The sequence below is a fragment of the Cellulomonas sp. ES6 genome, from assembly GCF_030053835.1.
GTDB lineage: Bacteria > Actinomycetota > Actinomycetes > Actinomycetales > Cellulomonadaceae > Cellulomonas.
In genome coordinates this window covers 3,943,188-4,000,858 of the sequence record NZ_CP125655.1, presented here as the reverse complement: position 1 = coordinate 4,000,858, position 57,671 = coordinate 3,943,188, and the positions used below count along the sequence as shown (strand labels likewise).

The window sequence follows — 57,671 nt, the reverse complement described above, 5'->3', positions numbered from 1 at the left end:
GTCGGCCGGCTCGCCGTCGGCGCATGCCCCGACGTCGGCCGGCTCGACGTCAGCCGAGTCGGCGTCGCCGTGCGCCCCGGCGGCGACGGGCCCGGCGGGCGTCCCCTGCGAGGCCCTCGGCTGCGCAGCCCGTCCGGGCGTCGCCAGGGCCGTCGACCCCGGCGTCCCCACCTCGGCCCAGGCGGACGGCACGGGCCGGTCGTCGTCCCACACGGACGTCTCGTCGTGACGCCCGAACGCGTCCGGTGCGGCGGCACCCGTGACAGCCGAACGGCCGTCGACGGCGGCGACCTCGTCGTCCCAGGCCGACGTGTCGGACGCGGAGAGGTCGTCCCACGCCGATCCGCCGGCCTCCCCCGGGACGTCCCACGCCCCGGACCGGCCGGACGGGGTGCGTCCGGCCGGCCGCGCGACCTGGTCGTGCTCGGCCGACATCAGAAGTCGACCTTCACCTCCGCGCCGGCCGGAGCGTCGACCTTCGCGCCGATGCCGAGCTTCTCCTTGATCTTCTTCTCGATCTCCGCCGCCAGGTCCGGGTTGTCGCGCAGGAACCCGCGCGCGTTCTCCTTGCCCTGACCGAGCTGGTCGCCCTCGTAGGTGAACCAGGAGCCGGACTTGCGGATGAAGCCGTGCTCCACGCCCATGTCGATGAGGCCACCCTCACGGGAGATGCCGACGCCGTAGAGGATGTCGAACTCGGCCTGCTTGAACGGCGGCGCCATCTTGTTCTTGACGATCTTGACGCGGGTGCGGTTGCCGACGGCGTCCGACCCCTCCTTGAGGGTCTCGATGCGCCGGATGTCCATGCGCACGGAGGCGTAGAACTTGAGCGCCTTGCCACCGGTCGTCGTCTCGGGCGAGCCGAAGAACACGCCGATCTTCTCGCGCAGCTGGTTGATGAAGATCGCCGTCGTCCCGGAGGCGTTGAGCGCACCGGTGATCTTGCGCAGCGCCTGTGACATGAGGCGGGCCTGGAGGCCGACGTGGCTGTCGCCCATCTCGCCCTCGATCTCCGCCTTGGGCACGAGCGCCGCGACGGAGTCGATGACGATGATGTCGATCGCACCCGAGCGGATCAGCATGTCCATGATCTCGAGCGCCTGCTCACCGGTGTCCGGCTGGGAGACGAGCAGGGCGTCGGTGTCGACGCCCAGCTTCTTCGCGTAGTCCGGGTCCAGCGCGTGCTCGGCGTCGATGAACGCCGCGATGCCGCCGGCACGCTGCGCGTTGGCGACGGCGTGGAGCGCGACGGTCGTCTTGCCGGAGGACTCCGGGCCGTACACCTCGACGACGCGGCCCTTGGGCAGGCCACCGATGCCGAGCGCGACGTCGAGGGCGATCGAGCCGGTCGGGATCACCTCGACGGGGGCGCGCCCCTCTTCGCCGAGGCGCATGATCGAGCCCTTGCCGAACTGGCGGTCGATCTGGCTGAGTGCGGCCTCGAGGGCCTTCTCGCGGTCCTGGGGAGCGGGCATGTCACACCTCGTCGTCTCGTGCAGCGTCGCGCTGCGCCTGCGGGGGCTGGTCTCCGTGTCGTGCTGTGACGCTATGCCCGACCACCGACATGCACCCCGCGTCGTCCACAGGCCCCGCCGCCGTCCCACCTGTGGACGGCTCCGCGGCCCGCGCCCGACCCGCGGCGCGTCACGTCGGCCACAGTACCCGAACACCTGTTCGACTCGACATCCCCGCGCCACGGCGTGTCGCACGGCGTCAGACGAGGCCCGACAGCCCCTCCGCCTCCCCCAGCCGCACCGCCTGGCCCGGCGCCAGCAGCAGCGGCCGCACGCGCGCCCCGCGGTCCAGCGCCCGGGCGAACGCCGGGCCCGCGCGGTCCATCCACCCGGGCGGCAGCCGGCGCGATGCCGGAGCGTGCAGCGTCCCCCAGTGCACCGGGACCGCCCAGCGCGCGCCGACCTGCTCGCAGACCTCGGCGGCCTGGACGGGGTCCATGTGCCCGCCCGACAGCCGCGGCCCCCAGCCGCCGACGGGCACGAGCGCGACGTCGAGCGGACCGCCGGCCAGCTCGGGCAGGCGGCGCATGTGCGGGTAGGGCGCGGTGTCCCCGGCGAACCACACCCGCAGGCCGGGGGCCACCACGAGGAAGCCGTGCGCCGCGTTGGGCCGGTGCGGCATCGGCCGGTGCCCGTGCACCGCCGGGACCAGGCGGACCCGGACATCCGTCCCGGGCACCGTCCACCACTCCTCCGGACCGAGCCCCACCGCGTCCAGGCCCTGGTGCGCGAGCCAGTGCGCGTTGGCCCCGGCGGCCAGCACGGGCACCCCGGGGAGCAGCCGGAGCGAGCCGAGCTCCGCGTGGTCGTGGTGCAGGTGGGACACCAGGACCGCGCTCGGGTCGGCCCAGTCCACGGCGCGCGGGACGGGCGCCCGGCGGCGCAGCAGCCCGGCGTGGGGACGCAGCAGCGGGTCCGTGAGCAGCCGGGCGCCGCCGACGTCGAGCACGACCGTCGCGTGCCCGAGCCACCGCAGGGTCGCCCCCGGGGCCGCCGGGGCGGCCCCGGGGGCGGCGCCGGAGGTCACGAGCCGTCCCCGGGACGGCGCCGCCCCGCGGGCCTCGCCGCCGGCGCGGCACCGTCCTCCCCGGCGGCAGCGGGGGGCGTGGCGTCCCGGCGGAGCCCGAGCGCGGTGGCCCAGCGCAGCAGCTGGAGGTGGACCCGGTCGGCCCCGACCGCGATGCGCTCGCCGTCGACGTCCTCGAGCAGGTCGTCGTCGACCGGCAGCTCCGCGGGGTGCAGGAGGACCGCCCGGTTCTGCGGGCCCCCGAGTCCGCCGTGCGAGCCGACCTGGCCCTCGAAGGCGTGCACCCGCCCGCCGGGCGTGACGTCGGAGAGGACCACGAGGTCCCCGACGTGGCCCAGGCGCCCGAGCCGCCGGAGGTCCGCCGCGGCGCGGGGACCGTAGCGGGCCACCGGGTCCGTGCCGTCCACCGCGGGCAGGCCGTCCGCCTCGTCGGGCTCGAGCCACGCGATGCCACCGGTCCCCACCGCGGCGAGCCCGCGCGCGGCGGTGTCGACGAGCACGAGGCCGATGCCGGGCGTCGAGGCGAGCCCGCGGACCAGTCCCGGCCAGCGCGTCTCGACCTCCTCCAGCACCAGGCGCCGGGGCTCGCGCGGGAACCAGACCATGCCGAGGTTGCCGGAGCCCGTCACCGCGACCTCGGGGGGCGGGGCACCGTCCCCGGCCGTGGCGCGCTCGCCGTCGCGCCGGTCCTTGCCGGGAGGGCCGAGCACGACCGCGCGGTCCTCACCGTGGCGCGAGGCCGCGGAGGACAGGAAGGCGTTGAGCGGCCCCCACTCCTCGTCGGAGGCGGCCTGGACCGCGTCCACGTCCGTCGCACCGCCCGGACGGCCGAGTGCCGTGCCCGCGCGTCCGCCGCCCTCGGCACCGGTCGCCCGGTCCTGCGGCGGCTCCTCGCGGCCGGCCGCCACCCGTCGCCGCACGACCTCGACCAGCGGCTCGCCGGCGACCTGCGCGAACGTCGGGCCGAGCGCCTGCCCGTGGTCGGACAGCACCACCACCCGGTAGTCGCGCGGGGCGGCGTCGGCGACCCGCTGCAGCGTGTCGAGCACGCCGTCGAGGCCGTCGAGCGCGCGCAGCGACTCCGGCCGCGTCGGGCCGGCGTGGTGGGCGATCTCGTCGTAGTCGACCAGGTCCACGAACACCACGGGGGCACCGCGGACGAGCTGCTCGGCGACGAGGGACGTCGCCAGGTCGCGCAGCAGCACGTTCGTGACGCCGCGCAGCACGACGTACCAGCCGCGGCGCGGCACCCGGGGCCGGACGTCGCGCACCCGCTGGCGGCGGCCCTGGTACAGCTCCTTGACCATCTCGCCGACCGTGAGCGTCACGGCGCGCGCCAGCACGAACGGGCTCGCGAAGAACCGGAGGTAGGACGTCCCCGGCCCGATGCCGCGCCGGGCCTGGCTCATGACGAGGAGCTGCCGGGTCGCGTCGCCGGAGAACATCGTCGAGACGGCCGCTCCCCCGTCCGCCAGCAGCCCGCGGCCGTCGGACAGCCGCCGCTCGACCATCGCGGCGTCGTCCGGGTGGTTCGTGACGACGAGCCGGCCCGCGTCACGGTCCCACCAGCGGAACGACGGGATCGCGTCGGCGGCGCCGTGCAGCAGGCCCGCCTGGCTCGCGGGCGTGGTCGAGGGCGCCTGCGCCCACCAGCTCGTCAGCCGGTGGCTGCCGGACTCGAGCCAGCGCGCCATCGTGGGGGCCAGCCCCGCGTCGAGCGCCTGCTCCAGCACCGCCGTGCCCACGCCGTCGAGCTGGACGACCAGCAGGCCGGGAGGCCGGTGGTCCGGGACGGCGCCGCCGCCCTCCCCCGCGCGGCGGGCCCGCGCCCGGGCGCGACGCAGCACGTCCCCGACGACGTAGTCCGAGTCGGACGCGCCCCACACCCAGCGGCCCACCGCCATGACGCAGGCCGTGATGACGAGCACCTGCACGACGGCCCACGCGCTGCGCACCTCGAGGCCCGGGCCGAGCGAGAGCGCCAGCCACACGACCGCCACCTGCGCGCCGAGCCCGGCGACCAGCGCCCCCATGGCGCCGCCCACCCGCGCGAGCACGCGCAGCGGCGGGCGCAGCACCAGGTCCCCGGCGCCGACCAGCAGCGCGGCGAGCACGACCGCGCCGGGGTTGGTCGCCCGGACGCCGTCCACCACCGCGATGGCGACCCCCAGGCCGACGGCCGTCGTGACCAGCCCGAGCAGCGCGTCGCCGACGTCGCTGAGCGTGACCGACCACCAGCCACGACGCGGGCGCGGGTCGTCGGACGGCACGGTCCCAGCCTGCCACGCGGGCCCCGCCCGCGGACCTGTCCCGCCGCCCTCCGCGACAGCGTGGGGTCAGCGGCGCGGCGGTGCCTGCCGGTGGCGGTCGGCGCCCCAGCGCTGCGGGTCGGGGACGTCCAGTTCGTCGCACAGTGCGTGCCACACGTCCCGCGGCTCCACGCCGGCATCGAGCGCCTGCTCCGCGGTGCGGCCGTCCAGCCGCGGCAGGACGAGCTCGTGCACCAGCGCCCGGCCGTGGGCGCTGCCGAGCACCTCGTCGACGAGCTGCCAGAACTCCCGGTACCGCACGGCGCCTCCCGTCGCTCCGCCGGGCGGACCACCGGACCGCCCCCGGCCGAGCGTACGTGCGCGGAGCGCCCGGCTCACACCGGCCGGCAGGGCGGCTGTCGGTGGCCCGCGCCAGAATGACGGGGTGACGCCACCCCCGCCGCCGGACGCCCCCACCGGCACCGACGTGCTCGACCGGTTCTCGGCGCCGACCCGGGACTGGTTCCGCGGGGCGTTCGCCGGCCCGACCGCGGCGCAAGCCGGCGCGTGGGACGCGGTGTCGACGGGACGGCACGCGCTGGTGGTGGCCCCGACCGGCTCGGGCAAGACGCTCGCGGCGTTCCTCTGGGCGCTCGACCGGATCGTCGCGGAGCCCTCCGGCGGCCCCGACGGCGCGCCTGACCCGGACGCGGACCCGCTGCAGCGCTGCCGCGTGCTCTACGTCTCGCCGCTGAAGGCGCTGGCCACCGACGTCGAGCGCAACCTCCGGTCGCCGCTCGTCGGCGTCCGGCAGGCCGCGACGCGGCGCGGCGTGACGCTCCCGGAGGTGCGCGTCGGCGTGCGCACCGGAGACACCCCACCGAACGAGCGCCGGGCGTTCGCGACCAAGCCGCCCGACATCCTCATCACCACGCCCGAGTCGCTGTTCCTCGTGCTGACCTCCGGCGCGCGTGCCGGGCTCGCGGGCGTACGGACCGTCATCCTCGACGAGATCCACGCGGTCGCGGGGACCAAGCGGGGTGCGCACCTCGCGGTGTCGCTGGAGCGGCTGGACGCGCTGCTCGACCGGCCCGGCGGGCCCGGCCCCGCGCAGCGCGTCGGGCTGTCGGCCACCGTCACGCCGGTGGACCGCGTCGCCGCGTTCCTGTCGGGCGGGCGGCCCCCCGCGGAGGGCGGGCGCGAGGTGGTCGTGGTGCAGCCCCCGGCCACCAAGGAGATCCGGGTCGACGTCGTGGTGCCCGTGCCGGACCTCACGGACCTCTCCGCGCCGCTGCCCGACGACGGGTCCGGCCGGCGGCCCGGTGCCCCCGCGGGCGGCGACGGCGTCGCCCCGCTGGCACCGGGCGAGCGCGACCTCACCGGGCAGGCGGCGGCCGAGGGCGGCGCCCGCCCGTCGATCTGGCCGCACGTGGAGGAGCGGGTCGTCGACCTGGTCGCGGAGCACCGGTCGACGCTGGTGTTCACCAACTCGCGCCGCGGCGCCGAGCGGCTGACCGCCCGCATGAACGAGGTGTGGGCGGAGCGCCAGGGCGAGGACGTGCCGGACCCCGGCACGCTGTGGGCCGCGCAGGTCACCGCCCAGTCCGGCACCGCCGTCGGCGTCGACGTGCGGGACGCCACGACGATCCTCGCCCGCGCGCACCACGGCTCCATGAGCCGCGCCGAGCGCACCCGGACCGAGTCGGAGCTCAAGGCGGGCCGGCTGCCGGCGGTCGTGGCGACCTCGTCGCTGGAGCTCGGCATCGACATGGGCGCGGTGGACCTCGTCGTCCAGGTCGGCGCGCCGCCGTCCGCCGCGAGCGGGCTGCAGCGCATCGGCCGCGCGGGCCACCAGGTCGGCGCCGTCTCCCACGGCGTGGTCTTCCCGACCTTCCGCGGGGACCTCGTGCCGGCGGCGGTGACGGCGCTGCGGATGCGGGCCGGCCAGATCGAGCCCGTCGCGGTGCCCGCGAACCCCCTCGACGTGCTCGCGCAGCAGGTCGTGGCGATGGTCGCCACCGAGGCCTGGACCGTCCACGAGCTCGCCGCGGTCGTGCGGCGGGCGGCCCCGTTCGCGACGCTGGGTGACGCCACGCTGCGCGCGGTGCTCGACATGCTCGCGGGCCGGTACCCCAGCGAGGAGTTCGCCGAGCTGCGTCCCCGCATCCTCTGGGACCGCGCCACCGACGTGCTCAGCGCGCGACCGGGCGCGCTGCGCCTCGCGGTCACCAGCGGCGGCACCATCCCGGACCGCGGGCTGTACGGGGTCTTCCTCGCGTCGGGGTCGGAGACCGCCGACGTGCCGGTGGACCCGGAGCGCTCGGGCGGGCGGACCCGCGGCGGCAAGCGGGTCGGCGAGCTCGACGAGGAGATGGTCTACGAGTCGCGCGTCGGCGACACGTTCACGCTCGGGTCGAGCACCTGGCGCATCGAGGACATCACCCCGGACCGGGTGCTGGTCACCCCGGCACCGGGGGTGCCGGGCCGCCTGCCCTTCTGGAAGGGCGACTCGCAGGGGCGCCCCGCGTCGCTCGGCCGGGCGATGGGCGCGTGGGCGCGCGAGGTCGCCGACCTGCCCGACGCCGACGCGCGTGCGCGGGTGCGGGAGGCCGGCCTGGACGACTGGGCCGCGGACAACCTGCTCGGCTACCTGCGGGAGCAGCGCGCCGCGACCGGTGCGCTGCCCAGCGACGTCACCGTCGTCGTCGAGCGGTTCCGGGACGAGCTCGGCGACTGGCGCGTCGTCGTCCACTCCCCGTTCGGCGCCCGGGTGCACGCGCCCTGGGCGCTGGTGCTGGGGGCGCGGCTGCGGGAGCGGTTCGGCGTGGACGCCGCCGCCATGCACGCGGACGACGGCATCGTGCTGCGCCTGCCCGACGTGCTCGCCGCCGCGTCCGACCCCGTGGGCGACCTGCTCGGCTGGTCCGCGCCCGACGCGTGGTCCACGGACGGCACCGCGGCGAGCGCGCCCGGAGGCCTCGCGGACCCGGCACCGGTGGACGCCGGCGACCTGCTCATCGAGCCCGACGAGGTCGCCGACGCCGTCCGCACCGAGCTCGGCGGCTCCGCGATGTTCGGCGCCCGGTTCCGGGAGGCGGCCGCCCGCGCGCTGCTGCTGCCGCGCCGCCGGCCCGACCGGCGCCAGCCGCTGTGGCAGCAGCGCCAGCGGTCCGCACAGCTGCTGAGCGTCGCGTCGCGGTACCCCGACTTCCCGATCCTGCTCGAGGCCGTGCGCGAGTGCCTCCAGGACGACTTCGACATCGACGCGCTCGTCGAGCTGATGCGGGACGTCTCGGCGGGGCGGGTGCGCGTGGTCGAGGTCACGACCACCCGGCCCTCCCCCTTCGCCCAGTCGCTGCTGTTCGGGTACACCGCCCAGTTCCTCTACGACGGCGACGCCCCGCTGGCCGAGCGGCGTGCGGCGGCGCTCACGCTGGACCCGACGCTGCTGGAGGAGCTGCTCGGAGGGGGCGGCGGGTCGCAGGTGGCGGACCTGCTCGACCCCGACGCCGTGCTGCGCACCGAGGCGGAGCTCACGGGCACCGACCCGGACCGGCAGGCGCGCACCGCCGAGCAGGTGGCGGACGTGCTGCGCCGGCACGGCCCGCTGCCGCTCGCCGGCGTCGAGGTCCGCACCCGGGGGGACGTCCGCGGCGAGGTGGCGGGCTGGCTCGCGGACCTGGAGCACGCCCGGCGGCTCATCCGGGTGCGGATCTCCGGCGTGAGCGGCGGCGATGCCGAGCAGTGGGCCGCGGTGGAGGACGCGGGCCGGCTGCGCGACGCGCTCGGCGTCGCCCTGCCGGTGGGCGTCCCGGAGGTGTTCACCGAGGTCCTGCCCGACCCGCTCGGCGACCTGCTGCGCCGGCACGCCCGCACGCACGGCCCGTTCACGGCGGCGCAGGCGGCGGCGCGGTTCGGGCTCGGCAGCGCCGTCGTGCAGTCCGCGCTGCGGCCGCTGGAGCGCGCCGGCGTCGTCGTCCAGGGCCGGCTGCGACCGGACGCCCTCGGCGGCGTCGGCGACGAGTACTGTGACGCCGACGTCCTGCGCACCCTGCGACGCCGGTCGCTGGCGGCGCTGCGCTCGGAGGTGGAGCCGGTGCCCCAGGTGGCGCTCGGCCGGTTCCTGCCCGCGTGGCAGCACGCGACCGCCCGGGCCGACCGTCCCGCGCCGGGCGCCCTGCGCGGGGTCGACGGACTCGCGCGGGCCGTGGAGCAGCTCGCCGGCGCGGTCGTCCCCGCGTCGGCGCTGGAGTCCCTGGTGCTGCCCGCCCGTGTGGCGGACTACTCCCCGGCGCTCCTGGACGAGCTGACCGCCGCCGGCGAGGTGCTGTGGGCGGGTCACGGGACGCTCCCCGGCCGGGACGGCCTGGTCAGCCTGCACCTCGCGGGCACGGCCGACCTGACGCTGCCGCCGCTCGCCGCCCCGGACGACGACGACCCCGCCGCCGCCCACCTGGCCACCCCGCTGCACCGGGCGCTCGTGGCCGCGCTGCAGGGCGGTGGCGCGTACTTCGCCGGGGCGCTCGCCTCCCGGGTGGCCGGCGACCTCGAGGAGCCGGCGAGCCAGTCCGCCGTCGTCGACGCCCTGTGGGACCTCGTCTGGGCGGGGCTGGTCACCAACGACGGCCTCGCCCCGCTGCGGGCCCGGCTCGCCGGCGGACGGACGGCGCACCGCGCCCCCGCCGGCCCGGGGGCGTCCCCGCGGGCCCGCGCCCTGACCATGGGCCGCTACGGCGGGCGACCGGGCCTGCGCGGCTCCGGCCTCGGGCTGCGCAGCCCGGGTCTCGCCGGCGTGCCCGCGCCGGGCGTCCCCGCGGCGGGCGAGGGCGGCGGACGCTGGTCGATGCTGCCCCCGCGGGAGACCGACCCGACGCGGCGCGCGCACGCGCTCGCGGCGCAGCTGCTGGACCGCCACGGCGTGCTCACCCGCGCCGTGGCGCCCGCCGAGGGCATCTCCGGGCAGTTCGCCGCCGTCTACCGCGTGCTGGCCGCGCTCGAGCAGGCGGGACAGGTGCGGCGCGGCTACTTCGTGGAGCACCTGGGCGGCTCCCAGTTCGCGCTGCCCGGTGCCGTGGACCAGCTCCGCGCCGACGCCCGCACGCTGGAGCGGCTGGCCGAGCAGTCCGCGCCGCCCGACGCCGACCGGGCCGTCGCGCTGCTCGCCGCGACCGACCCCGCGAACCCGTACGGCGCCGCGCTCGCCTGGCCCGCGCGCGCGGACGCGTCGACCGGTCACCGGCCGGGGCGCAAGGCGGGCAGCGTCGTCGTGCTGGTGGACGGGGAGCTCGCGCTGTACCTGGAGCGCGGCGGCCGGACCGTGCTGACCTTCACCGAGGACGACGACGTGCTGCGCCTCGCGACCGCACGCCTCGCCGACGCCGTGCGGGAGGGACGGCTCGGTCGCGTCACGCTCGTGCGCGCGGACGGCGAGGAGCTGCTCGGTGCCTCGGGCACACCGCTCGGACGGGCGCTCGCCGCCGCCGGGTTCGGGGCCACGCCCCGGGGGCTGCGGCTGCGCGGTGCACGGTGACCGGCGAGGCGCCGCCCGCAGCGGGCGCTCCCCACCGCGGGCACAGCGGGCAGAGCGGGCACAGCGGGCACAGGGGGCACAGCCGGCACAGCGGGCACCGGGGACACAGCCGCGGGCACCGGTGGCAGCACCGGCAGCACCGGCAGCACCGGGGGCACCGCCGTGCCTGAGGGCGACATCCTGCGCCGCACCGCCCGGAGGCTCGACGAGGCGCTCGCCGGCCGCGAGCTCGTGCGCGCGGACCTCCGCTGGCCGACCGCCGCCACCGTGGACCTCGTGGGGCGCACCGTGCTCGGCACCGCGTCGTACGGCAAGCACCTGCTGACGCGGTTCGACGACGGCCGCACCCTGCACACGCACCTGCGGATGGACGGGTCCTGGCGGGTGGCCCGCACCGGCACGCCCGGCGCTCGCGCGGCCGGCCCGGCCGTCCGGGCGGTGCTCGGCAACGCGACGTGGACGGCGGTCGGCGAGCTGATCGGGATGCTCGACGTCGTGCCGACGCGCGACGAGCACACCCTCATCGGTCACCTCGGGCCCGACCTGCTGGCCGACGACTTCGAGACGACGGGTCTGCCCGAGGCGCTGCGGCGCTGGGAGGCCCGCGGCGCGACCCCGGTGTGCGAGGTGCTGCTCGACCAGACCGTCGTCGCCGGCATCGGGACGATCTACATGGCCGACTCGCTGTTCCTCGAGCGCATCTGGCCGTGGACCCCCGCCGACGAGGTGCCGGACCCCGGCCGGCTGCTGCGCGTCGCCCGGGCGATCATGCTCCGGTCCGTCGGCACCGCGCTCCCCAGCACGACGGGCGAGACGTACCGGGGCCGCACGACGTGGGTCCACGGGCGCCTGCGCGAGCCGTGCCGCCGCTGCGGCGCACCGGTGCGCCGGGGGCTCGCGGGGGCCCCGCCGCGGGAGCGTCCGGCGTACTTCTGCGGGGTGTGCCAGCGCCCCGCGACCACCCACCGCTGAGCGCCCCGGACGCGACGACGCCCGGCCGTCCCGCCGAGCGAAGGGCGGGAGCGACCGGGCGTCGCGTGTGCATGGGGGTTCGTCCCCGCGGGTTCAGCCGACCGGTGCGAGCTCCGGGCGGTGGCGGGTCCAGGAGCTGTCCTGGCCACCGAGCGCCGACGCGAGGTCGACGGGGACCGTGTCGGGGATCAGCAGACCCTCGGCGACGGCGATGCGGTCGCTCACCTCGCGCAGCACGAGCGACAGAGGTACGTCGAGCGCCTCGCAGATGCTGGCCAGCAGCTCCGACGACGCCTCCTTCTGACCGCGCTCGACCTCGCTGAGGTAGCCCAGCGAGACCCGGGCGGCGGAGGACACCTCGCGCAGGGTCCGACCCTGCCGCTGGCGGGCATCCCGCAGCACGTCACCGATCTCTCGGCGCAACACGACCATCCGGCGTCCTCCTCTCATGTCCCGATCCTGCTCCTGCCGCACCGCCGGGGCGCCCGCGGGCGCGGTCCGGACGAGTGCGACACCCTTGTGGCCCCGCGTGGGGAGGCTCCCACCGTACATGTCGCTGCCACGACGGGCAGCGCCGGGACGGGTGGACGGCCTGGTGTTCATCACGTGGGGTCCAACGTCGGTGCGGGGTCCCGTGTTCCCGGGTCGCCGGGCGCGGGCGCCTCCCGCACCACCCGGAGCGCCTCCGCGAGGACGGCGTCGCAGGTCGCGGCGCGGATCGCCGCGCGACCGCCCACCAGCGCGAGCGTGCGCACCACCGTGCCCGCAGGGGTCGCCACCGCGACGTGGACGGTCCCGGGTGAAAATCCGTCCTGCGGCTCCGGGCCGGCGACGCCGGTGGTCGCGAGCCCGACGTCGGCGCCGAGCAGCGCGCGCACCTGCTCCGCCATCTGCCGGGCGACCTCGGGGTGCACCGCCCCGTGCGCGGCGAGCAGCTCCCGGTCGACGCCCAGCACCGAGCCCTTCACGTCCGTGGCGTACGCGACGACTCCCCCGCGCAGCGACTGCGACGCCCCCGGGACGTCGACCAGCGCGGCGGCGACCAGCCCGCCCGTCAGCGACTCGGCGACGGCCACGGTCCAGCCGCGGTCCCGCAGCGCCGCGAGCAGCCCGGCCGCGTGCCCGTCGCGGCGTCCGGACCCGTCGCTCATCGCGGCGACGTCACCGCCCCGCCGTCCCCGCGGGGCGACGTCGTGCCGGTCTCGGCGGCGCGGCGGGCGGCGTCCGGGGACCCGCCCGCGGCGTGCTCCCGGTGGACCCGCACGGCGGTGCGCACGTAGTCGGCGCCGGTGACGAGCGTGACCACGACGGCCGCCCCCATGAGCACGGCGGCCACCACGTGCACCCACACCGGCAGGGAGCCGAGCGGCAGCAGGTACAGGCCGACGGCCAGCGACTGCAGCACGGTCTTGATCTTCCCGCCCCGCGACGCCGGCAGCACCAGGTAGCGCAGCAGGAAGAACCGCATCACCGTGATGCCGAGCTCGCGCACGAGGATCGCGGCCGTCACCCACCAGGAGAGCTCCCCGAGCCACGACAGCGCCACGAGCGCGGTCCCGATCAGCGCCTTGTCGGCGATGGGGTCCAGCAGCTTGCCGAGGTCGGTCACCAGCCCGAGCCGCCGCGCCAGGTACCCGTCCACGCGGTCGGTCGCCGCGGCGAGGGCGAACAGCGCCGTCGCGACCAGGCGCCACACCACGTCCTCGCCGCCGTCCACCAGCAGCGCCCACGCGACGAACGGCACCACGACGATGCGCAGCACCGTCAGGACGTTGGCGACGTTCCACGGCGAAGGGCGGCTCACCCCGACAGCCTACGGGCAGCGGTCCCCTGCCTCCGAGCGCACCGCCCCGGCGCGCGGGTCAGCGCAGGTCGTCGGCGTCGTCGAAGTAGTCGACGGCCTCCGGGGGCTCCCCCGGCATCCGGCCGTCGGGCGCCGCGTACCGGTCGCCCTCCCCGGCGGCCTCACCGCCGGGCTCGCCGCGGAGCATCGCCAGCGTGCCGGGCAGGTCGTCGGGCGTCACGAGCACCTCGCGCGCCTTCGAGCCCTCGGACGGGCCGACGATCTCCCGCGACTCGAGCAGGTCCATGAGGCGGCCCGCCTTGGCGAACCCGACGCGGAGCTTGCGCTGCAGCATCGACGTCGACCCGAACTGCGTCGTGACGACCAGCTCCGCGGCCTGCAGCAGCAGGTCGAGGTCGTCGCCGATGTCCTCGTCGACCTGCTTCTTGGCGGGCGCCGCCGCGACGTCCTCGCGGTACACGGGCTTGAGCTGCTGCTTCACGTGCTCGACGACCGCGTGGATCTCCGACTCCGAGACCCAGGCGCCCTGCGTGCGCATCGGCTTGGCGGCGCCCATGGGGAGGAACAGCGCGTCACCCTGCCCGATGAGCTTCTCGGCGCCCGGCTGGTCCAGGACGACACGGGAGTCGGTGAGCGACGACGTGGCGAACGCGAGCCGGGACGGCACGTTCGCCTTGATGAGGCCCGTGACCACGTCGACCGACGGGCGCTGCGTGGCGAGCACCAGGTGGATGCCGGCGGCACGCGCGAGCTGGGTGATCCGCTGGATCGACGCCTCGACGTCCCGCGGGGCCACCATCATGAGGTCCGCGAGCTCGTCGACGATCACGAGCAGGTACGGGTACGGCGCGATCTTGCGCTCGGAGCCGGGCAGCGGCTTCACCTTGCCGGCCTTCACCGCGACGTTGAAGTCGTCGATGTGCTTGAACCCGAACATCGCGAGGTCGTCGTACCGCGCCTCCATCTCCCGGACCACCCATTCGAGGGCCTCGGCGGCCTTCTTCGGGTTGGTGATGATCGGGGTGATGAGGTGCGGGATGCCCTCGTAGATCGTGAGCTCGACGCGCTTCGGGTCGACGAGCACCATGCGCACCTGGTCCGGCGTGGACCGCATGAGGATCGACACGATCATGGAGTTGACGAAGGACGACTTGCCCGCGCCGGTCGCGCCCGCGACCAGCAGGTGCGGCATCTTCGCGAGGTTCGCCGTGACGTAGCCGCCCTCGACGTCCTTGCCGACGCCGATGACCATCGGGTGCTCGGAGCGCCGGGCCGCGCTCGACCGGAGCACGTCACCGAGCGACACGGTCTCGCGGTCGGTGTTGGGGATCTCGATGCCGATGGCGGACTTGCCGGGGATCGGCGACAGGATGCGCACGTCCGCGGACGCCACGGCGTACGCGATGTTCTTGCTGAGCGCCGTGACCCGCTCGACCTTGACGCCCTTGCCGAGCTCGACCTCGTACCGCGTGACGGTCGGCCCGCGCGTGAAGCCGGTGACCTGCGCGTCGATCTCGAAGTTCTCCAGGACGCTCGTCAGCGCCTCGACCACGCGGTCGTTCGCGGCGGAGCGGACCTTGTGCGGCGCGCCCTTCGCGAGGGAGTCCTCCGACGGGAGCGTGTAGAGCACGTCGCCGCCGAGCATCGGCTGCTCGCCGCGGGGCACGCCCGTCGGCGGCGGCGGCACGGGCTCGTGCGCGGTGGACACCGCCGTGACGGCCTGGGTCGGGGCGGTCCCGGGCGCGACCGGGGCACCGGCCGCCGCCGGGCCGGCGTCCGGCGCGTCGAGCTCGTCCGGGTCGAGGACGGCGGTCGCCTCCTCCTCGCGGCGGCGCGCCTCGACGTAGGCCGCGCGCTCGAACGCCTCGTCGCCCACGTAGCCGTCCAGGCGGCCGTCGTCCGGGACGGGCGCGGCGGCGGCACGCCGCAGCCTCCCGAGCAGCCCGCGGCGGGTCGGCTTCTCCGGCTCCTCGACCGCCGTGTGGCCGGCGTTGATCACCAGGGGCGCGTCGTCGTCCTCGGGCTCCTCGTCGCGGTGGTTGCCCGTGAGGCGGTCGTACAGCGCCCGCAGCCGCGGCCCGATCTGGTTCACCGGGGTCGCCGTCACGACCAGCACCCCGAAGAACGCGAGCAGGACCAGCAGCGGCACGGTCGCCCACGCGGTCACGAGGCTGACCAGGGGCGTGCCGACCAGGTAGCCGACGATGCCGCCCGCGTCCCGGACCGCCTCGAACCCGCCCGACGGGGCCGGCAGGCCCTGCTGGACGTGCACCAGCCCGCAGGCGGCCAGCGTGATCGCGGTCAGGCCGATCGTGATGCGCGAGTTCGCCTGGTTGCGGTCGGGGTGCCGCATGAGCCGCACCGCGATGCCGACGAGCACCACCGGGACCGCAGCCGCGACGCGCCCGAACGTGCCCGCGACGACGACGTGCACCGCGTCGCCGGCCATGCCGTCGAGCCCCCACCACTCGCGCGCCGCGACGACGATCGCGAGCGCGAGCAGGAAGAACGCCGCGCCGTCGCGCCGCAGCGCCGGGTCGAGGTCGCGGGCACCGTGGCCGATGCGCCGCGCCGCGCCGCCGACGACGTGCGCGCACCCCATCCAGATCCCCCGGACCATCCGGACCGGCAGCGCGGGTCGGGGGGCGGGCGCGGGGCCGCGCGAGCCGGACGAGCGCCCCGCCGGCGCCGCGGCGCGGGCGCGCGACGACGGCGCAGCCGCACGGGTGGCGGTGGAGGACGGACGTGCGGCCATGTTCCTCACGGTAGCCGCGCCGGGGCGTCCGGCGCGGCAGGCGCCTCGGCGTGGCCCTCGTCGGACCCCGGCCGCGGGCTCAGAACGCGCCGAGGTCGGCCATCGCGGCGGAGATCCTCGGCGCGAGCGTGGCCGCGAAGGTCGGGGTCATGTGGTTGGTGTCCTTGTGGGTGACGACCCCCCCGACGACCGAGTGGCAGGTGTCCGGGTCGCAGAACGCGTCGTAGAGGTCGAGCGCCTCCAGCCGCGGGTCCTGCACGCCCTGCGCGGCGACCATCGCCAGGTCCGGGCCGACGAGCTGGTCGCGCGGCCGCGTGCACGGGTCGTCGGACGGTCCCGACGCCTCCACGCACTCAGGGACGGAGACGTCCCACAGCGGGACGTCGCTGACGACCAGCAGGCGGTGTCCGGCGTCGAGCCACTGCTGCCACGTCGCGCGGTAGGCGGAGACGATCTGCGCGTCCACCTCCTCGCCGAGGCCTCGGTAGCCCTGCGCCGCGCCCGAGGTGATGACCACCGAGGCGTCGAGGCCCGCCACGTAGTCGAACACCTGCGACTTCCAGGTGGTGCACGGCTCCTCGTGCTCGCGTGCGACCGGCGAGTCGAACTGCGGCAGGACGGGGCGGCACGAGGTCAGGAACACCTCGACGACTGCCATCCCCCGGTCGGCCGCGAGGGAGACGACGGGCGCCATGAGGTGGTTCGCGTGCGAGTCCCCGACCACCACGACGACTCCCCCGCCGGTGTCGCGCCCGACGTCGCAGCGCTCGACGACGAGCCCCGGGACGACGGCGCAGGTCCGGCGGAACCGGTCGTCACGCTCGGCGCGGATGCCGAGGAAGTCCTCCTGGGTGTCGGCGGCGGCCTCCACCGGCCCGTAGTCGTCCCGGACGGTGTGGCTGCCCGGGCAGGACGCCCCGGGCAGCGCAGCTGCGGCGCCGAAGCAGGGCTCGTCGCCCGCGACCGCCCGGTCCACCACGCCGGCCAGGCTCGAACCGTGGCGTTCGACCTGGGCGTCGGTGACGGCCACCGGTGCCAGGACCGCGCCGGCCAGCACCGCACTGGCCCCCACACCGGCCAGCACCACCCGACCCGACCGCCACCCCCGCGGCGACCACCGCCGCACCGGGTCCTCCACCCACCGCGTCGTCGCCCACGCCAACGGCACCAGCCCCGCGAGCACCACCAGCTTCTCCGCCCACCACAACGGACGACCCAGCACGTACGGCGCCAGCACCACCACCGGCCAGTGCCACAGGTACAACGCGTAGGAGATCCGCCCGACCAGCTGCACCGGCGCCAGCTCCACCACCCGCGCCACCACCGACCCCTGCGGATACCCGAACGCGATCACCAGCACCGCACCGACCACCGGCACCACCGCCACCCACCCCGGGAACGCCGTCGCACCGTCCAGCACCACCGCCGACCCCACGACCAGACCCACCCCGGCCACCATCGCCACACCCGCCAGCACCGGACGCGCCGCCCGCCGCGCACCCAGCCCCAGCACCGCGACCAGGCCACCGGCCACGAACTCCCACACGTGCGTCGGCGTCGCGTAGTACGCCACCACCTGATCGGCCGCCGTCCACCACACCGACACCACGAACGACACCGACCCCAGCAGCACCAGACCGGCCAGCACCACCCGCCGACCCGCCACACCCACCCGCGCCGCCACCGCCAGCAGCACCAGCAGCAACAACGGCCACACCAGGTAGAACTGCTCCTCCACCCCCAACGACCAGTAGTGCTGCACCGGCGAGTCCGCGTTGTCCGCCGCGAAGTAGTCCACCGACCGCGCCGCGAACAACCAGTTCCCCGCATACACCGCACTCGCCGCCACACCCGTCAGGAACTGCCCCCACAAGCTGCGCGGCACCACCACCACCGTCGCCACCGCCGTCACCAGCAGCACGAGCAACGCCGCCGGCAGCAGACGACGCACCCGACGCGCGTAGAACGGACCCAACCGGATCCCGCCCCCACGCTCCGCCGAACGCAGCAGGTGATCGGTGATCAAGAACCCCGAGATCACGAAGAACACGTCCACACCGACATAGCCACCCGTCAACCGCGACGGCCACAGGTGGAACACCACCACCAACGACACCGCCACAGCCCGCAACGCCTGGATGCTCGGCAGGAACGTCAACGCCCCCCGCACCCGCGCACGCCGCACCACCGGCCGCGCAGCAGCCACCTCGTTCAGCACCGCGGCAGGCTAGCAGCACCTGACCGGCGCACCTGTCACGACAGGTGCGCCGGTCAGGGGCGGTGCGGGCCGGGATCAGGCCTCGACGACCACCGGGATGATCATCGGCCGGCGGCGGAGCCGGTTCGAGACCCAGCGTCCCACGACGCGCCGCACGACCTGCTGGAGCTGCTGCGTGTCGACCGCGCCGGAGCGCGTCGCGTCCTCGAGCGCCGCCACGACGTCCGGGAGGATCGTGTCGAACACCGCGTCGTCCTCGGCGAACCCGCGCGCCTGGATGGTCGGCGTCGCGAGGACCTTGCCGTCCGTGGAGCTGACGACCGCGAAGATCGAGATGAACCCCTCGTCGGCGAGGATCCGGCGGTCCTTGAGGTCGGTCTCGGTGATGTGGCCGACGCTCGAGCCGTCCACGAACACGTACCCGCACGGCACCGCGCCGACGACGCTCGCGCGCCCGTCGACCAGGTCCACGACCACGCCGTCCTCGGCGAGCACGACCCGGTCCGCCGGGACGCCCGACTTCACGGCGAGCGCACCGTTCGCCACGAGGTGGCGGACCTCGCCGTGCACCGGCATCACGTTGCGCGGCCGCAGGATGTTGTAGCAGTACAGGAGCTCGCCGGCGCTCGCGTGGCCGGAGACGTGCACCTTGGCGTTCCCGCCGTGCACGACGCGCGCGCCGAGCCGCGTGAGCCCGTTGATGACGCGGTACACCGCGTTCTCGTTGCCCGGGATCAGGGACGACGCGAGGATCACCGTGTCACCGGGGCCGACCGAGATCTTGTGGTCGTTGTTCGCGATCCGGGACAGCGCGGCCATCGGCTCGCCCTGCGACCCGGTGCACATGAGCACCAGCTCGTCGTCGCGCAGGTCGCCGAGACGCTTCGCGTCCACGAGGACGCCGTCGGGCACCTTGAGGTACCCGAGCTCGGCGGCGATCGTCATGTTGCGGATCATCGAGCGCCCCACCAGCGCGACCTTGCGGTCGTGCGCCGCGGCGGCGTCGAGGACCTGCTGCACGCGGTGCACGTGCGAGGAGAACGACGCGACGACGATCTTGCGGGCGGACGTGGCGAACACGCTGTCGAGCACCGGCCCGATCTCCCGCTCCGGGCTGACGAAGCCCGGCACCTCGGCGTTGGTGGAGTCGACCATGAACAGGTCGACGCCCTTCTCCCCCAGCCGCGCGAACGCGCGCAGGTCGGTGATCCGCCCGTCGAGCGGCAGCTGGTCCATCTTGAAGTCGCCGGTGTGCAGGACGGTGCCGGCGGGCGTCGTCACGGCGACGGCGAGCGCGTCCGGGATCGAGTGGTTCACCGCGACGAACTCGCAGGAGAACGCGCCGACCTGCTCGGTCTGCCCCTCCTTGACCGCGAGGGTCAGCGGGGTGATGCGGTGCTCCTTGAGCTTCGCCTCGACGAACGCCAGCGTGAGCTGCGAGCCGATCAGCGGGATGTCCTGCCGCAGGCGCAGCAGGTACGGGACGGCGCCGATGTGGTCCTCGTGCCCGTGGGTCAGCACGATGCCGTCGATGTCGTCGAGCCGGCCGGAGATGTAGTCGAAGTCCGGCAGGATCAGGTCGACGCCGGGCTGGTGGTCCTCCGGGAACAGCACGCCGCAGTCGATGACGAGCAGGCGACCGCCGTACTCGAGGACCGCCATGTTGCGTCCGACCTCGCCGAGGCCACCGAGGGCCACGATCCGCAGACCGCCCTCCGGGAGCGTGGGCGGGAGGGCGAGGTCAGGGTGCGGGTGGGACATTCTTCTCCTGGTCTGTCACTGCGTGGTGGCGAGGACGTCGGCGAGGCCCGCGGCGCGCAGTCCCGCGCGGACGACCTGGACGTCCTCGTCCGACGCGGCCACGTTGGGCAGCCGCAGGTGTCGGGACGGGATGAGACCGAGGGACCAGACGGCGGCCTTCGCCGCGACCGCCTGGAACCCCTGTCCGTTGAGCGCGTCGACCGCCGGTGCGATCGACAGGAAGACCTCGAGCGCGCGAGCGTGGTCCCCGGCGTCGTGGGCCGCGGTGATCGCGGCGAGCTGCGGGCCGGCCACGTGGCCGACCACCGAGACGATGCCGGCGGCGCCGTGCGCGAGGAACGGCAGCAGCAGCGAGTCGTCGCCGCTGTACCAGGCGAGCCCCGTCCGGGCGGCGGCCTTCGCGGCGGCGTACACGTCGCCGGTCGCGTCCTTCACGGCGACCACCCGGTCGTGCGCGGCGAGCGCGTCGAGCGTCGGCTGCGCGAGGCGGACGCCCGTGCGGCCCGGGACGTCGTAGAGCATCACGGGCAGCGGCGTGGAGTCCGCGACCGCGGTGACGTGGGCGACCACGCCGGGCTGCGACGGGCGCGAGTAGTACGGGCTGACCACGAGCAGGCCGTCGGCGCCCGCCTCCGCGGCCTGCTCCGCCATGCGCACCGCGTGGAGCGTGTCGTTGGAGCCCGCGCCCGCCACGACGGCCGCGCGGTCGCCGACGGCGTCGACGACGGCGCGCACCAGGTCGGCCTTCTCCGGCGCGTGCGTGGTGGGCGACTCGCCCGTGGTGCCGTTGAGCACCAGGCCGTCGTGCCCGTGGTCCACGAGGTGCGTGGCGAGGGAGACGGCGGCGTCCAGGTCGACCGAGCCGTCGTCCCGCATGGGCGTCACCATGGCGGTGAGCACCGCGCCGAACGGACGCGACGGGGTGGCGGGGAGCATGGGGTCACGGTACCGCTCCACACCCCCCGCCCGCGCTCCGCGTCCACCCGCTGCCGGGTCAGGACGGGTGCGCCGCCAGCCAGCCGGCCAGCCTGTCGGGGCGGTCGGTGATCACCGCGTCGACCCCCAGCGCCGCCGCGACGGCCCAGTGCTCGGGCTCGTCGAGCGTCCACACCATGACCTGCAACCCGGCCGCGTGCAGCCGCGCGACCAGCTCCGGGTGCTGCACCAGCAGCGGGCCGTACGGGTTGCAGGTCACGACGCCCAGGCCGGTGCAGACCCGCACCAGCTCGTCCACGCCGTCCGGCACCTCGAACACCAGCAGGCCGCGGCGCAGCGCGGGGTCGGCCTCCGCGAGCGCCGCCACCGACTCCGGCCAGAAGCTCTGCCCGACCACCCGCCCGGTCAGCCCGGCCTCACGGATCGCCGCGGTGACGGGGCGCACCTGCTCGGTCGTCCACGCGCCCTTGAGCTCCAGCAGCAGCTCGATGCCCGGCCGCCGCACCAGCAGCTCCAGCACCTCGTCGAACGTCGGCACCCGCTGGCCCCGGTAGGCCGCGGCGAACCACGAGCCGGCGTCGAGGGCGCGCAGCGCGTCGAGCGGCAGCTCGGCCACGCTCCCCTGCCCGTCCGTGGTCGCGTCCACCGTGTCGTCGTGGATCACCACGACGTGGCCGTCCGCGGTGCGCTGGATGTCGATCTCGATGCTGTCCGCCCCGGCGCGCCACGCCGCCTCGAACGCCGCGAGGGTGTTCTGCGGGGCGACCGCCGAGTTGCCGCGGTGGGCGACCACGCGCGGGCGCGACGCCAGCACCGGCGGCGCCCCGGCACCGGGGCCGCCCGCGAGGGCGACCCCGGTCCGGTCCTGCGACGCGTCGGTCACAGGTACGGCTCCACGTTCTCGCGGTACGCCGTCTCGATCTGCGGCGTCACCGAGGCGAACGCCTCGGCCGGGTCGGTGCCCTCGAGCACGATCTGCTCGATCGCGTCGGTGAGCAGCGCGTCGGCGCCGGGCACGAACACGCGGATGTAGTCCTGCGCGCGGGCCTTCTCGGCGAGCTGGTCGACGGCGGTGCGGAACTGCGGGAACTGGTCGTACACGGCCTTCATGGTGTCGGACTCGACCGCCGAGGTGCGCACCGGCATGTAGCCGGTGGCCTGGGAGAACGTCGCGGTGTTCTCGGTGTTCGTGAGGAACTCCAGGAACATCGCCGCGGCGAGCTGCTCCTCCGGGGTGCTGGAGGACGAGATCGCCAGGCCGGTGCCGCCGGTCGGCGTGCCGCCGCCCGCCGGGCCGTCGGGCAGGTAGGCCGTGCCCACCTCGAACGACGCCGCGTCGAGCGCGCCCTTGAGGGAGCCCGTCGAGCCGATGGTCGACGCGATGAGGCCGGACGCGAAGTCCGCCATCGAGTCGTCCGCCGAGACCGTGGCGATCGCGTCGTCGCCGTGGAACAGGCCGCGCAGGAACTCCCCGCCCGCGAGCGCCTCGTCGGAGTCGAGGGTCACGTCGAACTCGTCGGAGTACTCGCCGCCCTGGCCCCAGATCATGTTCTCGAACCACCAGGCCGACCACGACGTGCCCAGGCTCAGGCCGAACGGCGAGCCGCCGTCGGGCACCTGCTCGGCCAGCGCGGTGCTCCACTCCTGGAGCTGCTCCCACGTCTCCGGGCCCTGGTCCGGCAGCCCCGCGGCCTCCCACATCGACTTGTTGTAGTAGAACAGCGGCGTCGACCGGGCGTACGGCGCGGCCCAGTGCTGCCCGTCGTACTCGTAGTCGCCGTACAGGCCGGGCTGGAAGTCGTCGGCGTCCGCCTCGAGGTACTCGAAGACGTCGTCGAGCGGCATGATCTGGTCGTTCAGGTGGTACCGGAACCACCAGACGTCGGACGCGATGACCAGGTCCGGCTTCTCGTCCGTCTGCGAGGCGGCCTGGAACCGCTGCGCGACCTCGTCGTAGTTGGCGCCGGCGGTCACGAGGTTCACCGTGATGTCCGGGTTCTCGGCCTCGAAGGCCTCGATGAGCTGCTCCTCGACGGCCTGCGACTGGCCGGGGTGGTTCGACCACCAGGTGATCTCGGACGCCGGCTCGACCTGCGACCAGTCGGTCGAGTCGGCCGAGGCCTCGCCGGACGAGCCGGCGCCCACGGCGGGGCCGCCGCAGGCGGTCAGGGCGAGCGTGGCGCCGGCGACGGCAGCGGCCAGTCCGACGGTGACGCGGCGGTCACGCAGGAGGCTGCGGGGGTGGGACACGTGAGTGCTCCTTCAGGGGGTCGTGCACCGGGGGCCGGTGCTCGGGGGACGGGCGCGCAGGGACGCACCCGCCGGTCAGGGGGGTGGGGGGTGACGGGCGGCGCGACGGGCTCAGCCCGTGACGGCGCCCGCGGTGAGGCCGGCGACGAGCCGGCGCTGGAGGAGGAGGAAGACGAGGAGGATCGGCAGCGTCACGACGGTGGTGGCGGCCAGCAGCACGCCCCAGTTGGTCATGCCGTCGATGTTCTGCAGCAGGGTCAGGCCGATCGGCAGGGTCATGCGGTCGGCCCGGTCGATCACGAGGAACGGCCACAGGTAGTCGTTCCACTCGGTGACGACGGACACGAGCGTCACGGCCGCGATGGTCGGCGTGCTCATCGGCACGACGAACCGCCACAGGCGCCGCCAGTGCCCCGCGCCGTCCAGCTCCGCGGCCTCGAGGATCGACCCGGGGAGCGTGAGGAAGTGCTGACGGAACAGGAACGTGCCGAACGCGCTCGCCAGGCCCGGCACGAGGATGCCCTGGTAGGTGTTCAGCCAGCCGAGGCTCGCCACCAGGGTGTAGTTCGGGATGATCGTCACCTGCGGCGGGATCATCAGGGTCGCGATGACGAGCCCGAACACGACCTTCTTGAACGGGAAGTCGAGGAACACCAGGGCGTAGGCGCAGGCCAGCCCGAGCACGACCTTGAGGCCCGCCCCGACCACGGTGATCCCGATGCTGTTCGCCAGCAGCCGGCCGAGCGGCACGGTGCTCGCCGCCTGCGCGTAGTTCTCGAGGCTCGGCGCCTCCGGCAGCCACTGCAGCGGCACCTGGTAGAGCTCGCCCGACGACTTGACGCTCGCGAGCAGCATCCACACCAGCGGGGCACCGAGCACCACCGTGGCCAGCACCATCGTCAGGTAGCCCGCCACCGGAGGACGCCGGCGGCGGCCCGGCCGGGACCCCTGGGGCGTGGGGCGGGGCCGACCGCCGGCCGGCGGCTCGGCGTCCGGCGCGGCGGCCGGTCCGCCGGGCGCGGGGGTCCGGCGCGGGTCGCCCTCGGCCACGGGGCGGCGGGTCGTCAGGACGCTCATGCGTAGTGCACCTTCCGCTGGACGAACCGCATCTGCACCGCCGTGACGGCGAGCAGCACGACGAACAGCACCGTCGCGACCGCGGACGCGTAGCCGGCCCGGCCGTTGACGAAGCTCTCCTGGTAGACGGAGTACATGAGCGTCGTCGTCGACCCGAGCGGACCGCCCTGGGTCATGGCCTTGATGAGGTCGAAGGACTGCAGCGACGCGAGCATCATCGTCACGAGCAGGAAGAACGAGGTCGGCGTGAGCAGCGGGAGCACGATCGACCGCAGCGTCCGCGCCGGGGACGCCCCGTCGAGCGCCGCCGCGTCCCTGAGGTCCTGCGGCACCGACTGCAGCCCGGCCAGGTAGATGAGCGCGACGTACCCGAGGTTCTTCCAGAGGTACACCACGATCACCATGACCAGCGGCCAGGGGCGCTCGGTGTACCACTGCGGGGAGCTCGCCCCGACCCAGCTCAGCACCTCGCGCATCAGGCCGTAGCGCGGGTCGAAGATGAACAGCCAGAGGATGCCGACCGCGAAACCGGACAGCACGTAGGGCGCGAACGCCACCGTCCGCGCGAACCCGCGGCCGCGCAGCCGCTGGTTCAGCAGCAGCGCCAGACCGAGGCCCAGCACCATCGCGCCGCCGACGGTCGCGACCGTGAACACCACCGTCGTCCCCGCGACCTGGGCGAAGCCGCGCGAGGTGAACAGCTCGACGTAGTTGCCGAGCCCGATCTGGCGGGCGACCGGGGAGCCGAGGTTCCACTGGAGGGTGGACAGGTAGAACGACTGCACCAGCGGCCGGTACACGAAGACGAGCAGCAGGGCCACGTTCGGCCCGGCGAGCAGCAGGAACCAGAGCAGCGCCGACCGTCGGCGGCGGGAGCGCAGGGCCCCGGTGCGCGCGACCGGCGCGCGGGCCGGCGCGGCGGCCGGCGGCGGGGCGAGGACATCGGCAGTGGTCACGAAGGAGTCCGTATCGGGTCGGGATCAGGTCACGGCCCGCGCCCTTGCGGCCCTCGCCACTCTGCGTCGTGCCCCACCGCCGGCGACAGGGGTCCGCGCCGACGTTCGGCCAGCCTTGTCCCCCCGTTCACCTGCGGCGACGGGCGTCCACCCGCCGGTCAGCCCGGCGCCGCCGGCGGTGCGGCGTCCTACTCTCGGCTCGTGCGTCCCCGATCCCGCCTGCTGCGCCGGCCCGTTCGCGCGCGCACCGGGGCCCCCGATCCGGCCGTGCGCGCCGCCGTGCGGACCGCGGTGTCCGTGTCGCTCGCCACCGGGCTGTACGGGGTGTCGTTCGGGGCGCTGTCCGTCGCCGCGGGGCTGGACGTGCCGCAGACCATGGCCCTGAGCCTGCTGATGTTCAGCGGCGGCTCGCAGTTCGCCGCCGTCGGCGTGCTGGGCGCGGGCGGTGGGGTCGGCGCCGTCGTCGCGACCGCCGGGCTGCTGGGGGCGCGCAACGGGCTCTACGGCGTGCAGGTCGCGCCCCTGCTCGGTGTGCACGGGTGGCGCCGGCTCCTCGCCGCGCACCTCACCATCGACGAGTCCACCGCCGTCGCCACCGCCCAGCCGGGCCCGGCGTCGACCCGCGCCGGGTTCTGGTGGACGGGCGCCGGGGTGTTCGCGCTGTGGAACGCCTTCACCCTGCTCGGGGCGCTGCTGGGCGACGCCCTCGGCGACCCCCGGCGGTACGGCCTCGACGCGGCCGCCGGCGCGGCGTTCCTCGCCCTGCTCTGGCCCCGCCTCGCCGGGCCCCGGACCCGGACCGTGCGGGTGGTCGCCGTGGCGGCTGCGGTGACCGCGCTCGCGCTGACACCCGTCGTCCCGGCCGGCGTGCCCGTGCTCGCCGCGGCTGCGCTGGCGGTCGTGGTCGGCGTCCTCGGGGACCCCGACGGGGAGGGCCCCGGCGCCCGCGGCGGCGGCGGCGCGGACGGGGACTCGGGCGGGTCCGGCGGCCGGCCCGGAGGCGTGTCCGGTGGGCCGGCCGGCGGCGGGTCCGGCGGTGCGGCTGCGGGGCGCGGACTGCCCGACGGGACCGTGGGGCCGGTGGTGCAGCCGTGAGCCGCCTCACCGTGTGGGTGGCGGTGCTCACGTCCGCCGCCGTCGTGCTGGCGACGAAGGTCGCCGGCCACCTGCTGCCCGCCCGCGTGCTCGCCCGCCCCCGCGTCACCCGGACCGCCGCGCTCGTCACCGCCGCGCTGCTCGCCGCCCTGGTCGCCGTGCAGGTCGGGACCACCGACGGCGTGCTCGTCCTCGACGCCCGGCTCGTGGCGCTCGTCGTGGCCGCCGTGGCGCTGCTGCTGCGGGCGCCGTTCGTCGTCGTCGTGCTGCTCGCCGCGGCGACCGCCGCGCTGCTCCGCTACCTCGGGATGCCCTGACCCGCGTCGGACGGCGACCGGGCGCGTCAGACGGCGACCGGGGCCTTGATCGCCGGGTGGTGCTGGTAGTCCTCGACCACCACGTCGTCGAACGAGTAGTCGAACAGGGAGTCCGCGCGCCGCAGCCGCAGCGTCGGGAACGGGTACGGCTCGCGCGTCAGCTGCTCACGCACCTGCTCGACGTGGTTGTCGTAGATGTGGCAGTCGCCGCCGGTCCAGATGAAGTCCCCCGGCTCCAGGCCCACCTGCTGCGCGACCATGTGCGTCAGCAGCGCGTACGAGGCGATGTTGAACGGGACGCCCAGGAACAGGTCCGCGGAGCGCTGGTAGAGCTGGCAGGACAGCCGGCCGTCCGCGACGTGGAACTGGAAGAACGCGTGGCACGGCGCCAGGGCCATCGACGGGATGTCCGCGACGTTCCACGCGGAGACGACGTGACGCCGCGAGTCCGGGTCCCGCCGCAGGTTCTCGAGCAGCTGGGCGAGCTGGTCGACCGTGCCGCCGTCCGGCGTCGGCCACGACCGCCACTGCACGCCGTACACCGGCCCGAGCTCGCCGTCCGCGTCGGCCCACTCGTCCCAGATGCGCACGCCGTGCTCCTGGAGCCAGCGCACGTTCGAGTCACCGCGCAGGAACCACAGCAGCTCCCCCACCACCGAGCGGAGGTGGACGCGCTTCGTCGTCACGAGGGGGAACCCCTCCGAGAGGTCGAAGCGCATCTGGTGCCCGAAGACGCTCCGCGTGCCCGTGCCGGTGCGGTCCGCCTTCGGCGTGCCGGTGTCCAGCACCAGCGCGAGCAGGTCCTCGTAGGGCGTGCGGGTCACGGCGCGGTGCTCGACGGTCATGCGGGCCATCGTAGGCGCGGCCACCGACGCCCCGGGAGCGGCACGCGGCCGGCCCGCCGGGTGCCCGACCGGCCCCGCTCACCGGACCCGCACACGCATCTGCGACCGTGCCGGCACCAGGGGTACGTGCGGCTCACCGCCCTCCCGGCACGGACCCGGTCAGCCGGCACCAGGGGTACGTGCGGCTCACCGTCCTCCCGGCACGGGACCCGGTCACCGCCCCTCAGGAACCGCACGTGCGACCCGAGGTCGTCCCGCCACGGGGCCCGACCCCACCCCCGGAGCAGCACGTGTGCCCACCCCGTGCGCCCCGCGCTCCCCGCCGCAGCGGCACCGCAGCGGCACCGCAGCGGCGTCGCGGCGGCGTCGCGGCGGTGGCGCAGCGGCGTCGCGGCGGTATCGCAGCGGCGTCGCGAGCGCCCCTACCGGCGCGGCCCGTCCCAGGCGGGGAGGTCGACCGCCGGAGTGCGCACGGCCGTCGCGGAGGCGATGCCGTCGACGACCGCCAACTCGAGCGCGTGCGCGGCGGCCGCCTGCAGCTGCACGAGGGCCACCACGCGCTCCGGCCGGGACGCGGGCAGCGACACCTGGCCCGTCGCGAGCGAGAACACCGTGTCCCCGTCGACGAGCGTGTGGACCGGGTCGAGGGCCCGCGCCAGCCCGGCGTGCGCCGCCGTCGCCGTGCGTGACGTCTCCGCCGGGTCGAGGGCCGCGTTCGTCGCGACCACGGCGATCGTCGTGTTCAGGGGCGCGGGCGGGGCCTGGGGCCCGGGGAGCCGCGGCGCCACGGGGCCCGCGCCCGGTCCGGCTCCGGCCGGACCCGAGGCGTCGGTGGAGACCGTCGGCGGCCCGGCGGGCGCGCCGGCTGCGTTGACGACCGCGAGCGCCCCGACGACCACGTGGTCCCACGGGGGCGGGAGCCGGACGGACGCCGTCCCGACGCCGCCCTTGCGTGACTGCATGGCGATCGCCGCGCCGGTGCCCGCCCCGACCGTGCCGCGGTCGACCGGGGCGTGCTCCGCGGCAGCGGCGGCCGCGACGGCTGCCTCGTACCCCATCGCCTCGTCCGGCCGGGCGTCGAACCTCCCGCCGCGGCCGAGGTCGAACACGGCCGCCGCGGGCACGATCGGCACCACCTCCCCGGGCGATGCGCCGACGCGGTATCCCCGGTCGTGCTCGGCGAGCCACCGCTGCACCCCGTGCGCCGTCACGAGCCCGAACGCCGATCCGCCCGTCAGCACCACGGCGTCTGCCGTCGGGACGAGGGTGCGCGGATCCAGCGCGTCGGTCTCGTGCGTGCCGGGTCCGCCGCCCCGCACGTCCACGCCGGCGACGGTGCCGGCCGGCGGCAGCACCACCGTGACGCCGGTGAGCCAGCCGTCACCCGCCCGCGTCACCTGCCCCACCCGGACACCCGTGACATCCGTGATGCTGCCCGAGGACGTGGCGGCCCCGCCGTCGCCGCGGGGCGGAGCGGGAGCGGCGACGGGCTCCGCCGGGGAGTCCTCGGTGGCGCGCGCGGGGCGGGAGTCGTCGGGCGCGGCTGCCTGCGCTGACTCGGTCATGGCTCCACAGTGCCACGTGCGCCGACCCGGCGTGCCGGACGTCACTGGGGCAGACGCGGACGCCGCCGGGGCGACCGCGCGCCGGACGACGACCTGGCCGCGGCTGAACCGTCGGTGCACGGCGCCGTCCCGCGGCCCTCCCTCGCGCCCCGGGCCGCGGTGTCACGCGGACCAGCCACCCCGTCCGGGCCGCTGTGTCACGCGGACCAGCCACCCCGTCCGGACCGCGGTGTCACGCGGACCAGCCACTCCGCCCGGGCTGCGACGTCAGGAGGGCCTGCCAGCGCCTGTCCCGCTCGTCGGCCGCTCACCTGGGGGCACCGGTCAGCCGACCACGGCGTGCAGCACCGCGAACCCCGCGGCTCCCGCTGCGACGGCGACGGGCAGCCGGATCAGCAGCGCCCGGTGGCCTCCCCCGCGACCGAGCAGCGCGACCAGCAGCCCGGCGACGAGGGCGAAGACCAGTGCCTCGTCCGGGCGGCGCAGCACCACCAGGTAGGTCACCAGCGCCTCCGCGAGCCAGCAGCCGGCGAGCAGCGCCGCGCCGGCACCCGCCCACCGCGGGTCGCCGGACCGGGTCCTGCGCCACAGCCGACCCGCCATGCCGAAGACCGGGCCGCCGATCACACCGGCGATGCTCCACAGCAGGATCGACGCCGAGCCGACCGCGAACCCCCGGAGGTCTGCAGCCACGTAGTACCCGGCGACCTGCGCGGCGCAGGTCAGGAGACCGGCCAGCGCTGCGGTGGCCGACCGGCGGGAAGTCGCGCCGACGAGGAACGGCGCGACGAGCCAGGGGCTGACGGCGTTGGCGAGCCCCTGGAACGGGGTGTCGCCGAGCAGTGTCTGCCCGAACGAGGTGAGCGCCCCGGCGAGCAGACCCGCGGCGACCGCGAGAGCGAGCGCGGCGGGCCACCCCACCGTGCGGAGGGCACCGGAGGGCTGGGCGGCGGAGGGCTGGGCAGTGGTCGCGGGGGCGTGCGGGCTCGTGGTCGTCACGCCCCCATCCGACCGCACAAGGGGCGCGCACGTCGTCCGACCTCGGCCGGACAGCGACCGACCGGGCTTCCCACCGCAGGCGTACGAGCCGAGCCCGTCCAGGAGGGCGGCTCCGGCCGGCGGCGGCCACCGTCCGAGCGGGAACCCGACGCGGACACCGGTGGTCGGTCTAGAAGGGTGGCGGTGACGGCCACGGGTCCCTCGGCGGCGGGTGCAGGGCGAGCGCGGGGTCGAGGCCGGGCACGCAGCGGTACCGGTGACCGGTCGGCGTGAGCCACTCGAACACGCCGGGGAGCACCTGGCGCAGGACGAAACCTCCGTCGGTCTTCAGCCGGTGGTCCCGCCGGCACAGCGGGCCGAGGTTCCCGGCCCCCGTCGAGCCGAGCGCGGGTCTCTCGTCCGGATCGCTCCCGGGCCGGGCGTGGAACTCGAGCGTGTGGTCGAGGTCGCAGGACTCCGCCGGCACGCCGCATCCCGGCCGGGCGCAGGTGCGGTCGCGCGCGACGACGTGCTCGGCGAGCTCCGTCGTGGGTCGGTAGCGGGTCCGGCCCAGGTCGAGCACCGCGCCGGACAGCGGGTCGGTGACGAGCCGCCGCCAGACCCCTCCCGCGGCGAGGGCCCGGGCGGTCCCGGCGTCGACCGGTCCGTAGCCGGCGAGGTGCGCCGGCTCGTCGTCCTCACCCATGAGGGTGCTCAGCGGGACGGTGACGCGGATCTGGGCGCTGCCCCGTCGCGCCGGGCACCGCGGTCGACCGTCCGGGTTCGGGTCGTCCGGTCGTGCGCCGGTTCCCGCGGATCCCGGTGACGACTGGACCGCGGTCCGGTCGTCCGGCTCGGCACACGCGGTGTGCAGGACGAGGTCCACGAGACCGTCCGCGCGGAGCTGGTCGAGCGTGCGCGGGTCGCCGGCACCGCGAGCCGTCCGCGCCGCGGCCCCGAGCACGGAGTCCAGCCGCATCGCGTCAGCGGCCGGCAGCACCGCCCAGAGACCGGCCATGCCGTCGGGCAGCGCCCGGGGCCGGTCGACCCGCCGTCGGGTCCGCGCGCGTTCGCGCCGTGCGGCGGCGTCGCGGGCGTCCACGGCGATCGCCGCACGCTCGACGTCCGCGCGGAGCTGGGCGGCGGTCCGGGAGTGCGCCCGGGTGAGCACCGCCTCCTGGACGTCCAGGGCGACCACGAGCGGGAGCTCGTCGAGCCGGTCGACGAGGACGCGGGCGCGGACGGCATCGAGGTCACCGCGAGCGAGGGCGTCACCCGTGGCCCCGAGGTGGTGGCCGAACGCGCGCCCGTCGCGGACCAGGCGGCCGGCCGCGCGCGAGGACCACGAGAGCCTCATCGCGAGCTCGTCGCCCGCGACGGACGTCTCGGCCGGCGGGCGCGTGAGGCGCGACCACGGCGGGTTCATCGACGGCCGCTCGGCCAGCAGAGCCGCGTACCGCGCCGCCACGGCGTGCGCCCAGGAGGTGAGGCGCACGGCGGCGGCCGTGAGCTCGACGAGGCCGTGGTCGGAGACGCCGTCCGGGTCCAGGCCCGCCAGGAGCGCGGCGAGCTCGGGCCCCGGGGCCATCGCCGCGACCGGTGGGTCGGTGGTCGGGAGCACGGCCGCGCCCCTCTCCCCTCCTGCCCCCGGCCGGAACGGGAAGCGCGCCACGGGGTCGAGCACGGGGACCGTCGGTGGTACGGCCGCGGCCGGACCCGCAGGCGTCCCCGCGCCACGGGCGCCGGTGCCGGACCGACCGCGCGCGCGTCCGCCGTCCGGCACGAGGGCGCGTGCGCGGGACGAGGGGCGCGCGGACGGGGCGGCCAGCGGGATGCCGCTCGCGGTGCGGACCGACACGTCCACCCGCCGTGCCCGGACCGACCGCAGGACCCGGCTCCGAGTACCCGTTGCGCGCCCCGGCGCACCTCCCGGGGGGACACGCCCGCCACCGGTGCCGGGCGGAACCCCGCGCCCACCGACATCACCCCGGAGCACCCCGCGACCACCCGCGCCGCCCGCGACTCGGGCGGTCGGCGCAGGACGGTCCGGAGCGGATGCCGTCCGCGCGCCGGCGGTCCCGGGCACGCCGCCGACGGTCCCGGGCAAGCCGGCGGTCCCGGGCACGCCGGCGGTCCCGGGCGCGCCGGTCGAGGCACGCCGCGCACGCGCCGCCGGAGCGCGTCCTCGCAGGTCAGATGGCATACGGCGACGCTACCGGCGACCCCCGACACCTCCCGCTCCCCCTCCACAGCCGAGCCCGAGCCGCCACCTGTGGAGGACCGCACGGACCGTGGCTGCCCCACGCCCGACACCCGCGCGGCGGCTCGCAGGGGGTCCCGCAGGTGCCCGCGCGTCCCTCCGGATCCACACTGGACGCATGACGACCTCCCCGCTGCCGCCGTACGTCGCGGCGCACACGCCGACCGGCCTGCTGATCGGCGGCGAGTGGCGCCACGCGCGCGGCGGGGGCACGTTCCCGGTGGTCGACCCGTCCACCACGGACGTGCTGTTCGAGGTCGCCGACGCGACGCCCGAGGACGGCCTGGCGGCGCTCGACGCGGCGCACCGCGCGTTCCCGGCGTGGCGCGAGGTCGCCCCGCGCACCCGCTCGGACCTGCTGCGGGCGGTGTTCGACGCGATGACGGCGCGGGCGGAGGACCTGGCGGCGCTGATCACCGCGGAGGGCGGCAAGCCGCTGGCGGAGGCGCGCGCCGAGGTGCAGTACGCCGCGGAGTTCGTGCGCTGGTACTCGGAGCAGGCGGTGCGCCTGGACGGCCTCGCGCGTCGCGCACCGGCGGGCACGCACCACCAGCTCGTGCTGCGCCGCCCCGTCGGCCCCGCGCTGCTCATCACGCCGTGGAACTTCCCGATCGCGATGATCACCCGCAAGGTCGCGCCGGCCCTGGCGGCGGGCTGCCCGGTCGTCATCAAGCCGGCAGGGCTGACGCCGCTGACGACGGCGTACTTCGCGGAGCTGGTGCGCGCGGAGCTGGACGCCCGGGACCTGCCGACCGGCGTGGTGAACGTGGTCCCGACGTCGTCCTCGGCGGCGGTGACCGGGCCGGTGATCGCCGACCCGCGGCTGCGCAAGCTGTCGTTCACCGGGTCCACGGAGGTCGGGCGGACGCTGCTCAAGCAGGCCGCGGACGGCGTGCTGCGGACGTCGATGGAGCTCGGCGGCAACGCGCCCTTCCTGGTGTTCGAGGACGCCGACCTGGACCTGGCCGTGGAGGCGGCGGTGCAGGCGAAGATGCGCAACGCCGGTCAGACCTGCGTCGCGGCGAACCGCTTCCTGGTGCAGGAGCCGGTCGCGGCCGAGTTCACGGACCGCCTGACCGCGGCGTTCGAGCGCCTGGTCGTCGGCCGCGGGACCGACCCGGACGTGACCGTCGGCCCGCTGATCGAGCGCTCCGCGGTGGACCGGGTCGACGAGCTCGTGGCGGACGCCGCGGACGCCGGGGCGCGGGTCCGCACCGGCGGCGAGCGCCCCGGCGGGCGCGGGTACTTCTACCGGCCGACCGTGCTCGACCGGGTGCCGGAGGACGCCCGGGCGGTGCGCGAGGAGGTGTTCGGCCCCGTGGCGCCGGTGGTGACGTTCGGCTCGGAGGACGACGGCGTCCGGCTGGCGAACGCGACGGAGTTCGGCCTGGTCGCCTACGCGTGCACCCGTGACGTCGGCCGGGTGATGCGCCTGGCCGAGCGCGTCGAGACGGGGATGCTCGGGATCAACCGCGGGATGGTGTCCGACGCGTCGGCCCCGTTCGGCGGCGTGAAGTCCTCGGGCATCGGCCGCGAGGGCGGCGAGGCCGGCATCGAGGAGTACCTGGAGCCGCTGTACGTGGCATTGTGAGGCGCCATGAGCCCCCTCACCTCCGCGACGTCCGACGTGTCCGTGCGCCCCGCGATCCCAGGCGACGAGACCGCGATCGCCGCGGTGCAGCTCGCGGCCTGGCGCGCGACGCACGCCGAGACGCTGGGCGCCGAGGTGCTGGACGCGGTCGACCCGGCGCGTCTCGCGGCGCAGTGGCAGACGGCGATCGCGAGCCCTCCGGGGCGCGGGTACCGCGTGCTCGTGGCGATGCACGGGCCGCGGCTCGTGGGCTTCGCGTCCGTCGCCCCGGTGGTCGCGCCGCCGGACTCCGGTGACGACACCCCCGGCGGCGAGATCCTCGCGCTCGAGGTGGAGCCGTCCGAGCGGCGCCAGGGTCACGGCTCGCGGCTGCTCGCCGCGGTCGTGGACCTGCTGCGGGACGAGGACCGCGCGACGTCCGTCCAGACCTGGGTGATCCAGGGCGACGCCGCCCGGGAGCAGTTCCTGGGCTCCGCGGGTCTCGGCGACGTGGGGGGAATCCGGGTGCTCGGCGAGCAGGACGACCCCCGTGAGATCACCGAGCACCTGTGGGGTGCCGCGATCTGACGGCGCCGGCGCGTGCCGCGGCGCGCGGCTCGACGCACGGCGCGGCTCGCGGCGACGCACCCGCGCCCGCACAGCCTGCTCACCCGCCCGCGCGCCCGTCACCCTCCCGTGGCGCACGGCGGGTGTCCGGGGTGGACGTCCCGGTGAACGGTGCACGAACATGTGCCGTCGTCGCAGGTCGGGGCCTCATGCCGGTCCGCGCGGCGACGATCGTGCAGGCGTGGCCCCTCCCCCGACGCTCGCCGCCTGGCGGCGGGTCGACCGTGGTCGTGCGCTCGCCGACCTCGCGTCCGAGCCCGTGGTCGTCTCGCCGACCGATCCCTGCGAGGCCGTCGACGTCGGCTTCCGCACCCGCTGGACCGTGTCGTCCGTGCTGGTGGCGCCCCGTGAGCCGGGCGGACCGTACGGCATGGTGGCGCGCAAGGACTTCCTGACGACGATGACGGGCCGCTACGGCTTCGGCCGGTCGCTGTGGGGGCGCCGGCCGGTCGCGGAGGTCGCCCGCTGGGACGCCCCGCGGGTACCGGTGTCCGCGTCGCTCACGGAGGCCGCCGAGCGGCTCGCCCAGGGCGACGGCTACTCCGACATGGTGGTGCACGGCCCGGACGGCGAGCCCGTGGGCGTGCTCGACCCGACGACGCTGATGGAGGCGCTGGCCGCGGAGCTCGCGCACGAGGCGTCCCACGACCACCTGACCGGTGTGCCGTCGCGCGCCTGGTTCGTCGACGGCCTGCGGGACCTCTGCGGCCGGGCGCGCCGCGGCGAGGGGGCCGTGGTGCTCGCCTTCGTCGACCTGGACCGGCTGAAGGAGGTCAACGACTCCCTGGGCCACGCGGCCGGTGACGCCCTGCTCCACTCGGTGGCCGGCAGGCTCGCGGCGGCCGCGCTGCCGGGGGACGTCGTCGGACGTCTCGGGGGCGACGAGTTCGCGCTCGCCCGGTTGCTGGAGCCGCAGACCGCCGCCGCGCCGTGGCGGGCGTCGGCGCTCGGGCTGGGCGAGGTGCTGCGGGCGACGCTCGCCGCGAGCGACCCCGCGCTGCCCGCCGCTGCGCACTCGCGGGCGAGCGTCGGGCTGGCCGTCGGCGCCGGGCCGCTCGTGGACAGCGACCGGCTTCTGCGGGAGGCGGACCTGGCGATGTACGGGGCGAAGAAGGCCGGCGGGGACCGCGTGCGGCTCGCGGGCGCCGACCTCGGGACCGTGGCGGCACGGGTCCCGAGCCAGGGACGATGCCCGGACGGCGACCGGGGGCGCGCGGTCGGCGCCTCGGTGCGGCACGGGCTCGAGGTCCACTACCAGCCCATCGCCCGGACGGCGGACGGCGTCGCCCGCGAGGTCGAGGCCCTGCTGCGCTCCCGCGACGACGACGGCGCGCTCGGCGGCCCCGCGGAGCCCCTCGCCCGGGCCGCCGGCGCGGGTCGCGCCCTGGACCTCGACCTGTGGGTGCTGGCGGAGGCGTGCCGCGACCTGGCGGGGTGGCGGACGGCGCTCGGCGACCGGGCGCCGCAGACGGTCAACGTCAACCTGTCCCCCGCGGCCCTGGACGAGCCCGGGCTCGCCGACCGCGTGCTCCGGGTGCTCGCGGAGACCGGCACGGCGCCGGGTGCGGTGCGGCTCGAGCTCTCGGAGGCCGCGACCGACGCCCAGCTGGTCCGCGCGCAGCCGGCGCTGCGGGAGCTGCGCGCGGCGGGGGTGCCGATCGCGCTGGATGACCTCGGCGGCGCGCTCGGCGCCCTGCGCCAGGTCACCCGCCTGCCGGTGGACGCGGTGAAGATCGACCGCGAGGTCGTCGCGCACATGCTGGACGACCCCGTGGACGCGCTGATCGTGGAGCTCGTGCACCGGCTGGCGACCGACCGCGGGCTCGCGGTCGTCGCCGAGGGCGTCGAGACCGCCGAGCAGGTGGAGGCGCTGCGCGCCGCGGGCGTGCCCCTGATGCAGGGCTTCCACGTCGCACGCCCGATGCCGCCGGACGCGCTCGCGGCCTACCTCGCGCGCTGAGCGCCCCGCCGGCAGCGCCCGCACCGCCGGTCGAGCCTTGGCGAGCCCTCCGCACGTGACCGGCGGACGCCAGCCTCAGCCGAGGCCGCGCGGCTCCCCGGTCCGCCCGCGGTGCAGCCGCGAGGCGTGCCGGAGCGCGGCGCGGGCACGCCGGCGGTCCCCCGCCGCGTCGTACGCGAACGCGAGCCGGTACCACGGCCCCCAGTCGCCGGCGGCTGCTGACTCCGCCTCGGCGCGCGCCAGCTCGAACGCCTCCGTGGCGGCCACCCGGTCGATGCGGCCGCCGGGGCTGCGCGGCAGCTCGTCGACCGGCAGCTCGCCGCGCGCCGCGAGCGTGTCGGCCATGCGCTGGACGTCGACGGCGAGCAGCCACTCCCGCGCCACGAGGACGAGCACGAGCAGCGGGAGCACCGCGAACGCGACCCCCAGCCCGACGCCCACCGGCTCGCCGGTACGCACGAGCGCGACGGCGCGTCCGGCGACGAGCCACACGTACAGGGCCAGCAGGGCGGTCAGCGCGAGCGCCGCGACCAGCGCGGTCCGGTTCCGCCGGGGCGGACCGTCCGCGCCGCCGCCCGCAGCCGCGCCGTCCCGCGCGTCCGCGTCCTCCACCCGGTCGTCCTCCACGGTCACAGGTCCAGGTAGTGCTCGAGCCCGACCGTGAGCCCCGGCCGGGACCCGACGGTCCGGACGGCGTGCAGCACGCCCGGCATGAACGACACCCGGTCGAACGAGTCGTGGCGGATCGTGAGCTGCTCCCCGGCGTTGCCGAGCAGGATCTCCTCGTGCGCGACGAGGCCGCGCAGCCGGACCGCGTGCACCCGCACGCCGTCGACGTCCGCCCCGCGCGCCCCGTCGAGCGCCGCCGTCGTCGCGTCCGGGACCGGCCCGAGGCCCGCCTGGCGCCGGGCGCGGGCGACGGCCTCGGCGGTGTGCCGGGCCGTCCCGGACGGCGCGTCGACCTTGTCGGGGTGGTGCAGCTCGACGACCTCCACGGACTCGAACCACCGGGCCGCCTGCGCCGCGAACGTCATGGCGAGCACCGCGCCGAGCGCGAAGTTCGGGGCGACCAGCACCCCGACGCCGGGCTGCTCGGCGAGGTCGGACTCGACCCGGGCGAGCGACTCGGGCGACCAGCCCGTCGTGCCGACCACGGCGTGCACGCCCTGGCGGACCAGCGCGCGCACGTTGCCCTCGGTCGCGGCGGGCACCGTGAAGTCCACCGCGACGCGGGCACCAGCGTCCGCGACGCGGCCGACGTCGTCACCGTGGCCGAGCGCGGCCACGAGCTCCAGGCCCGGGGCGGCCTCCACGGCCGCGACGACCGTGCGGCCCATGCGCCCGGAGGCACCCAGCACGGCGACGGGGATCGGCTCGGTGTCACGGGTTCCGGTCACGGGACGCCACCCTAGACGGTCGCCAGGACCTCCTCCATGCCGCGCACGGAGCGCCGCAGGTCCAGCGGGCTGAGCCCGGTGAACCGCTCGACCTCGCGCTGCGGGTAGCCCGCGTCGGCGTAGCTGCGCAGCACCTCCACGACGCGCCGGGCGTCCCCGCGGTCGTCGACGCCGAGCTCGCGCACCGCGCAGGACATCCGCACGCCTGCGAGGAACGCGGCCGGCGTGAGGCCGACGCGCTCGGCGAAGAGGGCGTGCAGCGACGCCAGCGACCGGTCGACGGCGCGGGCGAGGTCGATGGAGCGGACGAGTCCGCGCTCCTCGTCGGCGAGGCGGACGACGCGGTCCAGGTCGGCGCGCTCGCCCGCCGGCACGGGGCGACGCACGGCAGCCACGAGCAGGTCCTCCAGCGCACGCGCGGCGGCCTGCTCGTCGGCCCCGTCACCCAGGCGCCCGGCCAGCTCGGCGGGCTCGAGGCCCAGGACGGCGGCCAGGCCGCGGTGGTCGTCCACCAGCAGCCCGCCGTCGGGGGCGAGCGCGGACAGCGCCCACGGGGCGAGCCGGGCCCCGACCTCGTACGACGGCGCCGCCGGGTCGGCGGCGAGCACGACCTGGGGCGCGGTGCGGGGTCCGCGCAGCACCGACCCGATGACCTCGGCGTCCCGGGTCAGCGGGTCGATCCAGCGCACGGGGCCGCCGAGCCGCACCACCGCGGCCGGTCGCCCGTCCGGCAGGGCGACGCGCGGCGGCGCGCCGTGGGGGCCGCGCGCCACCCAGAGCGCCTCGACGAGCCCCGAGGGTCCCGGGGCGACGGACACGGAGCGGCGGGCGGACGTGACGGCGACCATGCGCCCATGATCGCCCCGGGACGGCGCCAGGGGAACGGGACCTCGGACCCGGTGCGTCCCCGGGACGCGCGACGGGCCCGGCACCGCGTGGTGCCGGGCCCGTCGCGAGGGCCGTCAGTCGCCGAACGGGCCGACCCGCACCACGGAGCGCGGGCGCGACGCGAGGTCCGCGGCCAGCTCCTGCACGTCCGCGGCCGTGACGGCGCGCACGCGGTCGAGCGACTCCTGCGTCGACAGCAGCTCCCCGTGCACCAGCTCGGACTTCCCGAGCCGGCTCATGCGCGACCCCGAGTCCTCGAGACCGAGCACCAGGCTGCCGGACAGCTGGCCCACCGAGCGCCGCAGCTCGGCGTCGGTGATGCCCCCGTCCGCGAGCCGCTCCAGCTCGGCCACCAGCAGGTCGGTCACCTCGTCGACGCGCCCGGGGGTGCATCCGGCGTAGAGCCCGAAGACGCCGGTGTCGGCGTGCCCGGAGGCGAACGAGTAGGTGGAGTACGCCAGGCCCCGCTTCTCGCGGATCTCCTGGAACAGCCGCGACGACATGCCGCCGCCGAGCACCGCGTTCAGCACGGACAGCGTGAAGCGTCGCGGGTCGGTCGCCGTGAGGCCGGTGCCGCCGACGATGACGTTCGCCTGCTCGGTGGCGCGGCGCACCGTGACCCGGGACGGGCCGGCGGTGACGGGCTGCGCCTCGGCGGAGCCCCGGCGGGCGGCGGGAGCCTCGCCGTCGGCGAGCGGCCAGCCGCCGTCGTGCAGGGCGCGCACGACCTGGGCGGCGAGCGCGTCGTGGTCGACGTTGCCGGCCGCGGTGACGACCAGGGTCGCCGGGCGGTAGTGCTGCCGGTAGTGCGCCCACACGGCGTCGCGCGGGACGGCGCGGATGGTGTCCGGCGTGCCGCCGATCGGGCGCCCGAGGGGGTGGTCGCCGAGCACGACGGTGGCGAAGCGCTCGTGGACGACGTCGCTCGGGTCGTCGTCGTTCATGGCGAGCTCCTCGAGGATCACGCCGCGCTCGGTCTCGAGCTCGTCGCGGTCCAGGCGGGCGGACGTCACCATGTCGGCGATGACGTCGACCGCCATCGGGAGGTCCTCGTCGAGCACCCGGGCGTAGTAGCACGTGTGCTCCTTGCCCGTGGCGGCGTTCGCCTCGCCGCCGACCTCGTCGAACGCCTCGGCGATGTCCATCGCCGTGCGCCGCGCCGTGCCCTTGAACAGCAGGTGCTCGAGGAAGTGCGTCGACCCGTGGTGGCCGTCGGACTCGTCGCGCGAGCCGACGCCCACCCACGCCCCCACGGACGCGGAACGCATCCCGGGGACGTGCTCGGTGAGCAGACGCACCCCGCCGGGCAGGACGGAGCGACGGAGCTCGCCGTCGCCCGCCTGCCCGGCGGTCAGGTCGCTGCCCGGCTGCCCGGGTGCGACCAGGGGGAGGTGCAGGGGCACGTCAGGCGTCGGCCGGCTCGGCCGCAGCGGAGTCGGCACCCTCGGCGGGCGCCTCGTCCTCGACCACGGCGTGGAGCGACAGCTTGCCGCGCGGGTCGATCTCGCCGATCTCGACCTGGACCTTCTGGCCCACGCCGAGGACGTCCTCGACCTTCTCGACGCGCTTGCCGCCCACCAGGCGACGGATCTGCGAGATGTGCAGCAGGCCGTCCTTGCCCGGGGAGAGCGAGATGAACGCGCCGAAGGTGGTCGTCTTGACGACCGTGCCCACGAAGCGCTCGCCGATCTCCGGCATGTGCGGGTTCGCGATCGCGTTGATCGCGGCCCGCGCCGCCTCGGCCGAGGGGCCGTCGGTCGCGCCGATGTAGACGGTGCCGTCGTCCTCGATGGAGATGTCCGCGCCGGTCTCCTCCTGGATCTGGTTGATCATCTTGCCCTTCGGGCCGATGACCTCGCCGATCTTGTCGACCGGCACCTTCACCGTGATGACGCGCGGGGCGTTCGGGGACATCTCGTCGGGGACGTCGATGGCCTCGTTCAGCACGTCGAGGATCGCGAGGCGCGCCTCCTTGGCCTGGGTCAGCGCGTCGGCCAGCACGGAGGCGGGGATGCCGTCGAGCTTGGTGTCGAGCTGGATGGCCGTGACGAACTCGCGGGTGCCGGCGACCTTGAAGTCCATGTCGCCGAACGCGTCCTCGGCGCCCAGGATGTCGGTCAGCGCCGCGTAGCGGGTCTGGCCGTCGACCGTGTCGGACACCAGGCCCATGGCGATGCCGGCGACGGGCGCACGCAGCGGCACACCCGCGTTCAGCAGCGACAGGGTCGAGGCGCAGACCGAGCCCATCGACGTCGAGCCGTTGGAGCCCAGCGCCTCGGAGACCTGGCGGATCGCGTAGGGGAACTCCTCGCGCGACGGCAGCACCGGCAGGATCGCCCGCTCGGCGAGCGCGCCGTGGCCGATCTCGCGCCGCTTCGGCGAGCCCACGCGGCCCGTCTCACCGGTCGAGTACGGCGGGAAGTTGTAGTTGTGCATGTAGCGCTTGCGCGTCTCGGGCGACAGCGAGTCGATCTGCTGCTCCATCCGGAGCATGTTCAGCGTGGTGACACCCATGATCTGGGTCTCGCCGCGCTCGAACAGCGCCGAGCCGTGCACGCGGGGCAGGACCTCGACCTCGGCGGACAGCGTGCGGATGTCCCGCAGGCCGCGGCCGTCGATGCGGAAGCCGTCGGTGAGGATGCGCTGGCGGATGACCTTCTTGGTCACGGAGCGGACCGCGGCGGACAGCTCCTTCTCGCGACCCTCGAACGAGGCGGCCAGGGCGTCGAGCGTCTCGGCCTTGATCTCGTCCAGGCGGCCCTCGCGGGTCTGCTTGTCGGCGATCTGCATGGCCTCGCGGATCTTGCCCTCCGCGGCGCCCTCGACGGCCTCGTACGCGTCCGGCTGGTAGTCCGGGAACGTCGGGAACTCGCGGGTCTCCTTGGAGGCCTGCGCGGCGAGCTCCTGCTGCGCCACGACGAGCGAGCGGATGAACGGCTTCGCGGCCTCGAGGCCCTCGGCCACGACGGCCTCGGTCGGGGCGACGCCGCCGGCGTCCTTGATGAGGTTCCAGGACTTCTCAGGCGCCTCGGCCTCGATCATCGCGATCGCGACGTCGTCGCCGACCACGCGGCCCGCGACGACGATCTCGAACGTCGCGCGCTCCCGCTCGCTGTACCGCGGGAACGCGACCCACTGGCCGTCGATCAGCGCGATGCGCACGGCGCCGACCGGGCCGGAGAACGGCAGGCCGGAGATCTGGGTGGAGATGGACGCGGCGTTGATCGCGAGCACGTCGTACGCGTCGTCCGGGTGGATCGCCAGGACGGTGACGACGACCTGGACCTCGTTGCGCAGGCCCTTGACGAACAGGGGGCGCAGCGGGCGGTCGATCAGGCGGCAGGCCAGGATCGCGTCCGTCGAGGGGCGACCCTCGCGACGGAAGAACGAGCCGGGGATCTTGCCGGCGGCGTACTGCCGCTCCTCGACGTCCACCGTCAGGGGGAAGAAGTCGAACTGGTCCTTGGGGTGCTTGCCGGCCGTCGTGGCGGACAGCAGGGCCGTCTCGCCGTCGAGGTAGGCCATCGCGGAGCCGGCGGCCTGCTTGGCCAGGCGGCCGGTCTCGAAGCGGACGGTGCGGGTGCCGAAGCGGCCGTTGTCGATCACGGCCTTGGCGAACTGGATCTCGGGACCCTCCACGGGTGCCCTCCTTCGTCTCGAAGGCGCCGGACCGGTCACGGCGGTCTTCGATCGAGGGACCCGGACACGCGTTCCGGGAACCACTACCGAGGACCGGACGCGTCGACCGGCACCCGTCGTTGCTGGTGTCTTGCTGGGTGGGACGTGCGCGCCGGGCCCGGGGGCCCGACGCAGGACCAGCCCGGACCCTGGACGGGGTCCGGGCTGGTCAGGCGGTCAACGGCGCAGGCCGAGCCGCTGGATCAGGCTGCGGTAGCGGTCGATGTCGACCTTCTGCAGGTAGCCCTGGAGGCGACGACGCTGGCCGACCAGCAGCAGCAGCCCACGACGGCTGTGGTGGTCGTGCTTGTGCGTCTTGAGGTGCTCGTTCAGGTCGTTGATGCGCTGCGTCAGCAGGGCGATCTGGACCTCCGGCGAGCCGGTGTCACCCTCGTGGGTGGCGTACTCGGCCATGATGGACTTCTTGGTGGCGCTGTCGAGGGGCACGACTCTCCTGGATTGTCTCGTTGCGCGGTGCTCCGGGGCAGGTCCACCCGGGCGCTCTCGGTCCGCGGCCGTTCTGACGGCTGTGCGAGTCTATCAGCCGGCGGCGCCGGCGAGCACGCCCCGGACGCCCTCGACGTCCTGGTGCATGCGCGCGACCAGCGCGTCCACGGAGTCGAAGCGCAGCGTCGGCCGCAGCCGCTCGACGAACTCGACCACCACCTGCTCGCCGTACAGGTCGAGGTCCGTGCGGTCCAGCACGTAGGCCTCGACGCTGCGCCGCGCGCCGTCGAACGTCGGGTTGGTGCCGACCGACACCGCGGCGGGCAGCACCGCGTCGGGCGACCCCGGCGCCACCGCGGGCCGGCGCAGCCAGCCGGCGTACACGCCGTCCGCGGGGACCATCCCGTCGGAGTCCGGGTCCAGGTTGGCGGTGGGGAACCCGAGCTCGCGGCCCCGCTTCGCGCCGTGCACCACCGTGCCGCGCATCCGGTGCGGACGCCCGAGCACGCGCGCCGCCTGCCGGACGTCGCCGGCCTCGAGCAGCTCGCGCACCCAGGTGGAGGACCAGCGGCGGTGCAGCGGGTCGGCCAGGGCGTCCGCGAGCTCCTCGGCCTCGGTGCCGTCCGGGACGACGTCCTCGATCACCTCGACGCCGAACCCGTACCGCTCCCCCAGCTCCACCATCGTCGCCAGGTCGCCGGCGTTGCCGCGCCCGAACCGCACGTCGCGCCCGACGACCACCGTGCGGGCGTGCAGCCCGTCCACGAGGTACCGGCGCACGAACTCCTCGGCGGTCTGCTGGGCGAACTCCAGCGTGTACGTCAGCAGCAGCACCGCGTCCAGGCCGGTCTGGCCGAGCAGCTCCAGGCGGTCCTCGTCGCCCGTGAGCAGCGGCGGGGCGGTCTCGGGGCGGTGGACCTGCTGCGGGTGCGGCGTGAACGTCACGGCGACGGACCGGGCACCCGCGGCGCGCGCGTCCGCGACCATGCGGGTGAGGACGCCGACGTGCCCGCGGTGGACGCCGTCGAAGTTGCCGATCGTCACCACCGACGGCCCGAAGCCCGCGGGGACCTGCGCCAGGTCCGTCCAGCGCTGCACACGCACTCCCGTCCGTCAGCGCCTCACGGCGCATGTCGAGGGCGCCGGCGGTCGCGGCGCGGGGACAAGCCTGCCACGGCGCGACGGGTGCCCCGCGCGCGTCGGGTTGCCCAGCGCCCGATGAGACGCCCTGCGCCCGACGGGTGCCCCGTGCTCGCGGCGCTACGCTCGGCCGGCCGGTGCACGACGCGCCCCACGACCCCCGGAGGTCAGGATGGTCACCCTGCACACCACGCTCGTCGCGACGGGCGGCACCACCACGGGCATCGAGGTCCCCGAGGACGTCGTGCTGGGCCTGGGGCGCGGCAAGCGCGTCCCCGTCTCCGTGACGATCGGCGCCCACACGTTCCGCGGCTCCGTCGCCCCGTACTCCGGCGCGTACTGGGTGGGGGTCTCGGCCGCGAACCGCGCCGCCGCGGGGATCGCCGCCGGCGACGACGTGGAGGTGGTGCTCGAGGTGGACGACGCGCCGCGGACGGTCGAGGTGCCCCCGGACCTGGCCGAGGCGCTCGCCGCCGCGGGGCCCGCAGCCGGCGGGGCGTGGGCGGCGCTGTCGTACTCGAAGCAGCGCGCGCACGTGCTGGCGGTCGAGGGCGCGAAGACCGACGCCACGCGCCGGCGCCGGGTCGCCGCGGTGGTCGACTCCCTGGGCTGACCCCCGGGGGGCGGGGCCGTCCCCGCGCGGAGACGTCAGGACGCGGCCGCGAACACCAGCACCGGGCGGGCGTGCGGCCCGCGGTCCTCGAGCAGCGCCGCGAGCTCCCCGTCGGGCGTCACGGCCGCGACCGTCACCCCCGCGCCGGTCCCGGAGGCCGGGACCCGCTGCCCGTACGACAGCGCGCGCGCCTCGTCCGGCGTGAGCTCGCGGACGGGGAACGTCGCGCGGGCGGCGTCGGCCAGGGGCAGCGTGCCGAGCGGGACGTCGGCCGGCCACGCGTCGAGCTGCTCCAGCGTCCGGGCGCCGGCCACGGGGTAGCCGCCGACGCGCGTCCGCCGCAGCGCGGTCAGGTGACCGCCGACGCCGAGCGCGCGGCCGAGGTCGCGGGCCAGGGCCCGGATGTAGGTCCCGGAGGAGCACACCACGGTGACGTCCACGTCGACCGCCGGCACGTCCGCGTCGACGGCGGGCCGCACCGCGTGCACGTCGAACCGGTGGATCGTCACGGGCCGGGCGGCGAGCTCGACGTCCTCCCCGGCGCGGACCCGGGCGTACGCGCGCTGCCCGTCCACCTTGATCGCGCTGACGGCGCTCGGGACCTGCTGGATCGGGCCGGTGAGCGCGGCGACGCCCGCCTCCACGGCGGCTCGCGTCACGCCCGAGGCGTCCGCGCGGGTGAGTGACTCACCCTCCGCGTCGTCCGTCGTGGTCGCGACGCCGAGGCGCACGGTGGCGGTGTACTCCTTGTCGGCGCCCACCACGTAGGTCAGCAGCCGCGTGGCCCGGCCGACGCCCAGCACGAGGACGCCGGTGGCCATGGGGTCGAGCGTCCCCGCGTGCCCGACCTTGCGGGTGCCGGCGAGGCCGCGGACCTTCGCGACGACGTCGTGGCTGGTCCAGCCCTGCGGCTTGTCGACGACGAGCAGGCCGTCCGGGGCGGTGGGGCGGCGGGGACGGTCGGGGCGGCGCTGCTCGCGCGCGGGGCTCATGCGCGCTCCCCCGCCGCGGCACCGGCGGCCGGCACCTCCCCGGCGGCCGCGGCCACCACCTCGGGGGCGAAGCAGCGCAGCAGGGCGTCGAGGCCGGGGTCCTCGCCGGCGTGCGCGAAGCCGTCCGAGCTGAGCAGCACGTTGATGAGCATGCCGTCGGCCACGAACCGGCGGGCGGTCTCGTCGGGGTCGGGGACGTCGGCCTCGACGCGCGCCCGGAACAGCCGGAAGACCTCGCCGAGGGTGTGCCGCGCGAGGTGGCCGACCTCGGCGTCGCCCGACGTGAAGCCGTGCATGAGCACGCGGAGCAGGTCGCGGTCGGCCATGAGCTCCATGTACGCGCGCCCGGTGCGCTCGACGGCGTCCGGGCCCGGGGCGACCGCGGCCATCGCCTCCACGACGCGGCCGGTGGTGTACCGGTAGAGCTCGAGGAACAGGCGCTGCTTGGAGCCGAACAGCCGCACGACGTACGGCTGCGACACGCCCGCGGCCCGCGCGACCTGGTCGGTGGTGGTCCCGGCGTAGCCGCCCTCGGCGAACACGGTCATCGCGGCGGCGAGGATCTGCTCGCGTCGCTGCTCCCCCGACATCCGTGGCGGGCGGCTCGCACGCATCGCGCTGTCCATGCTTGACAGGTTATCAGTCGATAACTAGCGTCGCGGTCGTCTGAAGTAATCAGCCGATGCTTACAGGAGCTCCGATGTCGACGCAGATCCGCACCCCCGCCCCGGGAGGCGCCGTCGGCGGGACCGCCGGCCGTCCCGGCGCCCCCCGGCCCGAGCCGGCTCGCCCGCGGACCCCCCGGGCCGTGCCCGTGGCCCTGGCGCTGCTCGCGGCGTCCCTGCCGATGTTCATGGCGACCCTCGACAACCTCGTGGTCACCAGCGCGCTGCCCGTGCTCCAGGCCGAGCTCGGCGCGTCCCTCACCGACCTGCAGTGGGTCGTCAACGCGTACACGCTCGCGTTCGCGACGCTGATGATCGCCGCCGCGACGCTCGGTGACCGCTGGGGACGGCGCCGGACGTTCCTCGGCGGCATCGCCGTGTTCACGCTCGGGTCGGTCGCCGCCGCCCTGGCCGGGTCCCCCGGGGCGCTCGTCGCGGCCCGCGCGCTCCAGGGCGTCGGGGCCGCCGCGGTCATGCCGCTGTCGCTCGCGCTGCTCGCCGCCGCCGTGCCCGCGTCGCGCCGCGCCATGGCGATCGGCGTCTGGGGCGGCGTCTCCGGCCTCGGCGTCGCCCTCGGCCCCGTGGTCGGCGGCGCGGTGGTCGAGGGCATCTCCTGGCAGGCGATGTTCTGGATCAACGTCCCCGTGGCGCTCGTCGCGGTCCCGCTGGTGCTCCGGGCCCTGCCCGAGCAGCGCGGCCGCGCCCAGCGGCTCGACGTCCTGGGCCTGCTCCTCGCGGCCGCCGGCGTGCTGGGCGTGGTGTGGGGCGTCGTGCACGGCAACGACGACGGCTGGACGGCGCCCGGCGTGCTCGGGCCGATCGTCGGCGGCGTGCTCGCGCTCGGCGTGTTCCTGCGTCACGAGTCGCGCACGCCGCACGCCCTCGTCCCGCTGCGCCTGTTCCGGTCGCGCAGCTTCTCGGTGGCCAACGCCTCCGGGTTCGCGTTCTCGCTCGGCGCGTTCGGCGCGGTGTTCCTGCTCGCCCAGTACCTCCAGGTCGTCCAGGGCTACTCGCCGCTGGAGGCCGGTCTGCGCACCCTGCCCTGGACGGCGGCCCCGATGGTGGTCGCCCCGCTCGCCGGGATCCTCGCGCCGCGCGTGGGCGTCCGGGTGCTGCTGACCGCGGGCCTCACCGCGCAGGCCGCCGGGCTCGCGTGGCTGGCGCTGGCCGCGGAGGGCAGCGGGTACGCGGCGCTCGTCCCGGGGCTCGTGCTCGCCGGGACCGGGATGGGGCTGACGTTCGCGCCCAGCGCCACGGCGGTGCTCGCCGACATGGCCCCCGACGACCACGGCACGGCCTCCTCCGCCAACTCGACGCTGCGCGAGGTGGGCGTGGCGCTCGGCGTCGCCGTGCTGACCGCTGTGTTCACGGCCGCCGGCGGCACGATCACGCCCGACGGGTTCGACGCCGGGCTGCGGCCGGCGGTGCTGACGGGGGCCGCGGTGATCGCGGTGGCCGCCGTGGCCTCGCTGGCGATGCCGCGCGGCACGGGCCGCACCGCGCCCTGAACCGCCCGTCCCCGGAGCAGCCGCGGCGGAGCCGGGAGCGCGTCCGGGGCTGACGCGGGGCCGCAGATGCGGCGAGGTCGTCAGTACGGCACGAGGTCGTCACCTGGGAGTGACGACCTCGTCCCGTACTGACGACCTCGTGCCCTGCGGGCCTGGACCAGGGGTCAGCGCGCCGCGTCGTCCTCGTCCTCGTCCGCCGGGCGGCGGTACGGGTCCTCGTCGCCGGCGTAGCGCGCGCCCTGCGCGAGCTGCGACACCTCGGCGTCACGCCGGGCGGCCTCGAGCAGCGCGGCGTCCAGGTGGGCCGCCGTCTCCGGGACGGCGTCCAGGTGGAACTCCAGCGTCGGCGTGAGCCGCACACCGGTCTGCTTGCCGACCTCCGAGCGGATCAGGCCCTTGGCGCTCTCCAGCGCCTTGGCCGTGCCCTCGCGGGCCTCCTCGTCGCCCAGCACCGTGTAGAACACGCTCGCGTGCTGCAGGTCGCCGGTCACGCGCACGTCGGTCACGGTGACGAAGCCCAGGCGCGGGTCCTTCACGCGGGTGTCGAGCATCTGCGCGACGATCTGCTGGATGCGGTCCGCCAGCTTGCGGGCACGGGGGTGGTCCACCATGTCGAACTCCTCTCAGCGCCCGCGTCGCGGGCGGACGACCGCGGGTCTGCCCCCACGCTCGGCGCGTGGGGGCAGACCCGCAAGCGGGACCGGTCAGGAACGCGGCTTCTCGCGCAGCTCCCAGGTCTCGATGACGTCACCCTCGGCGATGTCGTTGTACGACCCGAGGCCGATACCGCACTCGTAGCCCTCGCGGACCTCGGTGGCGTCGTCCTTGAACCGCTTGAGCGACTCGATGGTGAGGTTGTCACCGATGACGTTGCCGTTCCGGAGCACCCGCGCCTTGGAGTTGCGGCGGATCTCCCCGGACCGGACGATCGACCCGGCGATGTTGCCGAACTTGGAGGAGCGGAACACCTCGCGCACCTCGGCGGTACCGAGCTGCACCTCCTCGTACTCCGGCTTGAGCATGCCCTTGAGGGCAGCCTCGACGTCGTCGATCGCCTGGTAGATGACCGAGTAGAACCGGACGTCCACGCCCTCGCGCTCGGCGAGCTCCTCCACCCGCTCCGCGTACTTGACGTTGAAGCCGATGATGATTGCGTTGTCGACCGTCGCGAGGTTGACGTCGTTCTGCGTGATCGCACCGACACCGCGGTGGATGACCCGCAGGTCGACCTCGTCGCCCACGTCGATCTTGAGCAGCGCGTCCTCCAGCGCCTCGACGGCACCGGACACGTCGCCCTTGAGGACCAGGTTGAGGGTCTCGACCTTGCCCTGCTGGAGCGCCTGCGTGAAGTCCTCGAGGCTGATGCGCTTGCGGCGCTTGGCCAGGAGGGCGGCACGCTCGGCGGCCTCGCGCTTCTCGGCGATCTGCCGCGCGGTCCGCTCGTCCGGCGCCACCAGGAAGGTGTCGCCGGCGCTCGGCACCGACGCCAGGCCGAGGACCAGCACCGGACGGGCCGGGCCCGCCTCGGTGACGTTGTCCCCGTGCTCGTCGAACATCGCCCGGACGCGGCCGTGGGCCGTACCCGCGACGATCGCGTCGCCGACGTGCAGCGTGCCGGACTGGACCAGGACGGTCGCGACGGCGCCGCGGCCCTTGTCGAGGTTCGCCTCGATGGCGACACCACGGGCGTCCTTGTCGGGGTTGGCCCGCAGGTCGAGCGCGGCGTCCGCGGTCAGCAGCACGGCCTCGAGCAGGTCGTCGATGCCCATCCGCTGCTTGGCGGAGACGTCGACGAACATGGTGTCGCCGCCGTACTCCTCGGCCACCAGGTTGTACTCGGTGAGCTGCTGGCGGATCTTGGCGGGGTTGGCCCCCTCCTTGTCCACCTTGTTGACCGCGACCACGATCGGCACGTTCGCCGCCTGGGCGTGGTTGAGCGCCTCGATGGTCTGGGGCATCACGCCGTCGTCCGCCGCGACCACGAGGATCGCGATGTCCGTCACCTGGGCACCGCGGGCACGCATGGCGGTGAACGCCTCGTGACCCGGGGTGTCGATGAACGTGATGGCCCGGTCCTGGCCCTCGTGCTCCGTGCGGACCTGGTAGGCACCGATGTGCTGCGTGATGCCGCCGGCCTCGCCCGCGACGACGTCCGTGGACCGGATGGCGTCGAGGAGCTTGGTCTTCCCGTGGTCGACGTGACCCATGACCGTGACGACGGGCGGCCGGGGCATGAGGTCCTCGTCGGACTCCCCCTCGAGCTCGGCGTCCAGGTCGATGTCGAAGGCCCCGAGCAGCTCGCGGTCCTCCTCCTCGGCCGAGACCATCTCCACGACGTAGCCGAGCTCGGTGGCCAGCGTGCCGAAGGTGTCCTCGTCCAGGGACTGGGTCGCGGTCGCCATCTCACCGAGGTGGAACAGCACCGTGACCAGCGAGGCCGGGTTGGCGTCGATCTTGTCGGCGAAGTCGTTCAGCGACGAGCCGTGGCGCAGGCGGATGACGGTCGAGCCGTTCCCGCGGGGCACCTGCACGCCGCCGAGCGACGGCGCCTGCATCTGCTCGAACTCCTGGCGCTTCGCCCGCTTCGACTTCCGCCCGCGGACGGGACGGCCGCCGGCGCGCCCGAAGGCACCCTGCGTCGAGCCGCGGCCGCCGGCACCGGGGCGGCCACCGCCACCACCGGGACGACCGCCGAAGCCACCGCCGCCACCGGGACGGCCACCGCCGCCGCCGTAGCCGCCGCCACCACCGGGACGACCACCGCCGCCACCGCCCGCGCGGGCGGGACGGTCACCGGGTCGGCCGACGCCGCTGGTGCTGCGGCCCGGCATCATGCCGGGGTTCGGACGCGGGCCGCCGGGGCGCGGAGCCGCGGGACGCGGCCCACCCGGGCGGTCGCCGGCACCCGCGGACGCCGCCGGCGCCTCGGAGCGGCGCTCACCGGGACGCGGCATGCCCTGCGAGGGCGCGAACGGGTTGTTGCCCGGACGCGGACCACCGGGACGCGGGCCGCCGGAGCGCGGCATGCCCTGCGAGGGCGCGAACGGGTTGTTGCCCGGACGCGGACCACCGGGACGCGGAGCGCCGCCGGGACGACCGGACCGGCCGTCACCGCCCTCGGCCGGGCGCGACGGCGCCGCGGGACGCGGCGACGGGGCGGCAGGACGCGGTGCGGACGGACGGGCGGCCGGAGCCGCCTGCTCGGCGGGAGCGGCCGGGGCCGCGGGCTCCGCCGGGGCGGACGCGGACGCGGCCGGGGCCTCGGGGGCCGGGCGCCGTGCCGGGCCGGGGGTCGCCGCCGGGGCGGACGCCGCGGGGCGGGCCGCCGGTGCCGGCGAGGGGGCCGGGGCGGACGCCGCGGGGGCGGACGCCGGGGCCGGGCGGGCCGCGGCGGGCTTGGCGCCGCCACCGGCCGGGTAGGTGTCCCGCAGCTTGCGGACCACCGGCGGCTCGATCGTCGAGGACGCCGAGCGCACGAACTCACCGAGCTCGTTCAGCTTGGTCATGAGGGTCTTGCTGTCGACTCCGAGCTCCTTGGCGAGCTCGTAGACGCGGACCTTGGCCACATCTCTCCCTGTCTCGGCCCGCCCAGGACAGGGTGGACCGTCGTTAGTGCTGGGTACTCATCGCTGGGTACTCATCGGTGCGTGCTCATCGGGCAGCCATCGGCTCTTCGACCCGCTTTCCTGTTCGACGGTGCACATGCCACCGGGCAGGCGCCCGGCGGCGACGGTCGTGCCTCACCCCGCCCCGAGGTGCTCCCCGACCGCGGACGTGTCCAGCGGCCCCGCGAGTCGCAGGGCCCGCGGGAACGCACGTCGGCGCTCGGCGAGCTCGAGGCAGTGAGGATCGGGGTGCAGCCACGCCCCCCGGCCCGGCAGCGCGCGACGCACGTCGACGACGAGCACGGTCTCACTCGTGCCCGACGCCGCCGCGACCACGCGCAGCAGAGCCGACCTCGGTCCGGCAGTCCGGCACCCCACGCACGTGCGCACCGGGCCCACGACCACCGGCGCGGCGACGTGCGCTGCGGGGTGTCGGGGGTGGCGCCTGCTCGGCGAGGAGAGCCGGGCGTCCGGCCCAGCCGCGTCCAGTCTAGCGCGCGAGGTCACTCTGCTCGACCGGCGGCACGCGGGGCGGTCCCCGCGGAGCCCTCCGGCGCGCCACCCGCGGCCTCGCCGGGCGCCGCCCCGGCCTCGGCCGGCTCCTGCGCGTCGGACCGGATGTCGATCCGCCACCCGGTGAGCTTCGCCGCCAGCCGCGCGTTCTGGCCCTCCTTGCCGATCGCCAGCGAGAGCTGGTAGTCCGGCACCACCACACGGGCGGCACGCGCGGCGGGGTCGACGACCGTCACCGACAGCACCCGCGCCGGCGACAGGGCGTTCGCGACCATGCGGGCCGGGTCGTCCGAGTGGTCGACGATGTCGATCTTCTCGCCGTGCAGCTCGGCCATGACGGCGCGCACCCGGGCGCCGAGGGGGCCGATGCACGCACCCTTGGCCCCGAGCCCGGGGACGGTCGAGCGCACCGCCATCTTCGTGCGGTGGCCCGCCTCGCGCGCCAGGGCCGTGATCTCGACGTGGCCGTCGGCGATCTCCGGGACCTCCAGCTCGAACAGCTTGCGCACGAGGTTCGGGTGGGTGCGCGACAGCGTGATCTGCGGGCCCTTCGCGCCGCGGGACACGTCCAGCACCAGCGCGCGGATGCGCTCGCCGTGCACGTACTGCTCCGTGGGCACCTGCTCGTGCGCGGGCAGCACGGCCTCCGTGCCGCCGACGTCGACGAGCACCACGCGCGGGTCACGGCCCTGCTGGATGACGCCGCCGAGGACCTCACCCTCCTTGCCGCGGAACTGCCCGAGCACCTGGTCGTCCTCGGCGTCGCGCAGCCGCTGGACGATCACCTGGCGGGCCGTGGCCGTCGCGATGCGCCCGAACCCGGCCGGCGTGTGGTCGAACTCCGGGCCGGTCACCGTCGTGGTCGGCGGCACGGCCGTCGCGGCGGCGTCGGCGTCCACGTCGGAGGCGTCGGGCGCGGGCACCACCGTGCGCTCGCGCGCCCACACCGTCACGTGCCCGGACCGGCGGTCCAGCTCGACGCGGGCGTCCGGGTAGGCGTCCGGCGTCCGGTGGTAGGCCGAGAGCAGCGCCTGCTCGATGGCCGAGACCAGCACGTCCAGGCTGATGTCGCGCTCGCGCTCGATGAGCCGCAGCGCCTGCATGTCGATGTCCACGTCAGTCCTCCCGGCCCGTCGGCCCGTCCGCCGCGCCGTCGCCGGCGCCGTCCTCGCCGCGCCCGCCGTCCTTGACGAGCTCGACCTCCACCCGGCCCTCGCGCACCCGCTCGAGCGGGACCCGCACCGGGTCGCCGACCTTCGCGGGCCGGCCCTTGACGCCGGGGGTCACGGGGGTCACGACCACCGCGTCCCCCTCGGCACCGCCGGCGTCGACGACGTCCACGAGCCGCCCGGCGAGCACGGTGCCGTCGGCCAGCCCGAGGACGACCAGGCGGCCGATCGCCCGGACGTAGTGCCGGCGTGCGGTGAGCGGGGCGTCGGCCCCGCGGGTCGACACCTCGAGGGTGTACCGGTCCGGCAGGCCGTCGAGAGCGTCGAGCGCCTCGGACACGGTGCGGGACACCGCGGCGACGCCGTCCAGGTCGACGGCCTCCTCGGCGTCCTCCACCGCGTCGACCACGACGCGCACCACCGGGCGGCCGGCGTCGCGCGCGAGCTCGACGTCCTCCAGCCACAGCCCGGCGGCGGCCACCACCGGCTCGATGGTCTCCCGGATGCGCTGCGCGCTGACGGGCGCGGGCATGTTGACCTCCTGTGTCGGTCCTCGGCGGGGTGCGGCCTCGTCGCGCGCACGCCGACACCGGGGACGTCGACGCTGTGTGGTTGTCGGTCCTGCACGGTGGAGCGGCGCGCGGCGGACCGCGTGCTGCGACCAGCGTACTGACTCCGGGGCGCGGCACCCTCCCGACCGGGCCCGCGGCCGGTGCGACGTGCGCGACACCGGCCCCGGCGGGACCTCGGGTCCGGCCGCGCGGCGGGCCACCGTGGCAGGATCGCCCGCGATGCCTCGCACCGCCCCGCACCGCCCGACGCGCCCCGCCCCGCGCTCCGTGCCGCGCCCCGCACCCGCCCGGTCCCGGCGCGCCCGCGCCCTCGCCGGCGTGCTGGTGCTCGGCACCGCCGCGGTGCTGTCGGGCTGCGGCCTGCGCCTCGAGACCGACCCGCCCGCCGAGCCCGTGCCCGACGCCGCGGAGCAGGTCCGGCGGGACGCCGTCGACGACGCCCTCGCCCTCGCCGCCGCGGCCGACGCCGCCGCCCCCGGGGCCGACGAGGGCGTCGCCGCGGTCCTGGGTCTGGTCTCCTCGACCGCCGCGGACCAGGTCGTCGCGCTCGGCGGGGTGTACGAGTCGGGGCTTCCGGACCCGGAGGACGGGACGCCGTCCCCCACGCCCACCGCCACCGACCCCGCGCCCGGGCCCGCGGACGTCCTGGCGCTGCTCGGCGACGCCGCCTCCGGTGCGCGCGCCGGGGCGAGGGCGGCCGAGGACCCCGGCACGGCCCGGCTGCTCGCCGCCGTCGCCGCGTCCCGCGCCCAGCTCACGGACCGGCTCGCGGCCTCGCTCGGCACCGAGGCGCCGGCGGTCGACGCGGAGCCGGAGAGCGGGTTCACGACCGGAGGGGACGCGGACGGGTCCGGCTCGGGCGACGGGTCGGCCGCGCTGCCGTCGCCGTCCGCCTCCGCCGGCGGGTCGGCCTCCCCGGAGCCCGCCGCGACGGGCCCCGCCGACGCCCTCGGGGCGGACCTGGACCGGGCCGACGCCCTCGCCCTGGTGCTCGCCGAGGACCAGGCCGGGTACGGCTTCGAGGTCGCCGCCGCCCGGCTCGCCGACGACGCGCGTACCCGTGCGCGGTCCGCCGCCGCCGCGCACCGCGCCGCCGCGACCGCCTGGGCCGAGGCCGTCGGCGTGGCCGGCACCGCGGAGGACCCCCGCCGGGTCGCCTACGAGCTGGACGGCGACGTGTCGACGACGGAGGCCGTGCGGACCTTCGCCGCGGGGCTGCTGACGGACCTGGCCGCCGTGCACGCGGACGCGGTGCTGGGCACGGACCCGTCGACGGCCGACCGCACCGCCACGGTCGACGGCCTGCGGACCTCGTCGGTCGAGGCGCTGGCCTGGGGTGCGACGCCCACCGCCCTCCCGGGCCTGCCGCCCGCGAGCCCGAGCCCGACCCCGACGCCCACGCCGACCGCGGGCTGACCCGGCCGAGCCCTCCCGCGCGGCCTCACCCGCGCGAGCCCTCCCGCGCGCCCGGTCCCGCTCCCCCCGCGCGTCCAGGTTGCAGTCGTCGCGGGGTTCGGCGGCGTGAACCCCGCAAGGACTGCAACCTCGACGGGGTCGGGGCGGCCGGGGTCGGGGCGGCCGGGGTCAGCGGGCGAGGAGCGCGTCCACGAGCTCCGCGACGCGGTCCGCGGCGTCCGCGACCGGCACCTGCTCCGCCTGCGGGCCGTCAGGGGTCGCGACGCGGGGCCGCACCTCCACGACGCCGTCCGCGAGGCCGCGTCCGACCACGACGGTCAGCGGCACGCCCAGCAGCTCGGCGTCGGCGAACTTCACGCCCGGAGAGACCTTGGGCCGGTCGTCGTACAGCACCTCGATGCCGCGCGAGTCGAGCGTGCGGGCCAGCGACTCCGCGGCCTCGAACACCGTGGCGTCCTTGCCGGTCGCGACGACGTGCACCAGCGCGGGCGCCACCTGGGCCGGCCACGCGAGGCCGCGGTCGTCGTGGTTGGCCTCCGCCAGCGCGGCGAGGACGCGGCTGACCCCGATGCCGTAGGAGCCCATCGTGACGACCTGCGACTTGCCGTTCTGGTCGAGCACGGTCAGCCCGAGCGCCTGGGCGTACTTGCGGCCCAGCGCGAAGATGTGGCCGATCTCGATGCCGCGCGCGAGCTCCAGCGGCCCGGACCCGTCCGGGGCGGGGTCACCGGCGCGGACCTCGGCGGCCTCGACGGTGCCGTCGGCCGTGAAGTCCCGCCCGGCGACCAGGTCGAAGACGTGGCGGCCCTGCTCGTTCGCGCCGGTGATCCACCGGGTGCCGGGCACGACGCGCGGGTCGAGCAGGTAGCGCACGGCGGTGCGGCCCTCGGCGTCGGCGTCCAGCCCCTCGCGGTTCGGGCCGAGCACGGCCGGGCCGATGTAGCCCTTGACGAGCTCGGGGTGCGCGGCGAAGTCGGCCTCGACCGCCGGCTCGACCTCGGCCGGCGCGACCGCGGCGTCCAGGCGCTTGAGGTCGACCTCGCGGTCCCCGGGGAGCCCGACGACCAGGAGCTCGCGCTCCCCGGTCGGGTGGGCCAGCGCCAGGACCACGTTCTTCAGCGTGTCCGCCCCGGTCCACGGCCGGTCCGGGCGGGGGAAGCGGGCGTTCGCGAGGGCGACGAGCGAGTCGATCGTCGGGGTGTCGGGGGTGTCCTCGACGTGGGCTGCGGGCGCGTCGTCCCACGGCACGGCGTCGGGCACGACGGTCGTGACGGCCTCGACGTTCGCCGCGTAGCCCCCGGGGGACCGCACGAAGGTGTCCTCGCCGATCGCCGTCGGGGTGAGGAACTCCTCGGAGCGGGAGCCGCCCATCGCGCCCGACGTCGCGGCCACGGCCACGTACTCCAGGCCGAGGCGCGTGAAGATCCGCTCGTACGCGTCGCGCTGCGCCTGGTAGGACGCCTCGAGCCCGGCGTCGTCGACGTCGAAGGAGTACGCGTCCTTCATGACGAACTCGCGCCCGCGGATCAGCCCGGCGCGCGGGCGGGCCTCGTCGCGGTACTTCGTCTGGATCTGGAAGAGCGTGAGCGGCAGGTCCTTGTACGAGGAGTACAGGTCCTTGACCAGGAGCGTGAACATCTCCTCGTGGGTGGGCGCCAGCAGGTAGTCGGCCTCGCGGCGGTCCTTCAGGCGGAAGATGTTCGGCCCGTACTCCGCCCAGCGTCCCGTCGCCTCGTACGGCTCCTTCGGCAGCAGCGCCGGGAAGTGCACCTCCTGCGCGCCGGCCGCGGCCATCTCCTCGCGCACGACCTGCTCGACCTTGCCGAGCACCCGCAGCCCCAGCGGCAGCCACGTGTAGATGCCGGGGGCGGCGCGGCGGATGTAGCCCGCGCGGACGAGCAGCCGGTGGCTGGCCACCTCCGCGTCGGCCGGGTCCTCGCGCAGGGTGCGGACGAAGAGCGTGGAGAGGCGAAGCAGCATGGGCCGCAGCCTAGTGGGAGCGGCAGGTGTCGGACGTCTGGGCCACCATGGGGTCATGCCGGAGCTGCCCGAGGTCGAGTCGCTGGCCGCGTTCCTGCGCGAGCGCGCCGTCGGGCGCACCGTCGCGGGCGTCGAGGTGGGGGCGATCAGCGCGCTGAAGACGTTCCGCCCCGCCCCGCAGGACCTCGCGGGCGGCGAGGTCGTCTCCGCGGGGCGCCACGGCAAGTGGCTGGACCTCGGGGTCCGCCCGCCCGCCGGCGGGGACGCGCTGCACCTGGTCTTCCACCTGGCCCGGGCGGGGTGGCTGCGCTGGTCCGAGCCGCTCCCGGCGACGCCGGTCCGCCCCGGGCGCTCGCCGCTCGCGCTGCGGGTGCGGCTGGACGACGGCTCCGGGTTCGACCTCACGGAGGCCGGCACCCGCAAGCGGCTCGCCGTGTACGTGGTGACCGACCCGGCCGACGTCCCGCAGGTCGCCACGCTCGGGGTGGAGCCGCTGTCGCCGGAGTTCACCCCGCAGCGGCTCGCGGAGCTCATGGCCGCCCGCAACCAGCAGGTCAAGGGCCTGCTGCGCGACCAGGGGACGATCGCCGGCATCGGCAACGCCTACTCCGACGAGATCCTGCTGGTGGCACGCACCAGCCCGTTCGCGCTGACGCGGTCGTTCGACGCCGAGCGGGTCGCGCGGCTGCACGCCGCCACCGTCGGGGTGCTGCGGGAGGCCGTCGCGACGTCCGCGGGCCGGCCGGCCGCCGAGCTGAAGGACGCCAAGCGCCGGGGCATGCGCGTGCACGGGCGCACGGGCCTGCCCTGCCCCGGCTGGGA

46 protein-coding genes (2 of these 46 cut by a window edge) are annotated in these 57,671 nt (G+C 76.1%); 11 read left to right on the top strand and 35 right to left on the bottom strand.

Going from position 1 to position 57,671, the window contains the following annotated elements:
- The 5 genes from P9841_RS19055 to P9841_RS18415 form a co-directional block, all read right to left on the bottom strand.
- On the bottom strand, positions 1–435 hold the beginning of the coding sequence (locus P9841_RS19055; RefSeq protein WP_349306914.1) for a RecX family transcriptional regulator. Its footprint begins 873 nt before the window's first position; only the first 435 of its 1,308 coding nucleotides appear in the window; the start codon lies at positions 433–435; its stop codon lies off the left edge, out of view.
- Positions 435–1,475: a recombinase RecA gene (gene recA / locus P9841_RS18430; protein WP_283320013.1), complete on the bottom strand. Its 1,041-nt coding sequence runs from the start codon at positions 1,473–1,475 to the stop codon at positions 435–437. The genes P9841_RS19055 and recA overlap by 1 nt, the downstream gene beginning before the upstream one ends.
- A 238-nt stretch (positions 1,476–1,713) precedes the next feature.
- Positions 1,714–2,541, bottom strand: coding sequence for an MBL fold metallo-hydrolase (locus P9841_RS18425; RefSeq protein WP_283320012.1), 828 nt, complete (start codon positions 2,539–2,541; stop codon positions 1,714–1,716).
- Positions 2,538–4,811 carry a phage holin family protein gene (locus tag P9841_RS18420; protein ID WP_283320011.1) on the bottom strand — a complete coding sequence of 758 codons (2,274 nt, stop codon included), beginning with the start codon at positions 4,809–4,811 and terminating at the stop codon, positions 2,538–2,540. The genes P9841_RS18425 and P9841_RS18420 overlap by 4 nt, the downstream gene beginning before the upstream one ends.
- Positions 4,812–4,877: 66 nt before the next feature.
- The gene (locus P9841_RS18415; RefSeq protein WP_283320010.1) at positions 4,878–5,111 is read right to left on the bottom strand and encodes a DUF3046 domain-containing protein; all 234 of its coding nucleotides are present in this window, start codon (positions 5,109–5,111) and stop codon (positions 4,878–4,880) included.
- A gap of 124 nt (positions 5,112–5,235) precedes the next feature.
- Between P9841_RS18415 and P9841_RS18410 the strand changes: the two genes are divergently transcribed.
- Complete coding sequence (locus tag P9841_RS18410; protein ID WP_283320009.1) at positions 5,236–10,320, top strand: Lhr family helicase; 5,085 nt, start codon at positions 5,236–5,238, stop codon at positions 10,318–10,320.
- 162 nt (positions 10,321–10,482) lie between these two features.
- Entirely contained in the window at positions 10,483–11,292 is an 810-nt protein-coding gene (locus P9841_RS18405) for a DNA-formamidopyrimidine glycosylase family protein (RefSeq protein WP_283320008.1), read from the top strand.
- A 93-nt stretch (positions 11,293–11,385) separates the two neighbouring features.
- Here the strand turns inward: P9841_RS18405 and P9841_RS18400 are convergent, their stop codons facing one another.
- The 11 genes from P9841_RS18400 to P9841_RS18350 form a co-directional block, all read right to left on the bottom strand.
- The gene (locus P9841_RS18400) at positions 11,386–11,724 is read right to left on the bottom strand and encodes a helix-turn-helix domain-containing protein (protein ID WP_222172749.1); all 339 of its coding nucleotides are present in this window, start codon (positions 11,722–11,724) and stop codon (positions 11,386–11,388) included.
- Between the two features lie 170 nt (positions 11,725–11,894).
- A complete protein-coding gene (locus P9841_RS18395) occupies positions 11,895–12,443 on the bottom strand; it encodes a CinA family protein (protein WP_283320007.1) in 549 nt (182 codons plus the stop codon).
- Positions 12,440–13,096, bottom strand: a complete 657-nt coding sequence (pgsA, locus tag P9841_RS18390; RefSeq protein ID WP_283320006.1) for a CDP-diacylglycerol--glycerol-3-phosphate 3-phosphatidyltransferase — start codon at positions 13,094–13,096, stop codon at positions 12,440–12,442. Before pgsA ends, P9841_RS18395 begins: the two co-directional genes overlap by 4 nt.
- A 58-nt stretch (positions 13,097–13,154) precedes the next feature.
- Positions 13,155–15,716, bottom strand: a complete 2,562-nt coding sequence (locus P9841_RS18385; RefSeq protein ID WP_283322015.1) for an FtsK/SpoIIIE family DNA translocase — start codon at positions 15,714–15,716, stop codon at positions 13,155–13,157.
- A gap of 214 nt (positions 15,717–15,930) precedes the next feature.
- A complete protein-coding gene (locus P9841_RS18380) occupies positions 15,931–18,069 on the bottom strand; it encodes an acyltransferase family protein (RefSeq protein ID WP_283320005.1) in 2,139 nt (712 codons plus the stop codon).
- A gap of 75 nt (positions 18,070–18,144) precedes the next feature.
- A complete protein-coding gene (locus tag P9841_RS18375; RefSeq protein WP_283320004.1) occupies positions 18,145–19,830 on the bottom strand; it encodes a ribonuclease J in 1,686 nt (561 codons plus the stop codon).
- A 15-nt stretch (positions 19,831–19,845) separates the two neighbouring features.
- On the bottom strand, positions 19,846–20,766 hold the full coding sequence (dapA, locus tag P9841_RS18370; RefSeq protein WP_283320003.1) for a 4-hydroxy-tetrahydrodipicolinate synthase: 921 nt from the start codon (positions 20,764–20,766) through the stop codon (positions 19,846–19,848).
- A gap of 58 nt (positions 20,767–20,824) precedes the next feature.
- Positions 20,825–21,649, bottom strand: coding sequence for a glycerophosphodiester phosphodiesterase (locus tag P9841_RS18365; protein ID WP_283320002.1), 825 nt, complete (start codon positions 21,647–21,649; stop codon positions 20,825–20,827).
- Positions 21,646–23,016 (bottom strand): ABC transporter substrate-binding protein, encoded by a 1,371-nt coding sequence (locus tag P9841_RS18360; protein ID WP_283320001.1) that lies wholly within the window; start codon positions 23,014–23,016, stop codon positions 21,646–21,648. Before P9841_RS18360 ends, P9841_RS18365 begins: the two co-directional genes overlap by 4 nt.
- 111 nt (positions 23,017–23,127) lie before the next feature.
- The gene (locus P9841_RS18355; protein ID WP_283320000.1) at positions 23,128–24,093 is read right to left on the bottom strand and encodes a carbohydrate ABC transporter permease; all 966 of its coding nucleotides are present in this window, start codon (positions 24,091–24,093) and stop codon (positions 23,128–23,130) included.
- On the bottom strand, positions 24,090–25,049 hold the full coding sequence (locus P9841_RS18350; protein ID WP_502848076.1) for a carbohydrate ABC transporter permease: 960 nt from the start codon (positions 25,047–25,049) through the stop codon (positions 24,090–24,092). The genes P9841_RS18355 and P9841_RS18350 overlap by 4 nt, the downstream gene beginning before the upstream one ends.
- 222 nt (positions 25,050–25,271) lie before the next feature.
- Between P9841_RS18350 and P9841_RS18345 the strand changes: the two genes are divergently transcribed.
- Both P9841_RS18345 and P9841_RS18340 read left to right on the top strand, forming a co-directional pair.
- On the top strand, positions 25,272–26,144 hold the full coding sequence (locus tag P9841_RS18345; protein WP_502848938.1) for an AzlC family ABC transporter permease: 873 nt from the start codon (positions 25,272–25,274) through the stop codon (positions 26,142–26,144).
- The gene (locus tag P9841_RS18340) at positions 26,141–26,461 is read left to right on the top strand and encodes an AzlD domain-containing protein (RefSeq protein WP_283319999.1); all 321 of its coding nucleotides are present in this window, start codon (positions 26,141–26,143) and stop codon (positions 26,459–26,461) included. Before P9841_RS18345 ends, P9841_RS18340 begins: the two co-directional genes overlap by 4 nt.
- Before the next feature lie 26 nt (positions 26,462–26,487).
- Here the strand turns inward: P9841_RS18340 and P9841_RS18335 are convergent, their stop codons facing one another.
- From P9841_RS18335 to P9841_RS18320, 4 genes are all read right to left on the bottom strand, one after another.
- On the bottom strand, positions 26,488–27,306 hold the full coding sequence (locus P9841_RS18335) for a thymidylate synthase (protein WP_283319998.1): 819 nt from the start codon (positions 27,304–27,306) through the stop codon (positions 26,488–26,490).
- A 422-nt stretch (positions 27,307–27,728) separates the two neighbouring features.
- On the bottom strand, positions 27,729–28,871 hold the full coding sequence (locus tag P9841_RS18330) for a P1 family peptidase (protein ID WP_283319997.1): 1,143 nt from the start codon (positions 28,869–28,871) through the stop codon (positions 27,729–27,731).
- Positions 28,872–29,195: 324 nt separating this feature from the next.
- Positions 29,196–29,870, bottom strand: a complete 675-nt coding sequence (locus tag P9841_RS18325) for a DUF6518 family protein (protein WP_283319996.1) — start codon at positions 29,868–29,870, stop codon at positions 29,196–29,198.
- 169 nt (positions 29,871–30,039) lie between these two features.
- A complete protein-coding gene (locus tag P9841_RS18320) occupies positions 30,040–31,470 on the bottom strand; it encodes an HNH endonuclease signature motif containing protein (protein WP_283319995.1) in 1,431 nt (476 codons plus the stop codon).
- Positions 31,471–32,227: 757 nt separating this feature from the next.
- On the opposite strand from P9841_RS18320, the gene P9841_RS18315 reads away from it, so the two are divergent.
- From P9841_RS18315 to P9841_RS18305, 3 genes are all read left to right on the top strand, one after another.
- Complete coding sequence (locus P9841_RS18315; protein WP_283319994.1) at positions 32,228–33,700, top strand: NAD-dependent succinate-semialdehyde dehydrogenase; 1,473 nt, start codon at positions 32,228–32,230, stop codon at positions 33,698–33,700.
- A gap of 6 nt (positions 33,701–33,706) precedes the next feature.
- The gene (locus P9841_RS18310; RefSeq protein ID WP_283319993.1) at positions 33,707–34,267 is read left to right on the top strand and encodes a GNAT family N-acetyltransferase; all 561 of its coding nucleotides are present in this window, start codon (positions 33,707–33,709) and stop codon (positions 34,265–34,267) included.
- A 220-nt stretch (positions 34,268–34,487) separates the two neighbouring features.
- The gene (locus P9841_RS18305) at positions 34,488–36,266 is read left to right on the top strand and encodes an EAL domain-containing protein (protein WP_283319992.1); all 1,779 of its coding nucleotides are present in this window, start codon (positions 34,488–34,490) and stop codon (positions 36,264–36,266) included.
- 75 nt (positions 36,267–36,341) lie between these two features.
- Here the strand turns inward: P9841_RS18305 and P9841_RS18300 are convergent, their stop codons facing one another.
- The 7 genes from P9841_RS18300 to P9841_RS18270 form a co-directional block, all read right to left on the bottom strand.
- The gene (locus P9841_RS18300) at positions 36,342–36,800 is read right to left on the bottom strand and encodes a hypothetical protein (RefSeq protein ID WP_283322012.1); all 459 of its coding nucleotides are present in this window, start codon (positions 36,798–36,800) and stop codon (positions 36,342–36,344) included.
- 95 nt (positions 36,801–36,895) lie between these two features.
- On the bottom strand, positions 36,896–37,663 hold the full coding sequence (gene dapB / locus P9841_RS18295) for a 4-hydroxy-tetrahydrodipicolinate reductase (protein ID WP_283319991.1): 768 nt from the start codon (positions 37,661–37,663) through the stop codon (positions 36,896–36,898).
- Between the two features lie 11 nt (positions 37,664–37,674).
- Positions 37,675–38,511 carry a helix-turn-helix domain-containing protein gene (locus P9841_RS18290; RefSeq protein ID WP_283319990.1) on the bottom strand — a complete coding sequence of 279 codons (837 nt, stop codon included), beginning with the start codon at positions 38,509–38,511 and terminating at the stop codon, positions 37,675–37,677.
- Between the two features lie 114 nt (positions 38,512–38,625).
- Positions 38,626–39,954 carry a M16 family metallopeptidase gene (locus tag P9841_RS18285; protein ID WP_283319989.1) on the bottom strand — a complete coding sequence of 443 codons (1,329 nt, stop codon included), beginning with the start codon at positions 39,952–39,954 and terminating at the stop codon, positions 38,626–38,628.
- A 1-nt stretch (position 39,955) separates the two neighbouring features.
- Complete coding sequence (locus P9841_RS18280) at positions 39,956–42,190, bottom strand: polyribonucleotide nucleotidyltransferase (RefSeq protein ID WP_283319988.1); 2,235 nt, start codon at positions 42,188–42,190, stop codon at positions 39,956–39,958.
- A gap of 216 nt (positions 42,191–42,406) precedes the next feature.
- A complete protein-coding gene (rpsO, locus tag P9841_RS18275; protein ID WP_154730160.1) occupies positions 42,407–42,676 on the bottom strand; it encodes a 30S ribosomal protein S15 in 270 nt (89 codons plus the stop codon).
- Positions 42,677–42,769: 93 nt separating this feature from the next.
- Positions 42,770–43,774: a bifunctional riboflavin kinase/FAD synthetase gene (locus P9841_RS18270; RefSeq protein ID WP_283319987.1), complete on the bottom strand. Its 1,005-nt coding sequence runs from the start codon at positions 43,772–43,774 to the stop codon at positions 42,770–42,772.
- A 214-nt stretch (positions 43,775–43,988) separates the two neighbouring features.
- Here P9841_RS18270 and P9841_RS18265 point away from each other — a divergent pair, with 214 nt between their 5' ends.
- On the top strand, positions 43,989–44,429 hold the full coding sequence (locus P9841_RS18265) for a YdeI/OmpD-associated family protein (RefSeq protein WP_283319986.1): 441 nt from the start codon (positions 43,989–43,991) through the stop codon (positions 44,427–44,429).
- Between the two features lie 35 nt (positions 44,430–44,464).
- On the opposite strand, the gene truB is transcribed toward P9841_RS18265, so the two are convergent.
- Together truB and P9841_RS18255 are read right to left on the bottom strand one after the other, a co-directional pair.
- Positions 44,465–45,421, bottom strand: a complete 957-nt coding sequence (gene truB, locus P9841_RS18260; protein ID WP_283319985.1) for a tRNA pseudouridine(55) synthase TruB — start codon at positions 45,419–45,421, stop codon at positions 44,465–44,467.
- The gene (locus P9841_RS18255; protein ID WP_283319984.1) at positions 45,418–46,047 is read right to left on the bottom strand and encodes a TetR/AcrR family transcriptional regulator; all 630 of its coding nucleotides are present in this window, start codon (positions 46,045–46,047) and stop codon (positions 45,418–45,420) included. Before P9841_RS18255 ends, truB begins: the two co-directional genes overlap by 4 nt.
- 74 nt (positions 46,048–46,121) lie before the next feature.
- Between P9841_RS18255 and P9841_RS18250 the strand changes: the two genes are divergently transcribed.
- Positions 46,122–47,594, top strand: a complete 1,473-nt coding sequence (locus P9841_RS18250) for an MFS transporter (RefSeq protein WP_283319983.1) — start codon at positions 46,122–46,124, stop codon at positions 47,592–47,594.
- A gap of 164 nt (positions 47,595–47,758) precedes the next feature.
- Here the strand turns inward: P9841_RS18250 and rbfA are convergent, their stop codons facing one another.
- The 5 genes from rbfA to rimP all read right to left on the bottom strand — a co-directional run bounded on the left by rbfA (position 47,759) and on the right by rimP (position 53,413).
- Complete coding sequence (gene rbfA / locus P9841_RS18245; protein WP_283319982.1) at positions 47,759–48,205, bottom strand: 30S ribosome-binding factor RbfA; 447 nt, start codon at positions 48,203–48,205, stop codon at positions 47,759–47,761.
- A 93-nt stretch (positions 48,206–48,298) separates the two neighbouring features.
- Positions 48,299–51,160, bottom strand: a complete 2,862-nt coding sequence (gene infB / locus P9841_RS18240; protein WP_283319981.1) for a translation initiation factor IF-2 — start codon at positions 51,158–51,160, stop codon at positions 48,299–48,301.
- A 174-nt stretch (positions 51,161–51,334) separates the two neighbouring features.
- Positions 51,335–51,577: a YlxR family protein gene (locus tag P9841_RS18235; RefSeq protein WP_349306913.1), complete on the bottom strand. Its 243-nt coding sequence runs from the start codon at positions 51,575–51,577 to the stop codon at positions 51,335–51,337.
- Between the two features lie 125 nt (positions 51,578–51,702).
- The gene (nusA, locus tag P9841_RS18230; RefSeq protein WP_283319979.1) at positions 51,703–52,827 is read right to left on the bottom strand and encodes a transcription termination factor NusA; all 1,125 of its coding nucleotides are present in this window, start codon (positions 52,825–52,827) and stop codon (positions 51,703–51,705) included.
- Position 52,828: 1 nt separating this feature from the next.
- The gene (gene rimP, locus P9841_RS18225) at positions 52,829–53,413 is read right to left on the bottom strand and encodes a ribosome maturation factor RimP (RefSeq protein WP_283319978.1); all 585 of its coding nucleotides are present in this window, start codon (positions 53,411–53,413) and stop codon (positions 52,829–52,831) included.
- Positions 53,414–53,672: 259 nt separating this feature from the next.
- Here rimP and P9841_RS18220 point away from each other — a divergent pair, with 259 nt between their 5' ends.
- Positions 53,673–54,869, top strand: a complete 1,197-nt coding sequence (locus P9841_RS18220) for a DUF4439 domain-containing protein (protein ID WP_283319977.1) — start codon at positions 53,673–53,675, stop codon at positions 54,867–54,869.
- A 168-nt stretch (positions 54,870–55,037) separates the two neighbouring features.
- On the opposite strand, the gene P9841_RS18215 is transcribed toward P9841_RS18220, so the two are convergent.
- Entirely contained in the window at positions 55,038–56,849 is a 1,812-nt protein-coding gene (locus P9841_RS18215; RefSeq protein ID WP_283319976.1) for a proline--tRNA ligase, read from the bottom strand.
- A 55-nt stretch (positions 56,850–56,904) separates the two neighbouring features.
- Here P9841_RS18215 and P9841_RS18210 point away from each other — a divergent pair, with 55 nt between their 5' ends.
- A protein-coding gene (locus tag P9841_RS18210) for an Fpg/Nei family DNA glycosylase (RefSeq protein ID WP_283319975.1) crosses the window boundary here: on the top strand, positions 56,905–57,671 show its 5' portion. The gene runs 127 nt beyond the window's last position; only the first 767 of its 894 coding nucleotides appear in the window; its start codon is at positions 56,905–56,907; its stop codon lies off the right edge, out of view.

Bases quoted from the DNA above. Each gene is read 5' to 3' on its own strand.
- recA (WP_283320013.1), bottom strand. From the start codon at position 1,475: ATGCCCGCTCCCCAGGACCGCGAGAAGGCCCTCGAGGCCGCACTCAGC.
- P9841_RS18400 (WP_222172749.1), bottom strand. From the start codon at position 11,724: ATGGTCGTGTTGCGCCGAGAGATCGGTGACGTGCTGCGGGATGCCCGC.
- P9841_RS18395 (WP_283320007.1), bottom strand. From the start codon at position 12,443: ATGAGCGACGGGTCCGGACGCCGCGACGGGCACGCGGCCGGGCTGCTC.
- P9841_RS18385 (WP_283322015.1), bottom strand. From the start codon at position 15,716: ATGGTCCGGGGGATCTGGATGGGGTGCGCGCACGTCGTCGGCGGCGCG.
- P9841_RS18375 (WP_283320004.1), bottom strand. From the start codon at position 19,830: ATGTCCCACCCGCACCCTGACCTCGCCCTCCCGCCCACGCTCCCGGAG.
- dapA (WP_283320003.1), bottom strand. From the start codon at position 20,766: ATGCTCCCCGCCACCCCGTCGCGTCCGTTCGGCGCGGTGCTCACCGCC.
- P9841_RS18355 (WP_283320000.1), bottom strand. From the start codon at position 24,093: ATGAGCGTCCTGACGACCCGCCGCCCCGTGGCCGAGGGCGACCCGCGC.
- P9841_RS18335 (WP_283319998.1), bottom strand. From the start codon at position 27,306: ATGACCGTCGAGCACCGCGCCGTGACCCGCACGCCCTACGAGGACCTG.
- P9841_RS18330 (WP_283319997.1), bottom strand. From the start codon at position 28,871: ATGACCGAGTCAGCGCAGGCAGCCGCGCCCGACGACTCCCGCCCCGCG.
- P9841_RS18315 (WP_283319994.1), top strand. From the start codon at position 32,228: ATGACGACCTCCCCGCTGCCGCCGTACGTCGCGGCGCACACGCCGACC.
- P9841_RS18310 (WP_283319993.1), top strand. From the start codon at position 33,707: ATGAGCCCCCTCACCTCCGCGACGTCCGACGTGTCCGTGCGCCCCGCG.
- P9841_RS18290 (WP_283319990.1), bottom strand. From the start codon at position 38,511: ATGGTCGCCGTCACGTCCGCCCGCCGCTCCGTGTCCGTCGCCCCGGGA.
- P9841_RS18265 (WP_283319986.1), top strand. From the start codon at position 43,989: ATGGTCACCCTGCACACCACGCTCGTCGCGACGGGCGGCACCACCACG.
- truB (WP_283319985.1), bottom strand. From the start codon at position 45,421: ATGAGCCCCGCGCGCGAGCAGCGCCGCCCCGACCGTCCCCGCCGCCCC.
- P9841_RS18255 (WP_283319984.1), bottom strand. From the start codon at position 46,047: ATGGACAGCGCGATGCGTGCGAGCCGCCCGCCACGGATGTCGGGGGAG.
- P9841_RS18250 (WP_283319983.1), top strand. From the start codon at position 46,122: ATGTCGACGCAGATCCGCACCCCCGCCCCGGGAGGCGCCGTCGGCGGG.
- rbfA (WP_283319982.1), bottom strand. From the start codon at position 48,205: ATGGTGGACCACCCCCGTGCCCGCAAGCTGGCGGACCGCATCCAGCAG.
- rimP (WP_283319978.1), bottom strand. From the start codon at position 53,413: ATGCCCGCGCCCGTCAGCGCGCAGCGCATCCGGGAGACCATCGAGCCG.
- P9841_RS18220 (WP_283319977.1), top strand. From the start codon at position 53,673: ATGCCTCGCACCGCCCCGCACCGCCCGACGCGCCCCGCCCCGCGCTCC.
- P9841_RS18215 (WP_283319976.1), bottom strand. From the start codon at position 56,849: ATGCTGCTTCGCCTCTCCACGCTCTTCGTCCGCACCCTGCGCGAGGAC.